Here is a 46,661-nt window from a genome sequence, read left to right on the forward strand (position 1 = left end):
GCACGAGTAGTGCCGCCAGTATCATGCCCTTATAGGGCTTAATCAAGCCACCAGCTAAGCTGGTGGTACATGACTTAAGTTAAGGATAAGCTACTAATTTACATAATGATTTAATATTTGTTATAATTAAATAATAAAACATATGAAAATATAATAATAACCTTGGGGGTTTAGGATGGAAAGAAGAGTTAGGAATGCTAAGGTAAAAGGAAGAAGTAGTAATAAGAGTAATTCAAAGGAGAGAGCTTTATATGTAACTATTTTTATTTGTACTATTTTATTATTACTAATAGGTAGATTAACATATATTATGATTTATAAAAGTAAAGAGTACAAACATATGGCACAGGGACAATGGAATTCTCAAGTTACAGTTGAAGCAGATAGAGGAGATATAACAGATAGAAATGGAGCAATTCTTGCTACATCTATTGATGTTTATAGAGTAGATTTAGATTTAGAAGCTATAGAAATACATATGGAGGATGAGGGAGTAACAAAAGATGAAATAGCTGAGCAGTTATCAGAAGCTTCTGGAGTACCTTTAAATGAAGTTAAACAAAAATTAAATACTACAAGTGAAGATGGAACTAAAATAACAACAAGTACTCTTATTAAAGGGATAGATAAGGAATTAGCAGATAAAATTAAAGCCTTAAATATATATGGAGTTGTTACATCAATTAGTCCTAAAAGATATTATCCAAATGACAACTTTTTATCTCATGTATTAGGAAGTGTAAATTCAGACAATACAGGATTAAATGGAATTGAGTTACAATATGATTATGAACTTAAGGGTATAGCAGGATATAAAATTGCAGAAGTAGATGGAAGTCTAGATGAATTACCTTTTCAAACAGTAAAATACACTAGTCCAGTTGATGGAAAAACAGTTGCACTTACTATAGATGAAAATATACAGCTAATTGCTGAAAAAGCAGCAGAAAAAGGTTATGAAGATAATAAGGCTAAAGAAGTAAGTATTGTTGTAATGAATCCTAATAATGGAGAAATACTTGCTATGGTTAATAAACCTGATTTTAATCCAAATACTCCTTATGAAGATTATGAAAGCTTTGATGGAGATAATGATTTTGATAAACTTCAAAATATGTTTAGAAATGGAGCTATAAGTGATTCTTTTGAGCCAGGATCAACTTTTAAAAACTTTACTTTAGCAGCAGCTTTAGAAGAAGGAGTTGTAAGTGAAAGTGATACTTTTTATTGTGATGGTGGAGTGAAATTTGGTTCTATAACAATAAAATGTTGGAATACATCTGGACATGGGACTCAAACTCTTGCACAGATTTTACAAAATTCATGTAATGTAGGATTTATGGAGGTTGGAGCAAGACTTGGAAATGTAAGCTTAAAAAATTATATAGATAAGTTAGGATTTGGACAAGTAACAGGTGTTGATTTACCAGGAGAGTCTGAAGGAATAGTTAAATCAGTTAGTGATATGAGTGAGATGGATTTAGCAACTATAGCATTTGGTCAAACTAATACAGTTAATAGTCTTCAATTATTACAAGCATTCAATGCTATAGCTAATGGTGGAGATTTAATTCAACCTCATATTATGAAAGAAATTAGTTATAAATCAAGTAACGGTACAAAAGTTATTGATGATGTTTTTACACCAATTGTCAAAGAATCTGTTATATCAGAAGGAACAACAGCAATTATAAGAGATTATTTAGAAAGAACAATAAATGCTGGTGGAGAAATTGGAACCTTTATGGGGGATAAGAATAGAAGAGTTGGTGGAAAAACTGGAACAGCTCAAACAGTAGATACTGTAAATGGAGGATATTCATCAGATAAATATATAGCTTCAGTTTTATCTTTATATCCAGTTGATGACCCGCAAGTTACAATATATATTAAAGTAGTTGAACCAAGTGCAGGTCAATATTATGGAGGACCAGTTACTACTCCAATATTAAAGTCATTATATACAGAGTTATTTACTTATATGGATTCCCAAGTATATAAGGAAAAATATACAGAAAAAGTAAAGGTGGTAGTTCCTGAGTTAAGAGGTAAAAGTATAGATGAAGCAAAGAAGATTTTAGAAGAACTTAATTTAAATATTATAATTGATAGTACAGGATCTAAGGTTACTAATATGGAGCCATATCCTGGAGCGTTAGTAGAAGAAGGATCAAATATTAGTGTTAATATAGTAGATGATAAAATAGATTCTAATAAGATTATTATGCCAAACTTAAAAGGTAAAACTTTAGAAGAAGCTACGAACATATTAAATAGTCTAAATATAAGTTTTAGAAGTAATGGTGTAGGTATAGTAGATGGACAAGATGTTGTAGCTGGAAAGCTTATAGAAAAAGGAACAAAAGTAACATTAAGTTTGAAAGAATAGGATGATTGGAGATAAAATGAATAAAGTTAAAAGAACTAATATAAAAAAGGAGAGAAATTTAAAAAGAAGGAAAAAGAAGTATAGTATGAAGAGCATAGATTATGGACTATTATGTGGTATATTTCTATTGCTTTTTATAGGAATAGTTATGGTATATTCTTCAAGTTCATATTATGCTTTATATCAAAAGGATGTATATAATTCTGATTTTTATTTTATTAAAGAAATAACATGGGCTATAGTAGGAATAATAGGTATGTTTATTACTATGTCTTTAGATTATCATATATATAAGAAATGGACTCCGTGGTTAGTATTAATTACATTAGGTTTCTTAGTAATAGTATTATTTATAGGGGCAAATATAAATGGTGCAAGTAGGTGGATAAGATTTGGTCCTTTATCTTTCCAACCTTCTGAACTAGCTAAGTATGTAGTTGTATTATATTTAGCATTACTTATAGATAGAAGAAAAGGTAAGATAAGAAAATTTAAAGAAGGAACTCTTTTCTATTTATGTGTAGCAGGGGTTTTTGCAGGATTAATATTACTTCAAAAAAACCTAAGTATAACAGCAATAGTTATGATGGTAGCTTGTGTAATGATATTAGTTGGAGGAGCTAAGCTTAGTCATTTATTTTCATTAGTACCAATAGGTATAGCAGCAGGTATTGGACTTATATTTACACAAAGCTATAGAGTAAAAAGATTAACTAGTTTTTTAAACCCTTGGGCAGATACATCACAAGATAGTTATCAGTTAATACAATCTTTTTATGCATTAGGTTCAGGGGGGATTTTTGGAGTTGGGCTTGGCAATTCAAGACAAAAAGCTTTATTTATGCCAGAACCTCATAATGATTTTATTTTTGCTATAATAGGTGAAGAACTTGGGTTAATTGGCTGTATTGCTATAATATGTATTTTTATTTTTATAATAACAAAAGGTGTAAGTATAGCAATTCAAGCTAGAGATAATTATGGATTATTATTAGGCATAGGAATAATTTCTGTTATAGCTATTCAGGCCATAATCAATATTGCAGTAGTAACTGGTTCTATGCCAGTAACTGGAGTTCCAATGCCTTTTATTAGTTATGGAGGAACTTCTCTCGTATTTAACTTAGGAGCCGTTGGAATACTGCTCAATATATCTAGACAGAGTAAGGAAGAAGAATTTTAAAGGCTGCTTAAGCAGCCTTATTTTTTTGCCTTGAATTATTTTAGCTATAATGATAAAGTATAGTGTAGATTAAAATGGTTAATAAGCATGAAGGAGGGGTAGTTGTATGTATGAATACATTGTAGGAAAATATAAAGGAATAAATAAGGATTATATAATTGTTGAGAATAATGGAATTGGATATAAAATTTTTACTTCAGGAGCAACTATGGCATCTATGCCTAAAATTGATGAAGAAGTTAAAGTTTTTCTTGAGCAAATAGTTAGAGAAGATTTCTTAGGATTATATGGCTTTGATACTAAAGAAGAACTTGAGATGTTTAAGCTTCTGATATCTATAAATGGAGTAGGTTCAAAGGCAGCGCTATCTCTACTTTCTATTAGTAGAATAAATAATTTAAGATATGCAATTATGATGGGAGACGAAAAACATTTATGTAAGGCTCCTGGAATAGGAAAGAAAACAGCAGGAAGAATTATTTTAGAACTTAAAGATAAGATTAAGAAAGAAGATTTAGCAGAAGGAATTGAAAATTCAGGTGAATTTGAAGATATAATCCCACAAAATGCAAGTAATATAGCAGAAGCCTTAGGAGCTTTATTAGCACTTGGATATTCTGAAAAAGAAGCTGAAATTGCACTTAAAAAAGTTGATAAAACTGATACTTTGGAGAATATAATAAAGAATTGCTTAAAAGTTCTTATGGGATAGGGGTGATTTTATGGAAAGAATAATAACACCACAAGAAATTTTTGAGGATGGAAGTACTTTAAGTTTAAGACCACAAAGTTTAGAGGAATATATAGGTCAAGATAAAGTAAAAGAAAGACTAAATATATTTATTAAGGCAGCACAAAATAGAAATGAAGCTTTAGACCATGTTCTTTTATATGGGCCTCCTGGTCTTGGAAAAACAACTTTAGCTAATATAATAGCAAAGGAAATGAATGGTGAACTTAAGATAACATCAGGACCTGCTATAGAAAGAGCAGGAGACTTAGCTGCTATTTTAACAACTTTAAAAGATAATGATGTTTTGTTTATAGATGAAATTCATAGATTAAATAGAAATGTTGAAGAAATATTATATCCTGCTATGGAAGATTATGTTCTTGATATAGTAATAGGAAAAGGAGCGGCCGCAAAATCAATTAGATTGGACTTACCTAAGTTTACTCTAATAGGTGCTACAACTAGAATAGGAATGCTTACATCTCCTCTTAGAGATAGATTTGGTGTTCTTTGTGATATGCAATATTATACAGAAGAGCAATTAAAGGAAATTATTATAAGATCAGCTTTTGTTCTTAATTGTGATATAACAGAAGAAGGAGCCTATGAATTAGCAAGACGTTCAAGAGGAACACCTAGAATAGCAAATAGATTATTAAAGAGAGTTAGAGATTATGCAGAAGTATATTCTAATTCATTAATAAGTTATAAAGAAGCAAAAGCAGCTTTAGAATTGTTAGAAGTTGATAATAAAGGCTTTGATAGAGTTGATAATAAAATTTTAGAAGCTATAATTGATAATTTTAATGGTGGTCCTGTAGGAATAGAAACTTTATCTTATTTTATTGGTGAAGAACTTGGTACTATAGAGGATGTATATGAACCTTATTTATTACAAACAGGTTTTATTGTAAGGACTTCTAGAGGAAGAATAGCAACTGATAAGGCTTATGAACATTTAGGGAGAAGTAAAAACAAAAGAAAAATTGCAGGAGAACAACAAAAATTATTTTGATAAATATACTATAAAAAACAAGGAGATAATAAAATGAAGGTTAGTGATTTTGATTTTTATCTACCAGAAGAATTAATAGCACAACATCCCTTAGAAAAAAGAGATGCTTCAAAATTAATGGTTTTAGATAAAATGACGGGAAGTATAGAACATAAATCTTTCCATGATGTAATAGAATATTTAAATGAAGGAGATACATTAGTTTTAAATAACACTAGGGTAATGCCTGCAAGATTAATTGGAGAAAAAGAAGAAACTGGTGGGAAAATTGAATTCTTACTTTTAAAGAGAGTAGAAGGAGATAAGTGGGAATGTCTTGCAAAGCCAGGAAAGAAAGCTAAAATTGGGCAAAGTTTTACCTTTGGTGAAGGAAAATTAAAATGCAAGGTAGTAGATATAGTTGAAGAAGGAAATAGAATAATAGAGTTTTCTTATGACGGTATATTTGAACAAGTTTTAGATGAATTAGGAGAAATGCCTCTACCACCATATATTACTGAAAAACTAGATGATAAAGAAAGATATCAAACAGTATATTCAAAGGAAAAGGGCTCAGCAGCAGCACCTACAGCAGGACTTCATTTTACTGAAGAATTATTAAATGAAATCAAGAAAAAAGGAGTTAATATAGCTTATTTAACTCTTCATGTAGGCCTTGGTACCTTTAGACCTGTTAAGGTTGATGACATTAATGAACATATTATGCACTCTGAGTATTATCATTTAGATAAAGAAAATGCTGATTTAATAAATGAAACTAAAAAAAGAGGAAATAAAATAATAGCAGTTGGAACAACATCTACTAGAACTTTAGAAACTATAGGAGATGAAAATGGCTTTGTTAGAGAACAAAGTGGGTGGACTGATATATTTATTTATCCAGGATATAAATATAAGGTTATAGATGAATTAATTACAAATTTCCACTTGCCGGAATCTACACTAATTATGTTAGTTTCTGCATTAGCAGGTAAGGAAAATGTAATGAATGCTTATAATACAGCTGTAAAAGAAGAATATAGATTTTTCTCCTTTGGAGATTCTATGATCATTAAAGAGTAACAAGAAGAGGAAGTGAAAATTTGAGTAAAAAAAGATATACTTTATTAAAAAAAGATGGAAGAGCTAGAAGAGGAAGATTTGAAACTCCTCATGGAACTATAGAAACACCTGTATTTATGAATGTTGGGACTTTAGCAGTTATTAAAGGTGCTGTATCAACTATGGACTTAAAAGAAATAGGATGTCAAGTAGAACTATCTAATACTTATCATCTTCACTTAAGACCATCTGATAAGGTTGTAGCAAAACTTGGTGGATTACATAAGTTTATGAATTGGGATAGACCTATATTAACAGATTCAGGTGGATTCCAAGTATTTTCTTTATCAGGCATGAGAAAGATAAAGGAAGAAGGAGTATATTTTTCTTCTCATATAGATGGTAAAAAGATTTTTATGGGGCCAGAGGAATCAATGCAAATACAAAGCAATCTTGCATCAACAATTGCAATGGCTTTTGATGAGTGTATCCCTAATCCTTCTACAAGAGAATATGTTGAAAAATCAGTAGCAAGAACAACTAGATGGCTTGAAAGATGTAAAGTAGAAATGGATAGATTAAATTCTCTACCTGAAACTATAAATAAAGAACAAATGCTTTTTGGTATTAATCAAGGTGGATGCTATGAAGATATAAGAATAGAACATGCTAAGACAATTACTAAAATGGACTTAGATGGATATGCTATAGGTGGATTAGCAGTAGGTGAAACTCATGAAGAAATGTATAGAATAATAGATGCAGTAGTACCTCACTTACCAGAAGATAAGCCTATTTATTTAATGGGTGTAGGAACTCCTACTAATATTTTAGAGGCTGTAGATAGAGGTGTTGATTTCTTCGATTGTGTTCTTCCAGCTAGAAATGGAAGACATGGGCATGTATTTACTAAAGAAGGTAAAATAAATTTAATGAATGCTAAATTTGAATTAGATACAAGACCTATAGATGAAGGATGTCAGTGTCCGGCATGTAAAAGCTACACTAGAGCTTATATCAGACATCTATTTAAAGCTAAAGAAATGCTTGCTATGAGACTTTGTGTTCTGCATAATCTTTATTTCTATAATAAGCTTATGGAAGATATAAGAGCAGCTATAGATGGTGGATATTTTAAAGAATTTAAAGAACAAAAATTAAAAGAATGGAATGGAAAAGCTTAAAGTATTAAACCTTTGTTAACATAATTGACAGTGCTTGTTAAATATTATATTATTGAGTTATTAAAAAATGAAGGGAATGAAATAAATGCAAGCTATATTATCACTAGTATTACCTTTTGCTTTAATGTTTGCTCTTATGTATTTTTTATTAATACTACCAGAAAAGAAAAGAACAAAGAAGTATAATGAAATGTTAACTGCTTTAGCAAAAAATGATGAGATAGTTACAAGAGGCGGAATAATGGGTAAGATTATAATAGTTGAAGATGATTATGTTATAATTGAAACTAGCGCTGAAAGAACTAAAATAAAAATTGCTAAGAATGGAATAGCAACAAAAGTAAATAAAGTAGAACAATAAGAATAATGCCCCCTAGTTAATCATAAAATTGATACTAGGGGGTGATTTTTATGGAATGGATAAGTTATTTTAAAAGTGTATTAAAAGGATTAGTATGGGCACTTGTAATTACTATAGTAGCAACGATTATTTTTTCTTTTGTAATGAATAAATTCCCAATTGGAGAAAAAATATTTAATATAATATATGTAGTAATTTCGTGTTTAGCATTAGTCTTAGGTTCTGTAGTAGCAGTAAAATCATATGGTAGTAAAGGGTGGATTGTAGGACTAGCTGTAGGATGTATTTTTTACATAGTCTTATATTTTATAGGTATAATATTTGGAGCAGAAGCTACATTAACTATTTATGATTTTATAAAATTTACATTATGTATATTTATAGGACTTTTATCAGGGATGCTTGGAATAAACCTTTAAAAAATTAAAAATGAATAATTAAGAATGAAGAATTAATGAAAAAACTCCTATAGGAGTTTTGAAATTAGTTATCTAATATAATTTATTCTAAATTATATTAGATAACTTAGGCCAATTCTTCATTTTTATTTTGCAAAAATTAAAATAAAAATTAAATATTTATATTAATTGATAAATTTTAGTATAATACATGGTAATAAAATACAAAGAATATAAAAAGTTGTTGATATTACTTAACATAAGTAATATAATTTAAATGAAAATGTACCAGAGGGGGAAGAACATGAAAGGGAGAAGTAAAAGCAAAAGCTTAACATTATTTGTACTTTGTATAATTGCTATTATCTCACTAGCATTTGCTGGCTTTAAAGGATTTGTTGTAGCAGGATGGGAATTTAAGTCTTTTGATAAAGCAATAACAAAGGGCCTTGATCTTCAGGGCGGGGTTTCAGTTTTGATGGAAATACAAGAAGATGATGTTTCGTATGATGTACGTCAAAGAACAAAACAATTATTAGAACTTAGAGTTAATAAAATTGGAGTAGCAGAAACTGTAGTTACTGAAGAAGGAGATAAAAGAATAAGAATTGATATACCAGGGGCTTATGATTCAAATGAAATAGTTGAAAGTTTAAGTAAAACTGGAAACTTAGAATTTAAAGATGCTGATGGTAATGTTGTTTTAACAGGAAAAGATATTGAAAAGGCAACATCAATTTTAGATGATACTTCAAGTCCGGTAGTATCATTAGAGTTAAATGATGAAGGGCAAAGTAAATTTGCTGAAGTAACAGCAAATAATATCGGAAAAACTATTAGTATTTATATGGATGATGAATTAGTTTCATCGCCAGTAGTTCAAAGTACAATTACTAATGGTAAAGCTGTAATTAATGGAATGTCGTCAATGGATGAAGCAACAAAGTTAGCTGGAATAATAAGTTCAGGTGCATTACCAGTTACAATTAAAGCTGTTTCTACTGAAAGTGTAGGAGCACAATTAGGTTCAGAGGCTCTTCCTAATGCTTTAAAGGCTGGAGCAATTGGAGTAGGCTTAATATTCTTATTTATGATAGTTTATTATAGATTACCAGGGATTTTTGCAAGCATAGCATTAACTTTATATATAACTTTACTTCTTATAGTATTTGCAGAAATGAGGGTAGCTTTAACTTTACCTGGAATTGCAGCTTTCTTATTAACAATTGGAATGGCTGTTGATGCGAATATACTAATATTTGAAAGAATTAGAGAAGAACTAACAAAAGGAATATCAATTAAAAGTGCTGTTAAAGCAGGATTTGAAAATGCTATGTCATCAATAGTTGATTCAAATTCAACAACTTTTATAGCAGCTTTAATACTATATTTTATAGGTTCAGGATCAGTTAAAGGATTTGCAGTTACACTGATGATAGGAATTATTTTAAGTTTATTTACAGCTTTAATAGTAACAAAGGTACTAATTAATTTAGCCGTAGATATAGGACTTTTAAAAAATCTTGGACAATTCAGAGTAAAAAGGGGGGCTAAGAATGCTTAAAATAATAGAAAAAACTAAGCTTTGGTTTAGCCTTTCATTCATAATTATAATAATAGGATTAGGATTTACCTTTACTAAAGGTTTAAATTTCGGGATAGATTTTAAAGGCGGAACTAAAATGGTTGTAGAGTTAGGCGCTGGATTTAATAAGCCAGAAGCCGATGAAATTGTAAAAGCATTAGTACCTGATGCAGTAACAAATGAAGCAAATGAGGTACAGTATGAAATAAAGTCTAAGGACTTGGATAGTGCTAAAGTAGCAGAAGTGTTCAAAGCATTACAAGATAAATATGATTTAGAAGATAATAAATTATTATCTCAAGTAGAAATAGGAGCATCAGTAGGTAAGGATCTTACAAGAAACTCTATTGTGGCATTATTTGTAGCATGCGCTGCAATGCTTGTATATATAGCAATTAGATTTAAGATGGATTATGGTTTAGCTGCAATTATAGCACTTGTGCATGATTTATTAATAACAATAAGTGTTTATGCTATATTTAACATACCAGTTAACACACCATTTATTGCAGCAATATTAACAATAGTAGGTTACTCTATAAATGATACAATTGTTATTTTTGATAGAATGAGAGAAAATTCTAAGAATATGAGAAGAGCATCAGATACTGAAATAGCTAATAAGAGTTTAACTCAAACTATGTCAAGATCTATAAATACTACACTAACAACATTAATTACAATTATTGCTGTAAACATATTTGTGCCAACAGTTAGAGAGTTCTCATTCCCTCTAATTATAGGTATAGCAGCAGGTGCATACTCTTCTATATTTATAGCTGCACCAACATGGGTTATTTTAAGAAAAAAACAATCTAAAAAATCTAATACTAATGTGGCTTAATAGTTAAAAATATAAAAAAAATATAAACCTCCTTAATAATTTGGAGGTTTATTGTTTTTTTATAAGAAAACATTTGTAATATTTAAGTTTTTACATTATAATATATGTGTTTTCTTAAGTTTTATGGAGGAGTTTATAATGCGTAAGTTTTGGGAGAGTATTTATAGTCCAAATTATATTAGTGGATATAATCCCTTTATACTTAAAAATATGAACAAAGCTATTGAACATATGGTAGAAGCTATAAATAATAGAAAAAAGATAGTTCTTTATGGTGTGCCAAATGTTGATGGACTATGTGCTATATCATCTTTAAACTTAGTATTAAAGTATTTAAATGCTGATACAGAGTATATAATCCATGATGAAGATTCTAATTCTAAAATAACTTCTGAAAGTATAAAAAATGAAGTTAGCTTCTTAGGGGGGCAAGTTTTAATAACTTTAGGATTAGATTTGAAATCAGAAGAAGAAGAAAAGCTTTGTAGGGATCTTGGGATAGATTTGATAGTTTTGGAAAATAAAGAAGATAATGAAGAAAGAAATTATATATACATAAATCCTAGTCAAAAAGGATGTCAATATAGATATAAGAATTTATCTATTAGTGGATTAACTTTTAAATTAATGCAAGCTATTGCAATTTATTATAATATTAAAAGTATTAATAAATATTTAGATTTAATTCTTATAGGAGAACAGTGGGCTGAAGTTCCACTAAAAGGTGAAAATGGTGTTATATTAAAGGAAGGAAGAAAATTTTTAATTAACACAAATAATTATGGATTAAGAGCTATAATGAATTATTATAATATGGAACAAATGGATAATGAGTGCATATTAAAAATTATAGATGTAATCACTCCAACTATAAATGCAGTTAGAATGATGGATAATGCACGGATTATTATAGAATTATTAACTACCAATAAAAAGGATAGAGCAGAGCAAATAACTAAATATTTAAATAAATCTAAGATAACTATATAATTATTTTAATTATTGTTAAATAATCATATTATTTTCATATGAAAATAGTTATAATAATTATATAGTTTATAATTTTTAGTAATGGAGGAGTTATCATGGATCTAAAGGAAAAAATAAGAGTAATTGAAAATTTCCCAAAGGAAGGAATTAGCTTTAAGGATATTACAACTGTTATAGGTGATGGTGAAGCATTAAAATATTCTATAGATAAAATTGTAGAACATTTAAAGGATAAGAATATAGATGTAATAGTTGGACCAGAAGCAAGAGGGTTTATATATGGAGTACCAGTAGCTTATGCTATGGGAATTGGTTTTGTTCCTGTAAGAAAACCAGGTAAGTTACCAGGTGAGACTGTTTCAGTAACTTATGATTTAGAATATGGTAGCGATACATTACAAATACACAAAGATGCTATAAAAAAGGGTCAAAGAGTAGCTATAGTAGATGATTTATTAGCAACTGGTGGAACTATTGAAGCAGTTGCAAAACTTGTTGAGTTAGCAGGAGGAGAAGTTGTTGCTTTAGATTTTGCAATTGAACTTACTGGACTTAATGGAAGAAATAAACTTGCCAAATATGAAGTTATGTCATTAGTTGATTATGAGTTTTAATATTGTTGAAATATCCTGTCGAATATTATATAATATAAGAAAAATGGCTGGTTGTTAAAACCAGCCAATTATTTTAGACTAAATCAAAGGAGATAACCCATATGTATGAAAGTCTATTACAAAAAATAAAAGAAAATTGTAATAATATTGATATAAATATAGTTAAAAAAGCATATGATTTAGCTTGTGATGCTCATAAAGAGCAAAAAAGAGAATCAGGAGAGCCTTATATAACTCATCCAATAGATGTAGCTAAGATACTTGCAGAGATGGGGATGGATACTAGCACTATAGTTGCTGGTCTTCTACATGATGTAATAGAAGATACAGACTATACTTATGAAGATATAAAAAGTATGTTTAATGAAGAAATTGCGAATTTGGTTCAAGGAGTTACTAAGCTTGGAAAAATAGAATATAAGACTAAAGAAGAGCAACAAGCAGATAACGTAAGAAAAATGCTTTTAGCTATGGCTAAAGATATAAGAGTTATTATAATAAAACTTGCAGATAGGCTTCATAATTTAAGAACTTTAAAATTTATGCCAAAAGCAAAACAAAAGCAAAAGGCAAAAGAAACTTTAGATATATATGCTCCTTTAGCTCATAGGCTTGGTATTTCTAAGATAAAGTGGGAACTTGAAGATTTATCATTTAGGTATTTACATGAGGAAGAATATTACGATTTAGTTAAAGAGATTGCGGAAAAAAGAGTTGAGAGAGAAACTTATATATCAGAGATTAAAGAAGATTTATATAATAAACTTGAGGAATCGGAAATAGATTGTGATATAGATGGTAGACCTAAACATTTTTATAGTATATATAAAAAGATGGTAAATAAAAACAAAAGTATTGAACAAATATTTGATTTAACAGCTATAAGAATTTTAGTTAATACAGTTAAAGATTGTTATGGTGTTTTAGGAATAGTACATACGATATATAAACCAATACCGGGGAGATTTAAGGATTATATAGCTATGCCTAAGCCTAATATGTATCAATCTCTTCATACAACAGTTATTGGACCTCAAGGAAAGACTTTTGAAATTCAAATTAGAACTTTTGAAATGCATAAAACTGCAGAATACGGTATAGCAGCCCATTGGAAGTATAAAGAAGGAGATACACAAGAAGATAAGGAAACTTCTTTTGAAAATAAACTAGCTTGGCTTAGAGATATGCTTGAATGGCAAAAAGAGACATCAGATGCAGAAGAATTTATAGAAGGCTTTAAAATAGATTTATTTACTGATGAAATTTTTGTATTTACTCCTAAGGGGGTAGTAATTAATTTGCCAAGTAGTGCTACACCTATTGACTTTGCTTATAGAATACATACTGATGTTGGCAATAGATGTGTAGGTGCAAAGGTTAATGGGAAAATAGTACCTCTTGATTATAAATTAAAAACAGGTGAAATAGTTGAAGTTTTAACTTCAAAAAATGCAAAGGGACCTAATATTGATTGGCTTAATATGGCTAAGAGTAATCAAGCTAAAAGTAAAATAAGACAATGGTTTAAGAAAATTAAAAAAGAAGAGAATATAGATAAGGGTAAGGAAATATTTGAAAAGGAACTTAAAAAGCAAGGAGTTATATATTCAGAAATTGCTAAAGGTGATGGATATGAAAAATCTATAAAAAGATACAATATCCACAATATGGATGATTTATATGCTGCTATAGGAATAGGGCAAATATCGGCATCATCATACATAGCTAAATTAAAAGAAGACAATATTTTAGAAAAGCAAACACCTGAAGTTTTAAATAGAAGTATAGATGAACATATATCTAAGTCTGACAAAAACAATAACAATAAATCTGTATCTTCAAATTCTTATGGAATAACAGTAAAGGGTGTTAATAATATAATGATTAGGTTTGCAAGATGCTGTAATCCAGTTCCAGGAGATGGAATACAAGGGTATATTACTAAAGGTAGAGGGGTATCAGTTCATAGAAGTGATTGTAGCAACTTAAAGGCATTAATTAATTATGATAGTAGTAAAGTTGTTGAAGTTTCTTGGGGAACAGCAAAGGGAGCTGCATATGTTGCAGAAATTCAAGTTAGAGCAGAGGATAGGATTGGAATATTATCTGATATTATGATAATAATTACAGAGGCAAAACTACCTTTAAATGCTTTAAATGCTAAGTCTTCTAAGGGAAATGTGGCTATGATAAATATAAAAGTAAAAATTGACTCTGTAGAACAACTAAAGGAATTTATGAGAAAGATAAGAAGACTAAAGGGTGTTATGGATGTTTATAGAATGAATAACTAGTGAGGTATATTATGAGAGTTGTAGTACAAAGAGTAACATCTTCTAGAGTTATAGTAGAAGATAAAATAGTTGGATCTATTAATAAAGGGCTTAATTTGTTAATTGGAATTTCAAAAGAAGATAGTGAAGAAGATTTAATATATTTAAGAGATAAAATAGTAAATTTAAGAATTTTTGAAGATGAAAATGATAAAATGAATTTATCTCTTTTAGATGTAAAGGGAGATATTTTAGCTATATCACAATTTACACTATATGGAGATTGTAGAAAGGGAAGAAGACCTAACTTCATGGAAGCAGAAGGTGGAGAAAGGGCTAATTCTTTATATAATAAATTTGTAGAATTACTTAGAGAAACTAATTTAAAGGTTGAGACAGGTAAATTTGGAGCTCATATGATGGTTGATATTCAAAATGATGGTCCTGTTACCTTAATATTAGATAGTAAAAAGAATTTTTAGATAGGAGGGAGTATTATGATAATAAAAACATATCCACTTGGATCTTTACAAACTAACTGTTATTTAGCTATTGATGATACTACAAATAAAGCAGCAATAATTGATCCAGGGGCAAATGCTCAGTATTTAATTAAAGAAATAGATTCATTAGGGATAGAAATAGATAAAATACTTTTAACGCATTGTCATTTTGATCATAATGGTGCTGTTGTAGAACTTAAGGATAAATATAGTGTTGATGTATATTTAAATAAGGCAGAAGAAGAATATATGGAAATAGATTCTTCTGGAATTTTTGGTAAGCTACCTAAGTTTTATAAATATATAAATGAAGATGAAGAAATCAAGGTTGGAAATTTAGTATTTAAAACTATATTTACTCCTGGACATACAAAAGGTGGAACCTGCTATTTAGTTGAAGATAATGTATTTACAGGTGATACCTTATTTAATGGTTCTATTGGAAGAACTGATTTCTTAGGTGGAAGCTATAATGAAATTATTGATAGTATAGAAAATAAACTTATGGTATTAGATAATAATGTTAATGTTTATCCTGGTCATGGACCAAAATCTACTATTATTTACGAAAGAATGAAAAATCCATTCCTAGTGTAAAAGGAGAATAAATGGAAGTAATAATTAAATTAAATAATTTAAAATATAGATATGATGTATATCAAATGTTTAATATATATTATCCATTAGAAGAAATTAAGTTTGAAGATAATGGAGAATATATTGTAAGTATAGATGAAAAAAAAGTAACTTTTTTATATAAAGATTTTTACAAAGAATCTATTATAGGAGATAATATTAAAGAAGATATTAAAAAGTTAATATTTTCTTCTCTTAAGGAATTAACTGGTGATTATTATCCATGGGGAATTTTAGTTGGAATAAGACCTTCTAAAATAGCTTTAAAATATCTAGAAGAAGGAAAAAGTGATGAAGAAATAATTGAATTATTTAAAGTTAAGCACTTAGCTTCAGAGGATAAGGCAAAGCTTTGTATTGAAGTTGCAAGAAAAGAAAAAGAACTTGTAAATAAAGATGAGAAGAATATTGCTATATATATTGGTATGGCTTTTTGCCCAACTAGATGTTTTTATTGTTCATTTACAGCAAATCCAATTGGTGGTAATAAAAAGCTAGTAAATCCTTATTTAGATGCATTAACATATGAAATTAGAGAAATAAAAAAATATGTTGATGAAAGAAAATTAAATATAGAAAGTGTTTATTTTGGAGGGGGAACTCCAACTTCGGTAAGTAATGAAGAATTCGAAGCTATTATGAAGGAAATATATATAGCCTTTGTTAAAGATAAAAATTTAAAAGAATTTACTGTGGAATGTGGAAGACCTGATAGTATAACTTTAGAAAAACTAGAAAGTATGAAAAGATATAATACTACTAGAATAAGTATTAATCCTCAAACTATGAACGATAACACTTTAAAGATGATAGGAAGAGGTCATACATCTAAAGATGTTATAGATAAATTTAACTTAGCAAGAAGCTTAGGTTTTAATGATATTAATATGGATATGATTATAGGACTTCCAGGTGAAGGTATAAAGGAAGTAGATTATACCGCAAATGAAATATTAAAATTAAAACCTGATAGTTTAACAGTTCATGGACTATCATTAAAAAGAGCTTCTATTCTTTATGAGAATTTTATTTTAAAAAAAGGAATACAAATTAAGAAGCAAGATGAGCTATCTTCAATGTATGAAATAAGTAGAGAGTTAGCTAAATCTTTAAATATTAAACCATATTATATGTATAGACAAAAAAATATGGTTGGAAATATGGAGAATTTGGGATATTCTAAAGAAGGCAAGGAATGTTTATATAATATTCAAATGATAGAGGATAAACAAACTATAATAGCATTAGGTGCTGATGCAGTATCTAAGGTTGTCTTCTTAGAAGAGGATAGAATTGAGAGATTTGGAAATGTTAAAGACATTAGAGAGTACACTAGTAGAATTAAGGAAATGGTAGAGGGAAAGATAAAACTTTTAGACACACTTTACCTTAAATAGGAGGCGATATTATGGAAATCCAAGCACCTAAGGGTACGAAGGATATGTTACCTCAAGATGCTTATAAATGGCATTATGTTGAGGGAATTTTAAGAGAAGTTTCTAAGGCTTTTGGAGTAAGGGAAATTAGAACACCTATTTTTGAACATACTGAATTATTTTTAAGAGGTGTAGGTGAAACAACTGATATTGTGCAAAAAGAAATGTATACTTTTAATGATAAAGGTGATAGAAGTATAACTTTAAAGCCAGAAGGTACAGCACCAACAGTTAGAGCATTTATTGAAAATAGGCTTTTTAATGAAGCACAACCTACAAAATTATATTATATGATACCATGTTTTAGATATGAAAATGTTCAAAAAGGTAGACTTAGACAATTCCATCAATATGGTGTAGAAGTTTTTGGATCTAAAGAACCTTCTATGGATGCAGAAGTAATTTCTTTAGCGATGGAAGCTTTAAAGAGATTAGGTTTAAAAAGCTTAAGCTTAAATATAAATAATTTAGGTTGTCCGAAATGTAGACCTAAATATAATGAAGCTTTAAAAAAATATTTAGAAGAAAATTATAACAATCTTTGCGGTGTATGCAAAACTAGATTTGAAAAAAATCCAATGAGAATCCTTGATTGTAAGGAAAGAACTTGTAAGGAAATAACTAAGAATGCTCCTATAATATTAGATTATGTATGTGAAGAATGTGATTCACACTTTACAGAAGTTAAAAAATATTTAGATGCATTAAACATAGAATATAAAATAGATCCAGGTATAGTAAGAGGATTAGATTATTATACTAAGACTATTTTTGAAATATTAAATGATGATTTCACTGTTTGTGGTGGTGGTAGATATGATAAACTTATTGAAGAAATAGGTGGACCAGAAATGCCAGCTGTAGGATTTGGCTTAGGCCTTGAAAGACTTATTATGACATTAGAGTCGGAAGGAATAGAAGTTCCAAAAGAAGATGTTATAGAACTTTATATAGGAGCTAGAGGCGAAGAAGCAAAGACACAGGCTTTTGTTTTAGCAAATAAGCTAAGAACAAATAATGTGAAAACAGAAGTAAATCATATGGGTAGAAGCATAAAGGCAGAAATGAAATATGCAAATAAAATAGGAGCAGCCTTTACTACAATTTTAGGTGATGACGAACTTCAAAATAAAGTTTTAAAGCTTAAAAGAATGAGCGATGGTGAACAGTTTGAAGTTAGTTTAGATAATATACATGAAATAACAAAGGTTATAAAATAGTTAGGAGGAATAATAATGGGTGAAGCTTTAGCTGGATTAAAGAGAACCCTAATGTGTGGAGAAGTTAGAGAAAGTAATGTTTCTCAAAAAATCACATTAATGGGATGGGTGCAAAGAAACAGAAAATTAGGAGGTCTTCAATTTATAGACCTAAGAGACAGAACAGGAATTATGCAAATAGTTTTTGGAGAAGAAATAAATGCAGAGGCTTTTGAAAAAGCAAAAGATGTAAGACCAGAGTACTGTATAGCTGTAACTGGAGAAGTAGTTTTAAGAGAAGCTCCAAATCATAATATGCCAACAGGTTTAGTAGAACTTAAATGTGAAAGTTTAAAGGTTCTTTCAGAATCAGATACTCCTCCTATATATATAAAAGAGGGATTAGATGCTGCTGAGAATATAAGATTAAAATATAGATATTTAGATCTTAGAAGACCTGATATGCAAAGAATATTTATGATTAGAAGTAAGGTTTCTAAATCAGTTCGTGATTATTTAGATAAAAATAATTTCTTAGAAGTAGAAACACCAATATTAAATAAAAGTACTCCAGAAGGTGCAAGAGACTATTTAGTTCCTTCAAGAAATTATCCTGGAATGTTTTATGCACTACCACAATCACCTCAAATATTTAAACAACTATTAATGGTTTCTGGATTTGATAGATATTATCAAATTGCTAAATGTTTTAGAGATGAAGATTTAAGAGCAAATAGACAACCGGAATTTACTCAAATAGACTTAGAAATGAGCTTTGTTGAGGCTGATGATGTTATGGCAATGAATGAAGGGTTAATTGCTCATGTATTTAAAGAAGTAGCAGGAGTAGATGTTAAGCTTCCAATTAAGAGAATGACATTTAAAGATGCTATGGAAAAATACGGTTCAGATAAACCAGATTTAAGATTTGGAATGGAAATAACTAATATTACAGAAGACGTAAAGGATATGGATTTTGTAGTATTTAAATCAGCTATAGAAAATGGTGGTTCTGTAAGAGCTCTTTGCTTAAAGGGTGGAGCAGATCTTGGAAGAAAGCCAATTGATAAATTAGGTGAATTTGTTAAAACATATAAGGCAAAAGGTCTTGCATGGATTCAAATTAAAGAAGATGGTATTAAATCTTCAATAGCAAAATTCTTAACTGATGATGTAACTAATGCAATTATGAAAACTATGAATGCTGAAGTTGGTGATGCTATATTTATAGTAGCAGATAAGAATTCAGTAGTATTCCAAAGCTTAGGAGCATTAAGATTAGAACTTGCAAAACAATTTGATTTAATAAAAGATAAAAATGAATTCAACTTTACTTGGATAACTGAATTCCCTCTTTTTGAATACTCAGAAGAAGATGGAAGATACTATGCAGCTCACCATCCATTTACATCGCCTATGGATGAAGATATAGATATGCTTGAAAGCAATCCAGGAGAAGTAAGAGCAAAAGCATATGACTTAGTTTTAAATGGTGAAGAATTAGGTGGAGGATCTATAAGAATCCACGACTCTAAGCTTCAAGAAAAAATGTTTAAAGTTTTAGGCTTTACTGAAGAGTCAGCTAAGGAAAGATTTGGATTCTTAATAGATGCATTTAAATTTGGTCCACCACCACATGGCGGATTAGCATTTGGTCTTGATAGAATGATAATGTTCTTAGCTGGAACAGAGAATATTAAGGATGTTATAGCATTCCCTAAGAATCAAAATGCTTATTGTTATTTAAGTGAAGCACCAAATATAGTAGATGAAAATCAATTAGAAGACTTAGGTATTTCTATTGTAAAAAAAGAAGACTAGATAGTTAATAATTGAAAATATAATTTATTTATAAAGAGATAGTTTTATTTAAACTATCTCTTTTAATATATTTTAATTTAAATGAGATATAATTAAAATATATATTTATCAAGTAATTGATATTAGATGTAAATTAAAAAAGTTATAAGAAATATCATCAATATTATGTAATTTATGGTAAAATATAAATGTATTTTATATTAAAGGGGATGTAAATATGGTCATATTAATTTTGATAACACTATTGTTAATAACAATAGTATTAATATATGATAACTTCAAAAGAAACAAGGATATGTTAAATAGAATAAATAATGAGTTTGGAGAAAAGCCTAAAAATTTTCAAGAGGATTTCGATATGAGTTTTGTTAAGAAATATTATGAAGTTCGTAAAGAAAATGAGGGAATAAATGAAGAAATTGATGAGTTAACTTGGAATGACCTTGATATGAATAGTGTTTTTAAAAGAACTAATTATACTAGTACAACATTAGGTGAAACATATTTATATTATAAATATAGAGCAGTTAATTATAATAGTAAGGAATGGAAATTTACAGAAGAATTAATTAATAGTTTTATGAAAAATAAATCTTTAAGGAGTAGTGTTAAGCTAAATCTTTTAATATTAGGAAAAATAAATGATGAGAGGTTTATTAATTTTATTTATAATCCGGCCTTTAGCAAAATAACAGGTTATTATAAATATCCTTTATTATTAATTGGTCTTTTTTTATCTATTTTACTAATATTTTTTGCTAAGAATTTAGGGATAATGTTAACCTTAGTTTTTATATGTATTAATATTCTTTTTCATCAAAGTGCCAAAACTTATTTAGAAGATAATTTTAATATAATGGTTTACTTGTTAAATAATATTAAGTTATGTGATAAATTATCAAAAATAAAAGATAAGGATTTTGAAAAGGTTAGTTTAGAATTAAAAAAAGTATTGAAAAAATTTACAAGTTTTAAAAAAATAAAAAAATATAGTTTTCTTTTAGGAAAACGTGATAATTCAATGTTTTCTGACTTAGACTTTGTTGTTGAATATATAAAGATGTTTTTTATGGTTGATATTATTGTATATCAAAATATGGCTAAAATATTAGATGAAAATAAAAAGTATCTTCATTTAATATATAATTTATTAGCTCAAGTAGATTTTGCATTAAGTCTTTCTTATTATAGACAAAGTTTAGATGAATATGTAAGTCCAGAATTTATAGAAGAAAATGTTATAGATATTAAAAATATTTATCATCCTCTTATAGATAATCCAGTAAAAAATTCTATATTTATAGATAAAAATATTATTTTTACTGGATCAAATGCTTCTGGTAAATCTACATTTATTAAAGCTATTGCTTTAAATTGTATAATGGCACAAAGCTTAAATACAGCATTATGTTCTAAGTACAAATGTAGATTTTATAAGGTTGTAACTTCAATGGCAATAAAGGATGATATTCTTGAAGGAGATAGTTATTTTATATCAGAAGTAAAAAGTTTAAAAAGATTGATAGATTCATTAAATAGTAATATTCCTGTTTTAGCAGTGATAGATGAAATACTAAAAGGAACAAATACAGTTGAAAGGATATCAGCTTCAGCATCAATACTAAGCTATGCTAAAACAACTAATTCACGTATTTTAGTTGCAACACATGATATTGAACTGACTAAAATGATTCAAATTGGATATGAAAATTATCATTTTAGAGAAAAAGTTACTGAGGATAGTGTAGAGTTTGATTATAAGCTTAAATCAGGACCATCTACAACTAGAAATGCAATTAAATTATTAAAAGTAATGAAATTTAAAGATAATATAATTAATGATGCAAATTTTATTTATGATGAATTTATAAAAAAAGAAAAGTGGTTAAAATTATAGATAAAATAAAGAAGATTGATATTTTGTATTAATCTTCTTTATTTTTGTAGTAAAAATTAAATTAGTTACTTTAGAATAAAACTAGTATCTTTTAAAAATAGAAAAATTAAAATTTGTATTAATATAATTAATGGAATTCCTAAGGTGAATTTTAAATGTTTAGTTTTATGTCTAAAGTTATACATACCTAAAATGGTACCAAGGCTTCCTCCTATAATCGATAATAAAAATAAAGTTGCTTCTTTAACTCTCCACTTATGATTAATTGCTTTTTGCTTATCTATATACATAGTTATAAAAGCAATAATATTAATTAAAATTAAATAATAAATAAAAATATTTTTCATAATACCTCCTGAAAATAAGATGTTTTATAAAGTAATTATATAATGGAAAAAATATATAATAAATATCTATATAAAATAATAATTATATATTTTTTAAAATTGATATACTTAATTTACAATATAATTAATAAGAATCTTTAGTTAGAAAAAAATGATAAAATTTAATGATTTTTTATTCTTATTTTTTTATTTATATGGTAAGATTGAACATATAAATTTGGAATAATATAAATTTTTACGTTAAGATGAGGTGGAATATGAAGAAAAATGAATATGGTTTATTTACAGCTATAGGAATGATTGTAGGAATTGTAATAGGATCAGGAATATTTTTTAAAAGTGATAATATACTTGTAGCCACAAACGGAAGTATTTCATTAGGGGTTCTTGTTTTCTGTATAGCTGCTTTAGGTATTATTTTTGGAAGTTTAACTATTTCAGAATTAGCATCTAGAGAGTCTAAAGCAGGAGGGATAATTACATATGCTGAATATTCATATAATGAATCGGTAGCATGTGCATTTGGATGGTTTCATACATTCTTATATTATCCAACATTAATTGCAGTGGTTTCTTGGGTATCTGGTATTTATATATGTATGTTATTTGGAATAGATGCTGGACTAGCGACACATATAATTATTGGATTTGTAATAATGATAATTCTTTATGTTTTAAATGTTTTATCTGGTAAGTTAGGTGGATATTTTCAAAATGCGTCAACAGTAATTAAGGTTATTCCATTAATTTTAATTGCTATAGCTGGAGTGTTTTTTGGAAATCCAAGCACAATAAAAATTAATGATGTAATTCATATGAAATCAACATCATGGATAGCTGCAATAGCTCCAATTGCCTTTTCCTTTGATGGATGGATAATTACCACATCTATAGGACATGAAATTAAAGATTCTAAGAAAAACTTACCTAAGGCATTAGTTATAGCTCCATTATTTATTTTAATAATTTATGTTTTATATTTTGTTGGTATAAGCATATATGTTGGACCAGAAAAAATAATGGCTTTAGGAGATGCTCACGTTGATTTAGCAGCTAGTATGTTATTTGGTTCATGGGGAGCAAAAATAATTTTAACCTTTGTAGTTATATCTATAATAGGTACTGTTAATGGTTTAATTATGGGACATGTTAGAATGCCGTATTCATTAGCTATTAGGGGAATGTTTCCAAATTCTAAAAAAATTAAACTAGTAAATGATAAATTGGGAATGCCATTATATTCTTCAATAGTTGCTTTCATTATTTCTTTAATTTGTTTAGTAGTTCATTACATAACTCAAAAATATAACTATTTACCAAATAGTGATGTTTCTGAAATATCAATAACAGTTAATTATATGTTATATGTCTTATTGTACATTAAGGTTTTAAGAATGGGATTAGAAGGAGAAGTGAAAGGAATCTTTAAGGGAAAAATAAACCCTATATTAGCGACTATAGGTTCAATAATAATTTTATCTGGAAGTTTATCTAATCCATTATTTATCCAATATTTAATTATATGTGGAGTAATATTATTAATAGCAGTATTATTTTGGAAGTTTAAGAGTAAAGAGGTTTAAATAAAATTATTATATAAAAATGTTGAAGAAAAGTACTTATAGTCAAAAAAAAGTATACGAAAAATATTTCCATATTATACCACTTGGTTTATAATGTTATTTAAAGTAGGTTATATACTTTAGATAATTTACAGGAGGAGTTTTAATTGAAAGGAATAATTTTATATTTTAGTGGTACTGGAAATACAAAATTTGTTGTTAATAAAATTGTAGAAGAATTTATTAAAGGTGGATGTGAAATAGAAACGCATTCAATTGAAGAAAAAATAAGTTTACAGAATTTAACTTATGATTTCTTAGTTCTAGGATTTCCTAAATATTTTGAATATATTCCTAATAATTTTATTGAATATTTAAATGAGAATTTATATTATTCATCTAAAGAAATAAAAACTATGATATTTTCAACTGGTAGAGATAAAATGAAAATTTATTTTCATGATTTAGAAAAAATATTGCTAGATAAGAATTATAAAGTAATTATAACTAAGAACTTTCAAATGCCTGATAGCTTTACTTTAAATAAGAATTATAAAAAAAATACTAGAAAAGATATTAGAGATACCTTTGAAAATACGATATCAGAAATTAAAGATATAGTAGTAAATTTTTTAATAGATAATATCATAAAGGAAGAGGTAAGTGATTTAAAAGGATCTATTTATAAAACAATATATAAAATAAAAACTAGAGATTTATATAAAAATTCAATAAATTTTTCGGTAAATTCAAATTGTGATAAATGCAATTTATGTGTAAATATTTGTCCAACTAGAAATATAGAAAAAATAGGAGAAGTTATTAAGTTTAGAGATAACTGTATAATGTGTTGTAGATGTGTAAATGCTTGTCCTAAAAATGCTATATTATATAAGGATAGAGAACATTCACAGTATAAAGAAAATATAGATTTAGTTGTTAACTAAAATTTAAAAAGGTGTTATCTTAATGGTAGCACCTTCTATTTAAGCATGATTTGTATGGTTTATAAAAGTAGAATATTTATATGAAAAATAAATAATAAAATAAATAATGAATATTATGGAGTAGGAAATGAAGAATTTATTAATAATGTTAAAGAGGATTTTATATGGAATATTAATTGCAGTATTTACCATAGGAGTTTCAACAATAATAACTTTGAACTTTAAATTTATATATAGTTATTCAATAGATAAATATAATTTAGTTGAAGTAGGAAAAATATCAAAGGAGATGCTTATAAAAGATTTTAATACATTGATTAATTATTTGCAGAATCCTTTTATAAAAAAGCTTCAATTTATTAATTTTCCTATGAGCTTAAATGGAGAATTTCATTTTTATGAAGTAAAAAAGATATTTTTATATATTTATGCAATAACAATAATTATTACTTTATTTTTTTTAACAGTATTTCTTTATAATAAAATAAGTGGTAAAAGTTGTACTATTTATAAAGTATTAAATTATGGAGCTAATTCTTTAATATGTATAATAGTAGGGATAGTGGGTATTATTTCTATTAATTTTTCTAAGGCTTTTATAATATTTCACAAAATATTTTTTAATAATGATTATTGGATTTTTGATGAAAGAACGGATCCTATTATAAATGTTTTACCAGAGGATGTATTTAAATTATATGCTTTAGCAATTATTACTTTAATATCATTATTTATAATAGGGTATAAAATTTATTTTTATAAAAAAAGTTTTAAGAAAGTAAAGGACTATAATAAAAATTTAAAACTATAAATAAATAAATAAATAAATAAATAAATAAATAAAGACTTCCGATATTTTTATCAGAAGTCTTTAATTTTGACAATTAAGAAACAGAATATTTTATAATGCTAATTTAAAAATTTCTAATGCTTCCTTTTGTCTTATCTCAATAAAGTTACCAACATGGTCACAGTGAGCAACAAGCTTTAATGACATTTCTTCAATTCGATCATCGCCTATATTTACATGACTAAGTCTAGTTGGTAAATTAATATTAGTAAAGAAATTTTCTAGAGATTCAATACCTTTTAGAGCTGTTTCTTCAAGATTGTTTAAATTAATATCTATATTGAAAACTCTATTTGCAAATTGAGCAAATCTATTTAAATCATGTTTATAAACATACTTCATCCATGCAGGGAATATAATTGAAAGTCCTGCCCCGTGTGCTATATCATAAATTCCGCTTAATTCATGTTCGATATCATGACTAGCCCAATCTCCAATTCTACCCATATTTAAAGAGTCATTGTGTGCAACCATTCCTGACAGCATGATTTCAGCTCTAGCGTTATAATCATTAGAATCTAAATTTAATCTTAAAGCATTTTCCATAATAGCTTTTAATGTAGCTTCACATAGTCTATCAGTTAAATCAACATTTTTTTCGTTAGTAAAATATCTTTCTAGAATATGAGCTATCATATCAGCTATACCACAAGAAGTTTGATATTTTGGTAAAGTAAAAGTAAGCTCTGGATTTAAAATAGAAAATATAGGTCTTAAATCTGGATGGCCAGCGCTTCTTTTATAGTAGCCATCTTCATTAGTTATAACACAACTAGAGCTGGTTTCACTACCTGCAGCAGGGATAGTTAATATAGTTGCAATTTTTAAGCAAGGATGGTTAATTGGTTTATCTATAAATAAATCCCAAACATCACCTTTATAATTAACTCCTGCAGCAATAGCTTTAGAAGAATCAATTACGCTACCACCGCCTACAGCAAGTATAAAGTCTATATTATTTCTTCTGCAAATATCTATGCCTTCTCTAACTAAAGATACTCTAGGGTTTGGTTTTACACCTGAAAGTTCAAAAACTTCTATGTTTTCATTTTCTAATGAAGTTATAACTCTTTCATATAGTCCATTAGATTTTATACTTCCACCACCATAATGAAGTAAAATTTTATTTGTATACTTTTTAATTTCACGTCCTACTAAGACTTCTGTATTTTTACCAAAAATAATTTCTGTTCCATTTTTATAATTAAAATTTCTCATAAATCCTCCTTAAATATATCTATACATAATTATATATTATAGTATATTTCTAATATTTTCAAATTAATATAAATATTTAAAAATAAACATATTACTTCATAAACCTTTTAAGTAAATGGATTCTATCATTATAAGGAGCAAATCTAAAGGGGAATTCAAGTAAAGTACCTCTTTTTACTATTGACTTACTATGTGAAAAAGTATCAAAGCTAGCTTTTCCATGATAATTACCTATACCACTTAAACCAACCCCTCCAAAGGGAAGTTTAGAAGAAGCTACATGAATTATAGTATCATTAATAGTAGCACCTCCAGATGAAACTTTTGAAAGAACTTTTTCTATTAATTTCTTATCTTCAGAAAAATAATATAAAGCTAAAGGTTTCTCTTTTTCTCTTATGAATTTAATAGCATCATTTAAATTACAAAATTCTATAATAGGTAATATAGGACCAAAGATTTCATCTTTCATAACAGATGAGTTATCCTTAATATTTATAAGTAGGGTAGGCTCAATATATAAATCTTTATCACATACATCCCCACCAAAGAATACATCACCATCATTTAAATAACCTTTAAGCCTATTAATAGCATCTAAATTAACTAATCTTGGAAAATCAGGACTATCTTTTATATTAGAACCAAATTGTTTTATTATTTCTTCTTTTAAAGCTATTAATAGTTTTTCTTTTACTGTACTTTCTACTAAAATATAATCAGGAGCAACACAGGTTTGCCCAGCATTTATGAATTTTCCCCAAACTATTCTTTTTGCAGCTAAAGCTATGTTAGCAGTATTATCTACTATACAAGGACTTTTCCCACCTAACTCAAGGGTAACTGGAATTAAATTTTTTGAAGCCTTTTCCATAATAATTTTTCCAACTTTAATACTACCAGTAAAGAATATGTAGTCAAATTTTAAATCTAATAAATATGAAATAGTTTCTTTACCACCTAAAGGATTAATAACTGTAATGTAGCTTTTATCAAAGTTAGAATTTATTAATTTTTCTAAAAGTAATGCTGTATTTGGACTATTTTCAGATGGTTTAATTATTGAACAATTTCCTGCAGATATAGCACCAATTAAAGGAGAAATAATCAATTGAAATGGATAATTAAAAGGGCCAATTATCAAAACTACACCGTAAGGTTCTTTGTATATATAACCTTTAGATGGAAAATATACTAATGATGTTTTTATTTTTTCTTTTTTAGCCCAAGTTTTTAAATTCTTTAAATGAAGATTTATTTCATCGTAAACCATACCTATTTCAGTAGCAAAGGACTCAAAGCTTGACTTTTTTAAATCTTTATTTAGTGCAATCATTATTTCTTCTTCATTTTCTTTTATAATATTTTTTAATTTTTTTAGAGTTTTAATTCTAAAATCTATATTTTTAGTTAAATCAGAATAAAAGAAATCTTTTTGTTCTTTTAAAATTTGATTGATATTTTCCATAATAACCTCCAAGGTATTAAATAACATATAAATAATTATAATAATATATTATATCACTTTAAGTTTTGCTAAGTAAATTTTGTTTATTAATTGAAAGATATATTTATAAATGTTAAAATATATATACCCTGTAGAGGTATAACATTTTGGAGGGATATAAATGGAAGAGGAAAATGAAAAGCTTAGAAAAGATATAGTTAATAGGCTTAAGAGGATTGAAGGACAAGTAAAAGGGATTCAAGGTATGATGGAAAAAAACGTTTGCTGTTCTGATATTCTAGTGCAAATTTCAGCAATTAGATCTGCTATAAATAGAGTTGGAGGCTTAACTATAGAATATTATGCTAATAATTGTTTGAATATAGAAGAAGGTTCTATGGAACAAGAAACATTAAAACAACTTATAAAAACTATAAATACTTTTGTTAAATAATTAAAAAAGTTGAATATATTTATTAATTTGATAGAAGTTTAAGAAAAGTATTTACAACTTTTAAAAAAAGTGATATTATTAATTTCAATAAGATAATATAAAGCTATGAAGAGAAGAAGTAAAATTAATATATCTTCAAAGAGAGTTCTACCTAGGCTGAAAGTAGAATAAGAAAGTTAATTTGAATAACATCTCTTAGCTATACTTCGAAAGATAACACCCAGTAGGTAGTATCGGGTTCACCCGTTAAAGTGATAGAGTATCTAAGGTAAACTTATGTACTTGATAAGATTATTATTGTGAAGTAATAATGAATTAAGGTGGCAACATGGAATATAACTTTCATCCTTTTATAAGGGTGAAGGTTTTTTTGTTTTGTAATAATAAATTTAAGGGGGATTTTTTATGAATATAGAAGGAATAATTATACCAAAGGATTATAAAAGTAATACAACACTAATTGAAACAGAAATTAATATTAAAAAGATTAAAGATTTTTTTGAAAAAGCTTTAGCAGAAAGATTAAACTTAATAAGAGTTTCAGCACCTTTGTTTGTTGATAGTGAAAGCGGAGTAAATGATAATTTAAATGGTATAGAAAGACCAGTAAAATTTGATATATTAGGAACTGGTAAGTATGTAGAAATTGTTCATTCTTTAGCAAAATGGAAAAGATTAAGTTTATATAGATATGGATTTAATGTAGGGGAAGGACTTTACACTGATATGAATGCAATAAGAAGAGATGAAGAGCTTGATAATATTCATTCAGTTTATGTAGATCAGTGGGATTGGGAAAAGATAATAACTAAAGAAGAAAGAAATGAGGAAAAATTAAAGGAAATAGTAAAAGATATCTATGAAGTTTTTAAAGAAACAGAAAAATATGTTAATCAAGAATTAATAGAAGGAGAAGATAAACTACCAGAGAATATTTTCTTTATAACAACTCAAGAGCTAGAAGATATGTATCCTAATTATACAGCTAAAGAAAGAGAAGATGCAATTTGTAAAGCACATAAGGCTGTGTTCATAATGAAAATTGGTGATAAATTAAAATCAGGAGAAAAACATGATGGAAGAAGTCCAGATTACGATGATTGGAGCTTAAATGGGGATATATTATTTTGGTATCCGCTTTTAGACAGAGCTGTTGAATTATCCTCTATGGGAATTAGAGTTGATAAAGAAGCTTTGGACTATCAACTTAGAGTTTCAGGAAATGACGATAAAAGAAAATTTGAATTTCATAAGCTTCTTTTAAATGATGAATTACCTTTTACTGTAGGTGGAGGAATTGGACAATCAAGAATTTGTATGTTTTTACTTAACAAAGCACACATCGGTGAAGTTCAAGCTAGTGTTTGGGATGAAAAAAATATTAATATATGTAGAGAAAACGAAATAAAACTATTATAAGCAATTTAATTTGATACAATTAATATTTTCCGAGATTTATGACAAGTGATAAATATTGACAATTATAAAATATTATTTATAATGAGGATATAATAAATTTTTAAATATTAAGTGACTTTATTTATTTAAAGTTGTTATATAAATAGGAGGAGAAAAAATTATGAAAGCATTTGTTGATGGAAATACATGTATATCTTGTGGACTTTGTGAAGGAATATGTCCAGAGGTATTTACATTAGAAACAGGAGTATCTGTAGCTAAAGAAGGAGATGTTGCTGCTGAATACGAAGATGCAACAAGAGAAGCTTGTGATAGCTGTCCAGTTACTGCAATATCAATTGAAGAGTAAAAAATATGGCCATGCATAGTAATATGCATGGCTTTTATTTCTTTTTTAGGAAATTATAAATGTATTACCCTATGAATTATAGTTTTATAATTTCCTTCCTTCAGTTTGCAAAGATATAAACATTGTATGAGGGCGACTTGGAGCGCATGCGACGGAGCAAGGAATATAATGTTTATATCTTTTTTATTTTTTCTAATTCACCAAGTTCTCTTTTTCTTTTAGCAGACATCAATAATCTAGTTAATGTTGAAACAAAAATTATTCCTAAAGCTAATGAACCTGCACTAGATAATGTATTTAATCCTAACTCAATAGATTCCATAATGTTTCCGTTAATTGCCTCATACATAGTATAATACATTCCTCCACCAGGAACTAGAGGAATTAAAGCACATATTATTAGAGTTGTAACAGGAGTTTTTAAAATTCTAGCCATTATTTCAGAGTAGATACTAAAAATTACTGATGAAATAAAAAAAGAGGAATTTATATTAAATCCTAATCCTTCACAATATAAACTTACAAACCAACTTATACCACCACCTAGTGCAGCATAAAACAATTTATTTCCTTTAATATTAAATAAAATTCCGAAGCCCAGAGCTGAGAATAAAGCAAAAATTGATTGAGTTATCATATTTGTAGTTATCATTATAATCCTCCAAAAGTAGATATCCAAAAGCTAAGAACAGCTCCTGTCCCTATAGCTATAGATATAGCTACTAAAAATGCTTCAACTGCTCTAGTTGAACCAGCTAAAAGATCACCAGAAATAGTATCTCTTATAGCATTAGTAATAGCAAGACCAGGAACTAAAAGCATTATAGAACCTATAATAGTTTTATCTATATCATTTATTAAATTTAACTTTAAGAAGAATATTGCCATTATAGCAGCTATACCTGCACAAATACTATTTATAAAAAATTGATTTATTTCAAGTTTTGAGAATTTGATGGATAGAGATTTTATAACGAGCCCTATAAAAAATGCTGCAATAGCTTCTTTAACTTTTCCACCAAAAAGAAAAACAAAACAAAAAGCACCAAGAGCAGAAATAATAATAGCTATCTTATCATTGTATCTTTCCCCATTATTAATTATTTGAAGTTGTTCTTTTAATTGAGATACAGTTAATCCTCTAGTAACTATATTTCTAGATAAATCGTTAACCTTATCTACTTTATCTAAATCTATTGTCCTAGTAGAAACTCTTCTAATAAGGGAATGAGTTTTTCCGTTATGACAAATAGACACCATTATTCCCGTAGTTGTTACAAAGCTTTCTGCTTCTTCAACACCATAAATCTTACAGATTCTCCATATTATTTCCTCTGCTCTATAGGTTTCTCCACCAGATTCTAGCATGATTTTTCCAGCAAATGTAGCTACATGAAGTATTTCATTTAAATCCATAATAATATACTCCTTAATAATACATAATTTATTTAGATATTATAACATATTGATTATTATATAGTATATACTGGTTTAAAGTTTTAATTATATTAAAGAAAATAAATTTAGAAATTAAATTATTGTAGATTTTAATTGATTATTATTGGAAATATATTTATAATTTATTCAAAGTATATTTTAAAAAATTATAATTGGGGTGATAACAATGAATTTTGAACAACTTTCAAAAGAAGATAAAATTATTAATGAATTAATCAACAAAGAATTAAAAAGACAACAAGAAGGAATTGAATTAATTGCTTCTGAAAATTTTACATCTAAAGCTGTAATGGAAGCTATGGGGTCCTATCTTACAAATAAGTATGCTGAAGGATATCCAAATAAAAGATATTATGGTGGATGTTATGTAGTAGATGAAATTGAAGATATAGCAAGAGAAAGAGCAAAGGAACTTTTTGGAGCAGAACATGCTAATGTTCAACCACATTCTGGATCACAAGCTAATATGGCTGTTTATTTATCAATACTTGAATATGGAGATACTGTATTAGGTATGGATTTAAGTCATGGTGGACATTTAACTCATGGATCACCAGTTAATTTTTCAGGAAAGCTTTATAATTTCATATCTTATGGTGTTAACAAAGAAACTGAAACTATTGATTATGAAGAAGTAAGACAAATTGCTTTAAAAAATAAGCCTAAATTAATTGTAGCTGGTGCAAGTGCTTATTCTAGAGCAATAGATTTTAAAGCATTTAGAGACATTTGTGATGAAGTAGGCGCATACTTTATGGTTGATATGGCTCATATTGCTGGGTTAGTTGCTGCAGGAGTTCATCCATCACCAGTTCCTTATGCTGATTTTGTTACATCAACAACTCATAAAACTTTAAGAGGACCTAGAGGTGGATTAATACTTTGCAAAGAAAAATATGCAAAAAATCTTGATAAAACTATATTCCCAGGTATACAAGGAGGACCATTAATACATACTATTGCAGCCAAGGCAGTATGTTTTAAAGAAGCATTAGATCCATCATATAAAGAATATATTCAAGATGTAGTAAATAACTGTGAAGTGTTATCTAACGAATTAAAAAATTTTGGATTTAAAATAGTTTCAGATGGAACAGATAATCATTTAATTCTTATTGATTTAACTAATAAGGATGTTACAGGAAAAGATGCTGAAAAATTATTAGATAGTATAGGTGTAACTGTAAATAAAAATACTGTACCTAATGAAACTAAAAGTCCTTTTGTAACATCAGGAATAAGAATAGGAACTCCAGCTGTTACAACAAGAGGATTTAAAGAGGAAGATATGAAGGAAGTAGCATCAATAATAAATGATACACTTTCTGTAGAAAATCCTGATATAGAATCATTAAAAGCTAGAGTAAAAGCATTATGTGATAAACATCCTTTATACAATTAGTAAAAATACAAGTGGAAAAGTAGAACTGTGAATTATATATTATTCATAGTTCTAATTTTTATAACAAAATATAAAGAAAAAAGTAAAAAATACGAAAATAATACAGAAAAGTATTAAGGGGGAAGAGGATTTAGGAAATGATGTAAAGAAACAAGAACAGATATTAAATGAAATTAGGGAAGCCTTGCAGAGCAAAGAATTCTTTAGAAGAACTTGTTGAATTATCAAATAGAATGAATGCATATTCTTAAAATTATATTAAATTTTTCAATATATGCTATAATAAGATTATATTTATAAATAGCAAAGGAGAATTTAAAATGAAGTTAATATCATGGAATGTGAATGGAATAAGAGCTTGCGTAACAAAAGGATTCTTAGACTTTTTTAAAGAAGTAGATGCAGATATTTTTTGTATTCAAGAAAGTAAGTTGCAGCAAGGACAAATAGATTTAGAATTAGAAGGATATCATCAATATTGGAATTATGCAGAGAAGAAAGGTTATTCAGGAACAGCAATATTTACTAAAAAGGAACCACTAAATGTTTTTTATGGTATTGGAATTGAAGAACATGATAAAGAAGGAAGAGTTATAACCTTAGAGTTTGATGATTTTTATATGGTTACAGTATATACACCTAATTCTAAAACTGAATTAGCGAGATTAGATTATAGAATGGTTTGGGAAGATGCTTTTAAAGAATATTTATTAAATCTTAATTTAAAGAAACCAGTAATTGTGTGTGGCGATTTAAATGTAGCTCATAAAGAAATTGACTTGAAAAATCCTAAAACAAACTTAAGGAATGCAGGATTTACAATAGAGGAAAGAAGTAAATTTACTGAATTATTAAACTCAGGATTTACGGATACTTTTAGATATTTTTATCCGGATGTTACAGGAGTGTATTCTTGGTGGTCGTATAGATTTAAAGCTAGAGAAAAAAATGCTGGATGGAGAATCGATTATTTCTTAGTGTCTAATTCTTTAAATAACAAGTTAGTTGATGCAAAAATACATACAGAGGTATTAGGATCAGATCATTGCCCAGTAGAAGTAACAATTAACATATAGTAGAGGATGAAAATCAAGAGTTAAGTATAGAATATATAATTAAGAATGTAGAATTAATGGTGTTTTGCATAGCAAAATTTAAATTTAATTGGTGAAAAGCACCTTTTATTTAAAAATCCTACGGATTTTTTCCTTAATTCTACATTCTAAATTTTTAATTTTTCATTATAAAAACACCATCATTTTTAGATTTAAAGGAAGAATTATATAAAACAATTAGAATAATACCTAATGAATATATGGAAGGATTTTTTATAGCTAAATTAATAAAGTTAGAAGAATAATAAAAATGTGCCTTGGAAACTATAATAATAAATTCAGTTATAGTGTTGGAGGTATAAATGAAAAAGTTAAAATTCATTATAAATATTATTTTAATATTTATTTTAATTAATTCTAGTAATATCATAGTAAAAGCTTTAAAAGAAGAAAAGCATAATAATTTTACTATTTGTATCGATGCTGGTCATCAAAAAAAAGGCGACAATAACTTAGAATCTGTTTCTCCAGGGGCAAGTAAGAAAAAAGCAAGGGTATCACAAGGAACATCAGGAATTTGTACCCAAAAAGCTGAATATGTTGTTAATTTAGAAGCATCTATTTTATTAAAAGAAATTTTACTTAATAAAGGGTACAATGTAGTTATGACTAGAGAAAGTCATGATGTCAATATAAGTAATGCTGAAAGAGCAGAAATTGCAAATAAATCAAAGGCAGATATGACTATTAGAATACATTGTGATAGTGTGAAGGATAGTAGTAAAACAGGTGCTACAATCTTAATTCCTTGTAGCAAAGATGGTAATACAAAAAATATATATGAGGAAAGCAATAAATTTGCTAATATATTAAAAGATAATTTGACAGAAGAAGGAATAAAGGTTAATGGAGTGTTTGAAAGAAATGATATTACTGGATTTAATTGGTCAGATGTTCCAGTAGTTATATTAGAAATGGGATTTATGAGTAATTATAATGAAGATAAAATGCTTTGTGATGAAAATTATCAAAAGAAACTTATGAATATAGTAGGAGAATCAATAGATAAATATAAAGAAAATTAGAATTAAGAATATATAAAGATTGATAAAAAAGCTCCTTATGGAGCTTTTTAAATTTATTTTAGTAATGTGGAGTCTTCATTTTTAATTATTTACATACTTTTACAGACATAGTTTTAAATATAGCATATAATTCAGTACCTTTTTCAATAGATAAATCTGTTAAAGATTTTGTTGTTATTAAAGAAGTTATAGGAATTCCAATATTTAATATAACTTTTGATCTATTACCTTCTATAATAATATCTGAAACAGTGCCTTTATGGATATTTCTTGCACTGCTAACAAATAAATCTTTACTTAAAATAATATCTTCTGGACGAATAGAAATTTTAACTTTTCCTTCAAGATTAGTGTTTACTTGTATTTTTACTGAGTTAATTTCTGCGAAAGTTTCACCATTTTCAAAAATTAAATTAGCTTCATAGCTATTTTCGTAACCTTTAGCCTTTAAAAGATAAATATCGAATTGACTTTGAGCTATTCTAATATGCTTGCCCATACGATGAGCATCTAAATCTCCACGTTTTATCATTTCGTAAACTGTACTTTTAGTTATCTTTAGTTTTTGTGCAATTTCATCTGGAGTATATAAAATATCTTCACTCATTTTATTCACCTTTTCATAAATTATTATAAAAATAATTTAACATAATATTTTAAATATAACAAATAAAAATTTTTGTTTTAAAAATTCTATATCAATTGACAATGGATAATCTTTACATTATAATTTAATTTATCAAGTTTAGTTCTGTTTTGTTCTGTTTTGTTTAGTTTAAATAAAAATATTAAAGGGGAGTATGATATGAAAAAGAAATATAGTCTAATTTTATTTATAAGTTTATTAGTATTTATTTTAAGTGGATGTACTAATAATAAGAGTTCAAAAAATGAAGGGAATAATGAAGTAGAAGAGGTAACTATTACTCTTGCTGCAGCTGCAAGTTTAAAAAATTGTATAGATGATAAATTAATTTCAATGTTTAATGAAAAGTATCCTAATATTAAAATTCAGACGACTTATGATAGTTCTGGAAAATTGCAAAGCCAAATTGAAGAAGGAGCAGAAGTTGATGTGTTTATGTCTGCTGCTTTAAAACAAATGAATGATTTAAATGAAAAAGGGTTAATTGAAGATGGATCAATTGTCGAACTTCTTGAGAATAAGATTGTATTAATTGTTCCAAAAGAGAGTAATAAAGAAATAAAAACTTTTGAAGATATAATAAAATCTGATAAAATAGCTATAGGAGATCCAGCAAGTGTGCCAGCTGGACAATATGCAAAAGAATTATTTGAAAATCTTAAAATATGGGATAAAGTATCAGAAAAATTAAGTTTAGGTACTAATGTAACTGAAGTTTTAAACTGGGTAGCTGAAGCTAGTGCAGATGCTGGAGTTGTATATTCAACAGATGCTTCTTCAAATGAAAAAGTTAAAGTAGTAGCTGAAGCAGAAGAAGGAAGTGTTTCTAAAGTTATATATCCTGTTGGAGTAATAAAAAATAGTGCAAATAAAGAAGCTGCACAAACTTTTATAGACTTCTTAAAATCTGATGAAGCAATTAAAGTTTTTGAGACTTATGGATTTTCAAAAAATAAATAGGAGAAAATAATGGATATATCACCAGTAATAATTTCTTTAAAAACAGCAGCGTTTTCTATGGTAATAACATTTATATTAGGAGTTTTTATAGCAAAATTTATAGTAAATATGAAAAATGAAAAAATAAAAATGATTTTAGATGGAATATTTACATTACCGTTAGTTTTACCACCAACGGTAATGGGTTTTTTCTTATTAATGATATTTGGAGTTAATAGGCCTATAGGTAAGTTTTTATTAAATTTTTTAGGTGTTAAAATAGTTTTTTCTTGGTGGGCTACAGTTATAGCATCAGTAGTAATATCATTTCCACTTATGTATCGTTCTGCTAGAGGAGCCTTTGAGCAGGTAGATGAAAATTTAATTGCAGCTGCTAGAACATTAGGTATGTCTGAAAAAAGAATTTTCTTTCGTGTTATTATTCCAATGGCTCTGCCTGGGATAGCGTCAGGAGGAATATTAGCTTTTGCAAGAGGCCTTGGAGAGTTTGGAGCTACAGCAATGATTGCGGGAAACATAGCAAATAAAACTAGAACATTACCTTTAGCAATTTATGCAGAAGTTGCGGCAGGTAATATGAATTCGGCTTTACATTATGTATTAATAGTAACTATAATATCCTTTATAATTGTAATTTTAACAAATTATTTTACTATAAAAGAGAGAAAGTATTTAAAGTAGGGAAGATTTAAATGAGTTTATTTGTAGATATAAGAAAAAAGTTAAAGGGATTTTATCTTGATGTTTCTTTTGAGGCAAATGGTGATTATCTTGGTGTTTTAGGAGCTTCAGGAAGTGGGAAGAGTATGACTCTTAAATGTATTGCTGGAATAGAAACCCCAGATGAAGGTACTATAGTTTTAAATGGAAAAGTTCTTTTTGATTCTAAAAATAAAATTAATTTAAAACCTCAAGAAAGAAATATAGGATATTTATTTCAAAATTATGCTTTATTTCCTAATATGACTGTAGAAGAAAACATAGGAATAGGGTTAGATTTACCTAAAGATGAAAAGAAGAAAAAGATAGATAAAATGATAAATGTCTTTCATCTGCAAGGTCTTGAAAAAAAATATCCAAGACAGCTTTCAGGAGGTCAACAGCAGAGAGTTGCATTAGCAAGATGTATAATATATGAACCAGATGTTTTAATGCTTGATGAACCATTTTCTGCACTAGATACATATTTGAAAGAAAAACTTCAAACAGAAGTTTTAGAGCTTTTAAAATTATATAAGGGTGAGGTTCTAATGGTTACCCATAGTAGAGAAGAAGTATATAGATTTTGTAAAGATATGGTGGTTATAGAAAAAGGAAAATCTATATTAATAGGTAATACTAAAGAAACTTTTGAAAAACCTAAATTAAAAGAAGTTGCAATATTAACAGGTTGTAAAAATATTTCAAAATGTAATATTATATCAAATAAGAAAATCTATCTAACAGATTTTGATATTATCTTGGAATTAGAAAAAGAAATAGATGAAGATATTAATTATATAGGTATTAACTCAAATAATTTTAAAATTGCTGAAAATAAAGAAGATAAAAATACTATAGAATTTCAAATAAATAAAATAGTAGAAGATTTATTTGAGTATAATATAATATTACAAAACAAAAATTTAAAAACACAAGGGCAGAATAAAACTATCTTATATACTGTTAGAAAAGAAGAATGGGATAAAAGAGAGACTAATGAAAACTTATATTTAAAAATATCAGAAGATAAATTATTGTTTTTAAAATAGGTTTAGTAATGAAAAATGAAGAATGTATAATGTAGAATTTATGAAAAAACTACTAAAGTAGTTTTAAAATATTAAAAAAGTTAGAGGCTGAAAAATAGACTCTAACTTTTTTGTTTTATTAATTTGGACCAAATTACATCCTAAATTATCAATTATCCATTACGCATTATCAATTATTAATAGTGTACGTGTACAAGATGAAATTTTATATTACTATTACTCCATCCTAAGTCATAAGGAACTAATAACCTATTAGTATTATGACAAGTAACTAGTGGATATCCTTTAGAGTCAAAGCCTGTTACTGTTGAAATATGAGTTATTCGTCCTTTTTTTTCATAGGCAACAAAGTCACCAGGTCTTAAATTAAAAGCAGCTTTGTATATTTGTTGATATGATCCTTTAGCAATATAAGAAGCTCTACCGCTACTTACCATATAATTTTTAAATCCTTGAGCATTTAGCCATGCTTTAGTTCCTTCTTTTCCCGCATAATTCCAAGAAGTATTTTTCTTAAAGCCACCACCTTCAAATAAAATTTGGGAAGCAAAATTTGCACAATCTCCACCATCAGGATTATGATCTTTATATTTGTTATTATATTTAAATATAAACTCTTCATCTTCAGAAACTCCACAGTATTTATGAGCATAATCAATTGCATTTTTAATTCTTTCACTAGGAGTGAATTCAGGAGCTTTTTGATTTAATATATATTCTCTAATTTCATCAGATTTTATATTATTCATATCTAAAGAGTCAGCAAAGGGATCGGTATACCATTCTTTGGTTATTATATATCTATCATCTTGCTTTTTTAAGTTTAAGTAGTGATTAGTACCTAATCTGAATTTATTTATAATTTCTGGATTGTCTAAATAATAATAATTAAATTCAGTTGCTACATCGCAAATAACTCCATATAAATTAGGCTCTTTTTCAGCTACTTTTCTTATTCTTACTATAGACTTTATATCTTTAAATTTAACAGATTGTTTTTCAGACCAGTTAATCAAATATTGTGTCTTTTTAGCTTCGCTTTCATAGGCCCATAAACTTACCTTTATATCTAAGTCATAGAATCCCTTTAAAAGTTCAGTATCTGTAGATACTATTGCAGCATTTCTTTGGGCAAATAAATTTTCAAGTAAGTTTTTAAATTCGTTCTTTGTTTCATCAGAAGAATAATCTATTTTATTAGAATTATGCTCATCTTCAAAAGCAAAGCAAAGAGAAAATGGAAGTATTTTGAAAGTTAGTAAAGCAATTAAGAATATATTTATAAATTTTAATTTCACAAAATTTTTCCCCTTTCATTAAAGTTTATATGTAGTTTGTACTAAAATCAATAAATTTATATATAAGTTATAATTATTTAAATAAGATATTTTTAGCAAATTAGTAATTATAAACATATAATAAAAATAATAATTTTTTTAGGATTTATATGAAAAGGTTAAATTATTTATATGAAAATGCAAAAGAATTAAAATTTGATGAAGGAGATAATTTAGTTTTTATTTCAGATATTCATAGAGGTGATGGGACATATTCAGATTCTCTCTTACCTAATAAAAATATATATAAAACAGCATTATCTTATTATTATAGGAAGGGATTTACTTATATTGAAGTTGGAGATGGAGATGAACTTTGGAAAAATAGAAATTGTAACGATTTAGCATATATATATGATGATATTTTTAAGTTGCTAAATAGGTTTAAAGAAGAAAATAGACTTTATATTATATATGGGAATCATGATATAATAAAAAGTAATGATAATTTTTATATTTCTCAGTATAGAAGCTTAAAAAAAGTAGGGGATAGTTATGGAAAAGGATTTTTAAAATTTATAAAAGACATTGTTTTTTATGAAGGAATTAATTTTAAATATACTCCAATTAATGAAAAGTTTTTAGTAACTCATGGGCATCAAGCTGATTACATGAACTCTAATTATTGGATAATATCTAGATTTCTTGTAAGATATGTATGGAAGTTCTTAAATGGGTTAGCAGGATTTAGAGATCCAACAAGTCCAGCAAAAAATAACAAAAAGGGAAATAAAGTTGATAGAAAGCTAGAGAAATGGGCTAAGGATAATGGTAAAATGATTATATGTGGACATACTCATAATAGTAGAATGCCTGAGTGTAAGGAACCACCATATTTTAATGATGGATGTTGCGTATTACCTTATGCAATAACAGCAATTGAAATAGAAAAAGGAAGAATTTCTTTAGTTAAATGGAATATAGAGTCTCAGGAATCAGGTGTTTTATGGGTAAGAAGAAAAGTCATAACTGGTCCGAGCAATATAGAAGATTATTTACTATGGGCAAGAGATGAAAGAATAAGAATGATAAAAGAAGAAAAAGAAGAGAGAATGAGGAGGAAATAATATGAATTCAATTGATTTACATTGTGATACAGCCAGTAGATTATTATATGAAAATTTAAAATTAAAGGAAAGTAAATGTAAGGTTGATATACAAAAATTAAAAAATGCTAATGCAAAGGCACAAGTTTTTGCTCACTTTATAGAATTAAATCTTGTAGATGATCCATATAAAGAATTTATTAGGATGTATAATTTTTTTGTGAAAGAATTAAAAGAAAATGAAAATGATATAGAAATAGTTAGAAATCTGAAAGAATTAGAAGAGGTTAATAATAAGGGGAAAATAGGGGCTTTTTTATCTATTGAAGAAGGTGAAGTTTTACAAGGGAAAGTTGAAAGAGTAAAAGAAATTTATGATATGGGAGTTAGATTTATAACTTTAACATGGAATTTTAAAAATAGCATAGGATATCCTAATTCGGGTTATAAGTATAAAGATTATGGACTAACAGATAAGGGAAAAGAAATAGTACTAGAAATGGAAAAAGTGGGAATTATTCCTGACTGTTCTCATTTATCAGATGGTGGGTTTTATGACTTGGTTAAAATTTTAAAAAAGCCATTTGTAGCAACTCACTCTAATTCTAGAGCAATTACAGATCATTCAAGAAATTTAACTGATGATATGATAGTTAGTCTTGCAGATAAGGGTGGAGTTATGGGATTAAACTTTTGTGCACCGTTTTTAGGAAAGGAAAAAGTATCTTCTATTAATTCCATGATTGCTCATATTAAGCATATAAAAAATGTTGGAGGAGTAGATGTTTTGGCTTTAGGAACTGATTTTGATGGTATTGAAAATGAAGTTGAAATAAAGAATATAGGCGAAATAGGAATTTTAAGAGAAATCTTAATTAAGGAAGGCTTTAACAATACAGAAATTGATAAAATCTTTTATGGAAATATAAAAAGAGTACTAAAAGAATGGATGTAAATGAGATAAAGGAAGGAAATTATAAACATTTATAAAAAAGGGTAAAATTTTTATAATTTCTAAAAAATAAATAAGCAGGGAGTAGAAAATGGAAAACTTACAAGGAAAAATAGCCCTAGTTACTGGTGGTACTAGAGGAATTGGAAAAGCAATAGCATTAGAACTAGCAAAAGAAGGAGCTACAGTTATTGTAAATTATTCTAAGGATGATTTAGCAGCGGAAGAAACACTTAAAGAAATTCAGGAAATAGGAGGGTATTCAAGGCTTTATAAGGGTGATATATCAAATTATGAAATATGTAAAAGTATGATAGATTTTATAATAAGCAATTTTGGTAAGATAGATATATTAATAAATAATGCAGGTGTATCCTTCAGAGGATTATTTATGGATTTTTCGAAAAAGAACATAAATGATATATTTGGGATAAATGTATTAGGAGCTATGTATTTAAGTAAAGAAGTTGTACCTCATATGATTAGTAAAGGAAAAGGAAATATAATTAATATTTCCTCTATATGGGGTGAAACTGGAGCATCTTGTGAAGTGCTATACTCAAGTACTAAAGGAGCTATTAATTTATTTACAAAATCTTTAGCAAAGGAATTAGCACCTATGGGAATAAGAGTAAATGCTATAGCACCAGGAGTAATTGATACAGAAATGAATTCTTTCTTATCAAGGGAAGAAAGAGAGGAATTAGAAGAAGAAATTCCACTAGGGAGGTTTGGAAGTGCTATAGAAGTAGCTAAAATGATAACTTTTTTATGCAGTGATAAATGCGAATACTTAACTGGACAGATAATAAAAATAGATGGAGCAATGCTGTGATATATTGTGAAAACTAGACTAGGATACATATTATTTTCAGCCTCCGTCGCTAGCTCCAAGTCGGCTTCATATAATATGTATCCTAGTCATATATACAATATAATCGGTGATTTAAGATATATTATTCTCAGACTCCGTCGACAGCTATAAGTCGTCTTCGTATAATATGTAACAGAGTTATATAATATAAAAATAGTAGCTGATAAAGAATAATTTAAGATTTGTGGATAAAGATAAGTGGTCTTCATATAATATTAATCACAGTTATAGGTACAATATATCTGTATTAAAAAGTAAGATAGATGGGATATATAAAAATCCATCTATCTTACTTTTTTTGTTTTTTTATAGTATTTTTTATAAATGGTTTTTATTGCTAATATACTTAGTTTAATTAATAAGTATATTAGGAAAAAGTATATAAAACCGTATAGACCGAAGGCTATGTCTGCGAATTCCATATTACCTCTATTGGTAATTTTTTGTTGGATTTCTATAGCAAATACTATAACTATCATTACTGTAAATGAATAAATAAAGGAAATTGCAGTAATACTGTATTTTGCTAATTGTTTAAAAATAAGTTGAGTAAATGCAAATATAATAATTCCTATTAATGCCATAAATATAAAATGAAGTTGTTTATCGTTTAATTGATAACCACCAATACTTACAATATCCAATACTTTATCATGTAAATCATTTATAAAACTAGCTGTTAATTTTAATATTTCTACCATAGCTTGTCCTCCGTAATTTATTTATGGTTATTATAGCATAAAATAACAATAATTTTAACACTGTGGTATAATATACTATATTGAATTTTAAATAAGATAAGTTTAAGTCTATTGAATTGATAATAAAACTTTATTTTTATCAATTTAAAATAGATTACTGATTCTTAATTTTTAACTTGTTGTTTTTATGCAACATAAGAAAGGATATTAATATGGGAAAAATACTAGTATTAGCAGAGAAGCCTTCGGTAGGGAGAGATATAGCAAAGGTTTTAAAATCTAATGTAAATAAGGGAGCTTATATTGAAGGAAATAAATATGTTATTACATGGGCTTTAGGACATTTAGTTGGACTTCAGGATCCAGAAAGCTATGATGAAAAATATAAAACTTGGAGCATGGAAACACTTCCTATGCTACCTAAAAATATGAAGCTTTCAGTTTTAAAGAAAACATCAAAGCAGTTTTATGAAGTTAAAAAGCTTTTAAATAGAAATGATATAGATGAAATAGTTATTGCAACGGATGCTGGAAGAGAAGGAGAGCTTGTTGCAAGATGGATAATAGAAAAGGCTGGAGTAAGAAAACCTATAAAAAGACTTTGGATATCTTCTCAAACAGATAAAGCTATTTTAGATGGTTTTAAAAACTTAAAATCAGGAAGTGAATATGAAAATTTATATAAGGCTGCAGTTTGTCGTGCAGAGGCAGACTGGATAGTTGGTCTTAACGCTACAAGAGCCTTAACATGTAAATATAATGCTCAGCTTTCAGCAGGAAGAGTACAATCACCTACATTGGCTATGATAGTAAATAGAGAAGAGGAAATTAAAAACTTTAAACCAAAGAAGTTTTATACTATAAAGGCTAAAGGTTCTAATATAACTTTAGAGTGGGTAAATAAAGATAATAATTTAAGAATATTTGATGAAGATTATGCTAATAAAATAATAAATAAAGTACAAGGGCATGATGGAAAAATAGTTTCCATAGTAGAAAGCCCAAAGAAGAAATTTTCACCAGCTTTATATGATTTAACAGAGCTTCAAAGAGATGCAAATAAAATTTGGGGTTATTCTGCAAAGCAAACTTTATCAATAATGCAAAGACTTTATGAAAATCATAAGATATTAACTTATCCAAGAACAGATTCAAGATATATATCTACTGACATTGTTTCTACTATACCAGATAGATTAAAGGCAATATCAATTGGTGAATATAGAATGGCAGCATCTGAAATATTAAAGAAAAAAATTAATGGAAATAAGAGCTTTGTAGATAATAGCAAGGTTAGTGATCACCATGCAATTATTCCAACAGAACAAAAGCCTAATTTAAGCAATTTAAGTAGTGAAGAAAGACATATATATGATCTTGTTGTTAAGAGATTTTTAAGTGTCCTTATGCCACCTTTTGAATACATTCAAACTAATATAAAAGCAGATATTAATGGAGAAAGCTTTATTGCTAAAGGAAAGGTTGTTAAATCTAAGGGCTGGAAGTCTTTATATGATAAAGATTATTCAGAAGATGATTCAAATGAAGATGGTGTAAGAGAACAAACTCTACCAAAGCTTAATGAAAAAGATATTATAAAAATAAATAAGATTGAAATGAATACTGGGGAAACTAAACCACCTTCAAGATTTAATGAAGGAACTCTTTTATCTGCAATGGAAAATCCTCAAAAGTATGTAAATGTAAATAAGGAAGCAGCTAAAACATTAAATGAAACAGGTGGACTTGGGACAGTAGCAACTAGAGCTGATATAATAGAAAAATTATTTAATTCCTTTGTAATTGAAAAAAGAGGAAAAGAAATAGTTCCAACATCAAAGGGAAAACAACTTATAGACTTAGTGCCTAATGAATTAAAATCACCATTACTTACAGCTAAATGGGAAAAGAAATTGGATGAAATTAGCAAGGGTAAACATAATCCAAATGATTTTATTAAAGAAATGAAAAACTATGCAATTGCCTTAGTAGAAGCAGTTAAAGGAGATAATAGTAAATTTATTCATGATAATAAAACAGGTAAAAAGTGTCCTAATTGTGGAAAATACCTTTTAGAAGTTAAGGGTAAAAATGGTGTTATGAATGTTTGTCAAGATAGAGAATGTGGTTATAGAGAAAGTGTAAGTAGAACAACTAATGCAAGATGTCCTGAATGTAAAAAGAAATTAGAAGTTAGGGGCCAAGGAGAAGGGAAAATATATGTTTGTACAGGAGCAAATTGTAACTTTAGAGAAAAGGCTTCTCAATTTGAAAAGAGATTTGATAAAAAGGGTAAAGTAGATAAAAGAGAAGTAAATAATATTATGAAGAAAATGAAAAAAGAAGCAGAAGACTTTAATAATAATCCTTTTGCAGCACTTCTTAATAAAGATTTTAATAAATAAGCAAAAAAGAACTTATAGAATTAAATTTCAATTTTATAAGTTCTTTTTTTATTTTAGATTTTTAAATAATAATATAGATATCCTTTGCATAGAATTTAATAAAAATAACATAATTATAAAATAGTAATTTTAATAAAAGGAGAGGTAATAGTGGTAGAGGAATTAGATAAAAAATTAATTATAGATGATGAGTTGTTTTTTATTTTGGGAATAAATAACTTTATTAAAGAATATAAAAATGAAAATATTAATTCAAATGATAGTACTTATTTTAAAAGATATTATGATTTAAAA

General features: G+C 27.3%; 43 protein-coding genes and 1 other annotated feature. Of the genes, 35 read left to right on the plus strand and 8 right to left on the minus strand.

The window, feature by feature from the left end:
* The first annotated feature begins 175 nt into the window (after nt 1-175).
* From H9660_RS07575 to H9660_RS07665, 19 genes are all read left to right on the plus strand, one after another.
* Nucleotides 176-2,389, plus strand: a complete 2,214-nt coding sequence (locus H9660_RS07575) for a stage V sporulation protein D (protein ID WP_191749770.1) — start codon at nt 176-178, stop codon at nt 2,387-2,389.
* Between the two features lie 16 nt (nt 2,390-2,405).
* Nucleotides 2,406-3,572: a stage V sporulation protein E gene (gene spoVE / locus H9660_RS07580; protein WP_191749771.1), complete on the plus strand. Its 1,167-nt coding sequence runs from the start codon at nt 2,406-2,408 to the stop codon at nt 3,570-3,572.
* Nucleotides 3,573-3,678: 106 nt separating this feature from the next.
* Nucleotides 3,679-4,284: a Holliday junction branch migration protein RuvA gene (gene ruvA, locus H9660_RS07585; protein ID WP_191749772.1), complete on the plus strand. Its 606-nt coding sequence runs from the start codon at nt 3,679-3,681 to the stop codon at nt 4,282-4,284.
* A 10-nt stretch (nt 4,285-4,294) separates the two neighbouring features.
* Entirely contained in the window at nt 4,295-5,320 is a 1,026-nt protein-coding gene (gene ruvB, locus H9660_RS07590; protein ID WP_191749773.1) for a Holliday junction branch migration DNA helicase RuvB, read from the plus strand.
* A 33-nt stretch (nt 5,321-5,353) separates the two neighbouring features.
* The gene (queA, locus tag H9660_RS07595; RefSeq protein ID WP_191749774.1) at nt 5,354-6,382 is read left to right on the plus strand and encodes a tRNA preQ1(34) S-adenosylmethionine ribosyltransferase-isomerase QueA; all 1,029 of its coding nucleotides are present in this window, start codon (nt 5,354-5,356) and stop codon (nt 6,380-6,382) included.
* A gap of 20 nt (nt 6,383-6,402) precedes the next feature.
* Nucleotides 6,403-7,545: a tRNA guanosine(34) transglycosylase Tgt gene (gene tgt, locus H9660_RS07600; protein ID WP_191749775.1), complete on the plus strand. Its 1,143-nt coding sequence runs from the start codon at nt 6,403-6,405 to the stop codon at nt 7,543-7,545.
* Between the two features lie 85 nt (nt 7,546-7,630).
* Nucleotides 7,631-7,906, plus strand: a complete 276-nt coding sequence (yajC, locus tag H9660_RS07605) for a preprotein translocase subunit YajC (protein WP_191749776.1) — start codon at nt 7,631-7,633, stop codon at nt 7,904-7,906.
* 50 nt (nt 7,907-7,956) lie between these two features.
* Nucleotides 7,957-8,325, plus strand: a complete 369-nt coding sequence (locus H9660_RS07610; RefSeq protein WP_191749777.1) for a TIGR04086 family membrane protein — start codon at nt 7,957-7,959, stop codon at nt 8,323-8,325.
* 283 nt (nt 8,326-8,608) lie between these two features.
* On the plus strand, nt 8,609-9,868 hold the full coding sequence (gene secD / locus H9660_RS07615; protein ID WP_191749778.1) for a protein translocase subunit SecD: 1,260 nt from the start codon (nt 8,609-8,611) through the stop codon (nt 9,866-9,868).
* On the plus strand, nt 9,861-10,733 hold the full coding sequence (secF, locus tag H9660_RS07620; protein ID WP_191749779.1) for a protein translocase subunit SecF: 873 nt from the start codon (nt 9,861-9,863) through the stop codon (nt 10,731-10,733). Before secD ends, secF begins: the two co-directional genes overlap by 8 nt.
* A gap of 138 nt (nt 10,734-10,871) precedes the next feature.
* Nucleotides 10,872-11,723: a DHH family phosphoesterase gene (locus H9660_RS07625; RefSeq protein ID WP_191749780.1), complete on the plus strand. Its 852-nt coding sequence runs from the start codon at nt 10,872-10,874 to the stop codon at nt 11,721-11,723.
* A 95-nt stretch (nt 11,724-11,818) separates the two neighbouring features.
* Nucleotides 11,819-12,337 (plus strand): adenine phosphoribosyltransferase, encoded by a 519-nt coding sequence (locus tag H9660_RS07630; RefSeq protein ID WP_191749781.1) that lies wholly within the window; start codon nt 11,819-11,821, stop codon nt 12,335-12,337.
* Between the two features lie 101 nt (nt 12,338-12,438).
* A complete protein-coding gene (locus H9660_RS07635) occupies nt 12,439-14,631 on the plus strand; it encodes a RelA/SpoT family protein (RefSeq protein ID WP_191749782.1) in 2,193 nt (730 codons plus the stop codon).
* An 11-nt stretch (nt 14,632-14,642) separates the two neighbouring features.
* Nucleotides 14,643-15,092, plus strand: a complete 450-nt coding sequence (gene dtd, locus H9660_RS07640; protein WP_191749783.1) for a D-aminoacyl-tRNA deacylase — start codon at nt 14,643-14,645, stop codon at nt 15,090-15,092.
* Between the two features lie 15 nt (nt 15,093-15,107).
* Nucleotides 15,108-15,710, plus strand: a complete 603-nt coding sequence (locus tag H9660_RS07645) for an MBL fold metallo-hydrolase (RefSeq protein ID WP_191749784.1) — start codon at nt 15,108-15,110, stop codon at nt 15,708-15,710.
* Nucleotides 15,711-15,721: 11 nt separating this feature from the next.
* Nucleotides 15,722-17,146: a coproporphyrinogen III oxidase gene (locus H9660_RS07650; protein ID WP_191749785.1), complete on the plus strand. Its 1,425-nt coding sequence runs from the start codon at nt 15,722-15,724 to the stop codon at nt 17,144-17,146.
* 11 nt (nt 17,147-17,157) lie between these two features.
* Nucleotides 17,158-18,405 (plus strand): histidine--tRNA ligase, encoded by a 1,248-nt coding sequence (gene hisS / locus H9660_RS07655; protein ID WP_191749786.1) that lies wholly within the window; start codon nt 17,158-17,160, stop codon nt 18,403-18,405.
* 15 nt (nt 18,406-18,420) lie between these two features.
* A complete protein-coding gene (aspS, locus tag H9660_RS07660) occupies nt 18,421-20,205 on the plus strand; it encodes an aspartate--tRNA ligase (protein WP_191749787.1) in 1,785 nt (594 codons plus the stop codon).
* A gap of 217 nt (nt 20,206-20,422) precedes the next feature.
* Entirely contained in the window at nt 20,423-22,102 is a 1,680-nt protein-coding gene (locus tag H9660_RS07665; protein ID WP_191749788.1) for a MutS-related protein, read from the plus strand.
* Nucleotides 22,103-22,167: 65 nt separating this feature from the next.
* On the opposite strand, the gene H9660_RS07670 is transcribed toward H9660_RS07665, so the two are convergent.
* Nucleotides 22,168-22,449: a DUF1294 domain-containing protein gene (locus H9660_RS07670; RefSeq protein WP_191749789.1), complete on the minus strand. Its 282-nt coding sequence runs from the start codon at nt 22,447-22,449 to the stop codon at nt 22,168-22,170.
* A 257-nt stretch (nt 22,450-22,706) separates the two neighbouring features.
* Between H9660_RS07670 and H9660_RS07675 the strand changes: the two genes are divergently transcribed.
* The 3 genes from H9660_RS07675 (at nt 22,707) to H9660_RS07685 (ending at nt 25,769) form a co-directional block, all read left to right on the plus strand.
* Nucleotides 22,707-24,032 (plus strand): APC family permease, encoded by a 1,326-nt coding sequence (locus H9660_RS07675; RefSeq protein WP_191749790.1) that lies wholly within the window; start codon nt 22,707-22,709, stop codon nt 24,030-24,032.
* Nucleotides 24,033-24,178: 146 nt separating this feature from the next.
* Complete coding sequence (locus H9660_RS07680; protein WP_191749791.1) at nt 24,179-24,958, plus strand: EFR1 family ferrodoxin; 780 nt, start codon at nt 24,179-24,181, stop codon at nt 24,956-24,958.
* Between the two features lie 127 nt (nt 24,959-25,085).
* On the plus strand, nt 25,086-25,769 hold the full coding sequence (locus H9660_RS07685; protein ID WP_191749792.1) for a TIGR01906 family membrane protein: 684 nt from the start codon (nt 25,086-25,088) through the stop codon (nt 25,767-25,769).
* A 90-nt stretch (nt 25,770-25,859) separates the two neighbouring features.
* On the opposite strand, the gene H9660_RS07690 is transcribed toward H9660_RS07685, so the two are convergent.
* Together H9660_RS07690 and H9660_RS07695 are read right to left on the minus strand one after the other, a co-directional pair.
* The gene (locus tag H9660_RS07690; RefSeq protein WP_191749793.1) at nt 25,860-27,026 is read right to left on the minus strand and encodes an iron-containing alcohol dehydrogenase; all 1,167 of its coding nucleotides are present in this window, start codon (nt 27,024-27,026) and stop codon (nt 25,860-25,862) included.
* A gap of 91 nt (nt 27,027-27,117) precedes the next feature.
* Nucleotides 27,118-28,494: an aldehyde dehydrogenase gene (locus H9660_RS07695; RefSeq protein WP_191749794.1), complete on the minus strand. Its 1,377-nt coding sequence runs from the start codon at nt 28,492-28,494 to the stop codon at nt 27,118-27,120.
* Nucleotides 28,495-28,654: 160 nt separating this feature from the next.
* On the opposite strand from H9660_RS07695, the gene H9660_RS07700 reads away from it, so the two are divergent.
* The 3 genes from H9660_RS07700 (at nt 28,655) to H9660_RS07710 (ending at nt 30,695) form a co-directional block, all read left to right on the plus strand.
* On the plus strand, nt 28,655-28,927 hold the full coding sequence (locus H9660_RS07700; protein ID WP_066892762.1) for a metal-sensitive transcriptional regulator: 273 nt from the start codon (nt 28,655-28,657) through the stop codon (nt 28,925-28,927).
* Between the two features lie 96 nt (nt 28,928-29,023).
* Nucleotides 29,024-29,280 (plus strand) — a binding site (T-box leader).
* 52 nt (nt 29,281-29,332) lie between these two features.
* A complete protein-coding gene (asnA, locus tag H9660_RS07705) occupies nt 29,333-30,346 on the plus strand; it encodes an aspartate--ammonia ligase (protein WP_191749795.1) in 1,014 nt (337 codons plus the stop codon).
* Between the two features lie 160 nt (nt 30,347-30,506).
* Nucleotides 30,507-30,695 carry a ferredoxin gene (locus H9660_RS07710; RefSeq protein WP_191749796.1) on the plus strand — a complete coding sequence of 63 codons (189 nt, stop codon included), beginning with the start codon at nt 30,507-30,509 and terminating at the stop codon, nt 30,693-30,695.
* Between the two features lie 172 nt (nt 30,696-30,867).
* Here H9660_RS07710 and H9660_RS07715 read toward each other — a convergent pair whose 3' ends face one another.
* Together H9660_RS07715 and H9660_RS07720 are read right to left on the minus strand one after the other, a co-directional pair.
* Entirely contained in the window at nt 30,868-31,332 is a 465-nt protein-coding gene (locus H9660_RS07715) for a threonine/serine exporter family protein (RefSeq protein WP_191749812.1), read from the minus strand.
* 14 nt (nt 31,333-31,346) lie between these two features.
* Entirely contained in the window at nt 31,347-32,111 is a 765-nt protein-coding gene (locus H9660_RS07720; protein ID WP_191749797.1) for a threonine/serine exporter family protein, read from the minus strand.
* A 208-nt stretch (nt 32,112-32,319) separates the two neighbouring features.
* Between H9660_RS07720 and glyA the strand changes: the two genes are divergently transcribed.
* From glyA to H9660_RS07735, 3 genes are all read left to right on the plus strand, one after another.
* Nucleotides 32,320-33,555, plus strand: a complete 1,236-nt coding sequence (gene glyA / locus H9660_RS07725; protein ID WP_191749798.1) for a serine hydroxymethyltransferase — start codon at nt 32,320-32,322, stop codon at nt 33,553-33,555.
* 320 nt (nt 33,556-33,875) lie between these two features.
* Entirely contained in the window at nt 33,876-34,631 is a 756-nt protein-coding gene (locus tag H9660_RS07730; RefSeq protein WP_191749799.1) for an exodeoxyribonuclease III, read from the plus strand.
* A 341-nt stretch (nt 34,632-34,972) separates the two neighbouring features.
* Complete coding sequence (locus H9660_RS07735; RefSeq protein ID WP_191749800.1) at nt 34,973-35,695, plus strand: N-acetylmuramoyl-L-alanine amidase; 723 nt, start codon at nt 34,973-34,975, stop codon at nt 35,693-35,695.
* A gap of 85 nt (nt 35,696-35,780) precedes the next feature.
* Here the strand turns inward: H9660_RS07735 and H9660_RS07740 are convergent, their stop codons facing one another.
* Complete coding sequence (locus H9660_RS07740) at nt 35,781-36,302, minus strand: excisionase family DNA-binding protein (RefSeq protein ID WP_191749801.1); 522 nt, start codon at nt 36,300-36,302, stop codon at nt 35,781-35,783.
* A gap of 198 nt (nt 36,303-36,500) precedes the next feature.
* Between H9660_RS07740 and modA the strand changes: the two genes are divergently transcribed.
* From modA to H9660_RS07755, 3 genes are read left to right on the plus strand one after another with little or no spacing between them, the layout of a single operon-like run.
* Complete coding sequence (gene modA, locus H9660_RS07745) at nt 36,501-37,301, plus strand: molybdate ABC transporter substrate-binding protein (RefSeq protein ID WP_191749802.1); 801 nt, start codon at nt 36,501-36,503, stop codon at nt 37,299-37,301.
* 9 nt (nt 37,302-37,310) lie between these two features.
* A complete protein-coding gene (gene modB / locus H9660_RS07750) occupies nt 37,311-37,982 on the plus strand; it encodes a molybdate ABC transporter permease subunit (RefSeq protein WP_191749803.1) in 672 nt (223 codons plus the stop codon).
* 11 nt (nt 37,983-37,993) lie between these two features.
* Nucleotides 37,994-39,052 (plus strand): sulfate/molybdate ABC transporter ATP-binding protein, encoded by a 1,059-nt coding sequence (locus H9660_RS07755; protein WP_191749804.1) that lies wholly within the window; start codon nt 37,994-37,996, stop codon nt 39,050-39,052.
* A 176-nt stretch (nt 39,053-39,228) separates the two neighbouring features.
* On the opposite strand, the gene H9660_RS07760 is transcribed toward H9660_RS07755, so the two are convergent.
* Nucleotides 39,229-40,350, minus strand: coding sequence for an amidase domain-containing protein (locus tag H9660_RS07760; RefSeq protein ID WP_191749805.1), 1,122 nt, complete (start codon nt 40,348-40,350; stop codon nt 39,229-39,231).
* Nucleotides 40,351-40,499: 149 nt separating this feature from the next.
* Here H9660_RS07760 and H9660_RS07765 point away from each other — a divergent pair, with 149 nt between their 5' ends.
* The 3 genes from H9660_RS07765 to ymfI all read left to right on the plus strand — a co-directional run bounded on the left by H9660_RS07765 (nt 40,500) and on the right by ymfI (nt 43,222).
* Nucleotides 40,500-41,456 (plus strand): metallophosphoesterase, encoded by a 957-nt coding sequence (locus tag H9660_RS07765; RefSeq protein WP_191749806.1) that lies wholly within the window; start codon nt 40,500-40,502, stop codon nt 41,454-41,456.
* A 1-nt stretch (nt 41,457) separates the two neighbouring features.
* Entirely contained in the window at nt 41,458-42,390 is a 933-nt protein-coding gene (locus H9660_RS07770) for a dipeptidase (RefSeq protein WP_191749807.1), read from the plus strand.
* 88 nt (nt 42,391-42,478) lie between these two features.
* Entirely contained in the window at nt 42,479-43,222 is a 744-nt protein-coding gene (ymfI, locus tag H9660_RS07775; RefSeq protein WP_191749808.1) for an elongation factor P 5-aminopentanone reductase, read from the plus strand.
* Between the two features lie 323 nt (nt 43,223-43,545).
* Here ymfI and H9660_RS07780 read toward each other — a convergent pair whose 3' ends face one another.
* The gene (locus tag H9660_RS07780) at nt 43,546-43,962 is read right to left on the minus strand and encodes a hypothetical protein (protein WP_191749809.1); all 417 of its coding nucleotides are present in this window, start codon (nt 43,960-43,962) and stop codon (nt 43,546-43,548) included.
* Nucleotides 43,963-44,174: 212 nt separating this feature from the next.
* Here H9660_RS07780 and H9660_RS07785 point away from each other — a divergent pair, with 212 nt between their 5' ends.
* Nucleotides 44,175-46,367, plus strand: coding sequence for a DNA topoisomerase III (locus tag H9660_RS07785; RefSeq protein WP_191749810.1), 2,193 nt, complete (start codon nt 44,175-44,177; stop codon nt 46,365-46,367).
* The last annotated feature ends 294 nt before the right edge of the window (nt 46,368-46,661 follow it).

It is taken from the genome of Clostridium gallinarum (genome assembly GCF_014836325.1).
Lineage (GTDB): Bacteria > Bacillota > Clostridia > Clostridiales > Clostridiaceae > Clostridium > Clostridium gallinarum.

Coding starts and splice junctions, on each gene's coding strand:
- H9660_RS07575 (WP_191749770.1), top strand. CDS start 176: ATGGAAAGAAGAGTTAGGAATGCTAAGGTAAAAGGAAGAAGTAGTAAT.
- spoVE (WP_191749771.1), top strand. CDS start 2,406: ATGAATAAAGTTAAAAGAACTAATATAAAAAAGGAGAGAAATTTAAAA.
- ruvA (WP_191749772.1), top strand. CDS start 3,679: ATGTATGAATACATTGTAGGAAAATATAAAGGAATAAATAAGGATTAT.
- ruvB (WP_191749773.1), top strand. CDS start 4,295: ATGGAAAGAATAATAACACCACAAGAAATTTTTGAGGATGGAAGTACT.
- queA (WP_191749774.1), top strand. CDS start 5,354: ATGAAGGTTAGTGATTTTGATTTTTATCTACCAGAAGAATTAATAGCA.
- yajC (WP_191749776.1), top strand. CDS start 7,631: ATGCAAGCTATATTATCACTAGTATTACCTTTTGCTTTAATGTTTGCT.
- H9660_RS07610 (WP_191749777.1), top strand. CDS start 7,957: ATGGAATGGATAAGTTATTTTAAAAGTGTATTAAAAGGATTAGTATGG.
- secD (WP_191749778.1), top strand. CDS start 8,609: ATGAAAGGGAGAAGTAAAAGCAAAAGCTTAACATTATTTGTACTTTGT.
- secF (WP_191749779.1), top strand. CDS start 9,861: ATGCTTAAAATAATAGAAAAAACTAAGCTTTGGTTTAGCCTTTCATTC.
- H9660_RS07625 (WP_191749780.1), top strand. CDS start 10,872: ATGCGTAAGTTTTGGGAGAGTATTTATAGTCCAAATTATATTAGTGGA.
- H9660_RS07630 (WP_191749781.1), top strand. CDS start 11,819: ATGGATCTAAAGGAAAAAATAAGAGTAATTGAAAATTTCCCAAAGGAA.
- H9660_RS07635 (WP_191749782.1), top strand. CDS start 12,439: ATGTATGAAAGTCTATTACAAAAAATAAAAGAAAATTGTAATAATATT.
- dtd (WP_191749783.1), top strand. CDS start 14,643: ATGAGAGTTGTAGTACAAAGAGTAACATCTTCTAGAGTTATAGTAGAA.
- H9660_RS07645 (WP_191749784.1), top strand. CDS start 15,108: ATGATAATAAAAACATATCCACTTGGATCTTTACAAACTAACTGTTAT.
- H9660_RS07650 (WP_191749785.1), top strand. CDS start 15,722: ATGGAAGTAATAATTAAATTAAATAATTTAAAATATAGATATGATGTA.
- hisS (WP_191749786.1), top strand. CDS start 17,158: ATGGAAATCCAAGCACCTAAGGGTACGAAGGATATGTTACCTCAAGAT.
- aspS (WP_191749787.1), top strand. CDS start 18,421: ATGGGTGAAGCTTTAGCTGGATTAAAGAGAACCCTAATGTGTGGAGAA.
- H9660_RS07665 (WP_191749788.1), top strand. CDS start 20,423: ATGGTCATATTAATTTTGATAACACTATTGTTAATAACAATAGTATTA.
- H9660_RS07670 (WP_191749789.1), bottom strand. CDS start 22,449: ATGAAAAATATTTTTATTTATTATTTAATTTTAATTAATATTATTGCT.
- H9660_RS07675 (WP_191749790.1), top strand. CDS start 22,707: ATGAAGAAAAATGAATATGGTTTATTTACAGCTATAGGAATGATTGTA.
- H9660_RS07685 (WP_191749792.1), top strand. CDS start 25,086: ATGAAGAATTTATTAATAATGTTAAAGAGGATTTTATATGGAATATTA.
- H9660_RS07690 (WP_191749793.1), bottom strand. CDS start 27,026: ATGAGAAATTTTAATTATAAAAATGGAACAGAAATTATTTTTGGTAAA.
- H9660_RS07695 (WP_191749794.1), bottom strand. CDS start 28,494: ATGGAAAATATCAATCAAATTTTAAAAGAACAAAAAGATTTCTTTTAT.
- H9660_RS07700 (WP_066892762.1), top strand. CDS start 28,655: ATGGAAGAGGAAAATGAAAAGCTTAGAAAAGATATAGTTAATAGGCTT.
- asnA (WP_191749795.1), top strand. CDS start 29,333: ATGAATATAGAAGGAATAATTATACCAAAGGATTATAAAAGTAATACA.
- H9660_RS07710 (WP_191749796.1), top strand. CDS start 30,507: ATGAAAGCATTTGTTGATGGAAATACATGTATATCTTGTGGACTTTGT.
- H9660_RS07715 (WP_191749812.1), bottom strand. CDS start 31,332: ATGATAACTCAATCAATTTTTGCTTTATTCTCAGCTCTGGGCTTCGGA.
- H9660_RS07720 (WP_191749797.1), bottom strand. CDS start 32,111: ATGGATTTAAATGAAATACTTCATGTAGCTACATTTGCTGGAAAAATC.
- glyA (WP_191749798.1), top strand. CDS start 32,320: ATGAATTTTGAACAACTTTCAAAAGAAGATAAAATTATTAATGAATTA.
- H9660_RS07730 (WP_191749799.1), top strand. CDS start 33,876: ATGAAGTTAATATCATGGAATGTGAATGGAATAAGAGCTTGCGTAACA.
- H9660_RS07735 (WP_191749800.1), top strand. CDS start 34,973: ATGAAAAAGTTAAAATTCATTATAAATATTATTTTAATATTTATTTTA.
- H9660_RS07740 (WP_191749801.1), bottom strand. CDS start 36,302: ATGAGTGAAGATATTTTATATACTCCAGATGAAATTGCACAAAAACTA.
- modA (WP_191749802.1), top strand. CDS start 36,501: ATGAAAAAGAAATATAGTCTAATTTTATTTATAAGTTTATTAGTATTT.
- modB (WP_191749803.1), top strand. CDS start 37,311: ATGGATATATCACCAGTAATAATTTCTTTAAAAACAGCAGCGTTTTCT.
- H9660_RS07755 (WP_191749804.1), top strand. CDS start 37,994: ATGAGTTTATTTGTAGATATAAGAAAAAAGTTAAAGGGATTTTATCTT.
- H9660_RS07765 (WP_191749806.1), top strand. CDS start 40,500: ATGAAAAGGTTAAATTATTTATATGAAAATGCAAAAGAATTAAAATTT.
- H9660_RS07770 (WP_191749807.1), top strand. CDS start 41,458: ATGAATTCAATTGATTTACATTGTGATACAGCCAGTAGATTATTATAT.
- ymfI (WP_191749808.1), top strand. CDS start 42,479: ATGGAAAACTTACAAGGAAAAATAGCCCTAGTTACTGGTGGTACTAGA.
- H9660_RS07780 (WP_191749809.1), bottom strand. CDS start 43,962: ATGGTAGAAATATTAAAATTAACAGCTAGTTTTATAAATGATTTACAT.
- H9660_RS07785 (WP_191749810.1), top strand. CDS start 44,175: ATGGGAAAAATACTAGTATTAGCAGAGAAGCCTTCGGTAGGGAGAGAT.